The sequence below is a fragment of the Rhodococcus sp. T2V genome, from assembly GCF_029269925.1.
GTDB classification, from domain to species: domain Bacteria; phylum Actinomycetota; class Actinomycetes; order Mycobacteriales; family Mycobacteriaceae; genus Rhodococcus_F; species Rhodococcus_F koreensis.
Genome location: NZ_JARJBD010000003.1, coordinates 228,357 through 285,349 on the forward strand (window position 1 = coordinate 228,357; position 56,993 = coordinate 285,349).

General features: G+C 68.1%; 55 protein-coding genes (2 of these 55 cut by a window edge). 21 read left to right on the forward strand and 34 right to left on the reverse strand.

The genetic code is table 11. The annotated features are described in order from the left end of the window. Positions 1-619 carry the 3' portion of a VWA domain-containing protein gene (locus tag P3H15_RS04535; RefSeq protein WP_276136145.1) on the forward strand. It extends 542 nt beyond the left edge of the window, so only the last 619 of its 1,161 coding nucleotides appear in the window; its start codon lies off the left edge, out of view; its stop codon occupies positions 617-619. An 8-nt stretch (positions 620-627) separates the two neighbouring features. Here the strand turns inward: P3H15_RS04535 and P3H15_RS04540 are convergent, their stop codons facing one another. The 3 genes from P3H15_RS04540 to P3H15_RS04550 form a co-directional block, all read right to left on the reverse strand. After that, positions 628-831: a hypothetical protein gene (locus P3H15_RS04540; protein ID WP_012688808.1), complete on the reverse strand. Its 204-nt coding sequence runs from the start codon at positions 829-831 to the stop codon at positions 628-630. A gap of 185 nt (positions 832-1,016) precedes the next feature. Beyond that, entirely contained in the window at positions 1,017-2,144 is a 1,128-nt protein-coding gene (locus P3H15_RS04545) for an acyl-CoA dehydrogenase family protein (protein WP_276136146.1), read from the reverse strand. A 9-nt stretch (positions 2,145-2,153) separates the two neighbouring features. Continuing rightward, positions 2,154-3,329: an acyl-CoA dehydrogenase family protein gene (locus tag P3H15_RS04550; RefSeq protein WP_206013037.1), complete on the reverse strand. Its 1,176-nt coding sequence runs from the start codon at positions 3,327-3,329 to the stop codon at positions 2,154-2,156. A 149-nt stretch (positions 3,330-3,478) separates the two neighbouring features. On the opposite strand from P3H15_RS04550, the gene pnuC reads away from it, so the two are divergent. The 3 genes from pnuC to P3H15_RS04565 are packed head-to-tail and all read left to right on the forward strand — an operon-like array spanning position 3,479 to position 5,909. Continuing rightward, positions 3,479-4,120, forward strand: coding sequence for a nicotinamide riboside transporter PnuC (gene pnuC, locus P3H15_RS04555; protein ID WP_276136147.1), 642 nt, complete (start codon positions 3,479-3,481; stop codon positions 4,118-4,120). 5 nt (positions 4,121-4,125) lie between these two features. Continuing rightward, entirely contained in the window at positions 4,126-5,211 is a 1,086-nt protein-coding gene (locus tag P3H15_RS04560) for an AAA family ATPase (protein WP_276136148.1), read from the forward strand. Positions 5,212-5,213: 2 nt separating this feature from the next. Next, positions 5,214-5,909, forward strand: coding sequence for an NUDIX domain-containing protein (locus P3H15_RS04565; protein WP_241031305.1), 696 nt, complete (start codon positions 5,214-5,216; stop codon positions 5,907-5,909). 32 nt (positions 5,910-5,941) lie between these two features. Here P3H15_RS04565 and P3H15_RS04570 read toward each other — a convergent pair whose 3' ends face one another. Genes P3H15_RS04570 through P3H15_RS04580 form a run of 3 tightly spaced genes read right to left on the reverse strand, consistent with a single transcriptional unit; the run spans position 5,942 to position 7,538 of the window. Then, positions 5,942-6,391, reverse strand: a complete 450-nt coding sequence (locus P3H15_RS04570; protein WP_072940167.1) for a hypothetical protein — start codon at positions 6,389-6,391, stop codon at positions 5,942-5,944. An 11-nt stretch (positions 6,392-6,402) separates the two neighbouring features. Then, complete coding sequence (locus P3H15_RS04575) at positions 6,403-6,918, reverse strand: twin-arginine translocation pathway signal (protein WP_276136149.1); 516 nt, start codon at positions 6,916-6,918, stop codon at positions 6,403-6,405. Further along, the gene (locus P3H15_RS04580; protein WP_346348750.1) at positions 6,915-7,538 is read right to left on the reverse strand and encodes a hypothetical protein; all 624 of its coding nucleotides are present in this window, start codon (positions 7,536-7,538) and stop codon (positions 6,915-6,917) included. Before P3H15_RS04580 ends, P3H15_RS04575 begins: the two co-directional genes overlap by 4 nt. A 144-nt stretch (positions 7,539-7,682) precedes the next feature. Between P3H15_RS04580 and P3H15_RS04585 the strand changes: the two genes are divergently transcribed. Genes P3H15_RS04585 through P3H15_RS04610 form a run of 6 tightly spaced genes read left to right on the forward strand, consistent with a single transcriptional unit; the run spans position 7,683 to position 10,486 of the window. Further along, positions 7,683-8,144 carry an Asp23/Gls24 family envelope stress response protein gene (locus P3H15_RS04585; protein WP_072940161.1) on the forward strand — a complete coding sequence of 154 codons (462 nt, stop codon included), beginning with the start codon at positions 7,683-7,685 and terminating at the stop codon, positions 8,142-8,144. Beyond that, entirely contained in the window at positions 8,141-8,455 is a 315-nt protein-coding gene (locus P3H15_RS04590; RefSeq protein ID WP_276136151.1) for a hypothetical protein, read from the forward strand. The genes P3H15_RS04585 and P3H15_RS04590 overlap by 4 nt, the downstream gene beginning before the upstream one ends. Beyond that, the gene (locus P3H15_RS04595; protein ID WP_005252219.1) at positions 8,452-8,631 is read left to right on the forward strand and encodes a hypothetical protein; all 180 of its coding nucleotides are present in this window, start codon (positions 8,452-8,454) and stop codon (positions 8,629-8,631) included. Before P3H15_RS04590 ends, P3H15_RS04595 begins: the two co-directional genes overlap by 4 nt. Beyond that, positions 8,624-9,607 carry a DUF6286 domain-containing Asp23/Gls24 family envelope stress response protein gene (locus P3H15_RS04600; protein ID WP_276136152.1) on the forward strand — a complete coding sequence of 328 codons (984 nt, stop codon included), beginning with the start codon at positions 8,624-8,626 and terminating at the stop codon, positions 9,605-9,607. The genes P3H15_RS04595 and P3H15_RS04600 overlap by 8 nt, the downstream gene beginning before the upstream one ends. Beyond that, entirely contained in the window at positions 9,604-10,179 is a 576-nt protein-coding gene (locus P3H15_RS04605; RefSeq protein WP_276136153.1) for a hypothetical protein, read from the forward strand. The genes P3H15_RS04600 and P3H15_RS04605 overlap by 4 nt, the downstream gene beginning before the upstream one ends. Before the next feature lie 34 nt (positions 10,180-10,213). Continuing rightward, positions 10,214-10,486: a YciI family protein gene (locus P3H15_RS04610; protein WP_346348747.1), complete on the forward strand. Its 273-nt coding sequence runs from the start codon at positions 10,214-10,216 to the stop codon at positions 10,484-10,486. Between the two features lie 70 nt (positions 10,487-10,556). On the opposite strand, the gene tuf is transcribed toward P3H15_RS04610, so the two are convergent. The 14 genes from tuf to P3H15_RS04680 all read right to left on the reverse strand — a co-directional run bounded on the left by tuf (position 10,557) and on the right by P3H15_RS04680 (position 26,382). Continuing rightward, a complete protein-coding gene (tuf, locus tag P3H15_RS04615) occupies positions 10,557-11,747 on the reverse strand; it encodes an elongation factor Tu (protein WP_276136155.1) in 1,191 nt (396 codons plus the stop codon). Between the two features lie 89 nt (positions 11,748-11,836). After that, a complete protein-coding gene (gene fusA / locus P3H15_RS04620) occupies positions 11,837-13,939 on the reverse strand; it encodes an elongation factor G (protein WP_276136156.1) in 2,103 nt (700 codons plus the stop codon). Positions 13,940-14,100: 161 nt separating this feature from the next. Further along, on the reverse strand, positions 14,101-14,571 hold the full coding sequence (gene rpsG / locus P3H15_RS04625; RefSeq protein ID WP_005252199.1) for a 30S ribosomal protein S7: 471 nt from the start codon (positions 14,569-14,571) through the stop codon (positions 14,101-14,103). Next, positions 14,571-14,945: a 30S ribosomal protein S12 gene (rpsL, locus tag P3H15_RS04630; protein ID WP_005252198.1), complete on the reverse strand. Its 375-nt coding sequence runs from the start codon at positions 14,943-14,945 to the stop codon at positions 14,571-14,573. Before rpsL ends, rpsG begins: the two co-directional genes overlap by 1 nt. Before the next feature lie 362 nt (positions 14,946-15,307). Next, positions 15,308-15,847, reverse strand: a complete 540-nt coding sequence (locus P3H15_RS04635; RefSeq protein WP_276136200.1) for a DUF3558 domain-containing protein — start codon at positions 15,845-15,847, stop codon at positions 15,308-15,310. 11 nt (positions 15,848-15,858) lie between these two features. Next, positions 15,859-16,383, reverse strand: coding sequence for a DUF3558 domain-containing protein (locus P3H15_RS04640; RefSeq protein ID WP_276136157.1), 525 nt, complete (start codon positions 16,381-16,383; stop codon positions 15,859-15,861). Positions 16,384-16,421: 38 nt separating this feature from the next. Continuing rightward, positions 16,422-17,111, reverse strand: coding sequence for a TetR/AcrR family transcriptional regulator (locus P3H15_RS04645; protein ID WP_276136158.1), 690 nt, complete (start codon positions 17,109-17,111; stop codon positions 16,422-16,424). Positions 17,112-17,170: 59 nt separating this feature from the next. Further along, complete coding sequence (locus tag P3H15_RS04650) at positions 17,171-17,971, reverse strand: enoyl-CoA hydratase family protein (protein WP_276136159.1); 801 nt, start codon at positions 17,969-17,971, stop codon at positions 17,171-17,173. Continuing rightward, on the reverse strand, positions 17,971-19,131 hold the full coding sequence (locus P3H15_RS04655; protein WP_276136160.1) for an acyl-CoA dehydrogenase family protein: 1,161 nt from the start codon (positions 19,129-19,131) through the stop codon (positions 17,971-17,973). Before P3H15_RS04655 ends, P3H15_RS04650 begins: the two co-directional genes overlap by 1 nt. Then, the gene (locus P3H15_RS04660) at positions 19,128-21,107 is read right to left on the reverse strand and encodes a biotin carboxylase N-terminal domain-containing protein (protein ID WP_276136201.1); all 1,980 of its coding nucleotides are present in this window, start codon (positions 21,105-21,107) and stop codon (positions 19,128-19,130) included. The genes P3H15_RS04655 and P3H15_RS04660 overlap by 4 nt, the downstream gene beginning before the upstream one ends. A gap of 40 nt (positions 21,108-21,147) precedes the next feature. Continuing rightward, complete coding sequence (locus P3H15_RS04665) at positions 21,148-22,746, reverse strand: acyl-CoA carboxylase subunit beta (RefSeq protein ID WP_276136161.1); 1,599 nt, start codon at positions 22,744-22,746, stop codon at positions 21,148-21,150. After that, positions 22,743-23,891 carry an acyl-CoA dehydrogenase family protein gene (locus P3H15_RS04670; RefSeq protein ID WP_276136162.1) on the reverse strand — a complete coding sequence of 383 codons (1,149 nt, stop codon included), beginning with the start codon at positions 23,889-23,891 and terminating at the stop codon, positions 22,743-22,745. The genes P3H15_RS04665 and P3H15_RS04670 overlap by 4 nt, the downstream gene beginning before the upstream one ends. After that, entirely contained in the window at positions 23,888-25,594 is a 1,707-nt protein-coding gene (locus tag P3H15_RS04675) for an acyclic terpene utilization AtuA family protein (RefSeq protein WP_276136163.1), read from the reverse strand. Before P3H15_RS04675 ends, P3H15_RS04670 begins: the two co-directional genes overlap by 4 nt. Continuing rightward, positions 25,591-26,382 (reverse strand): TIGR03084 family metal-binding protein, encoded by a 792-nt coding sequence (locus tag P3H15_RS04680; RefSeq protein WP_276136164.1) that lies wholly within the window; start codon positions 26,380-26,382, stop codon positions 25,591-25,593. The genes P3H15_RS04675 and P3H15_RS04680 overlap by 4 nt, the downstream gene beginning before the upstream one ends. 91 nt (positions 26,383-26,473) lie before the next feature. Here P3H15_RS04680 and P3H15_RS04685 point away from each other — a divergent pair, with 91 nt between their 5' ends. Genes P3H15_RS04685 through pepN form a run of 4 tightly spaced genes read left to right on the forward strand, consistent with a single transcriptional unit; the run spans position 26,474 to position 31,605 of the window. Beyond that, positions 26,474-27,328 carry an SDR family oxidoreductase gene (locus tag P3H15_RS04685; protein WP_276136166.1) on the forward strand — a complete coding sequence of 285 codons (855 nt, stop codon included), beginning with the start codon at positions 26,474-26,476 and terminating at the stop codon, positions 27,326-27,328. A 57-nt stretch (positions 27,329-27,385) separates the two neighbouring features. Next, the gene (locus tag P3H15_RS04690; RefSeq protein ID WP_276136167.1) at positions 27,386-28,186 is read left to right on the forward strand and encodes a crotonase/enoyl-CoA hydratase family protein; all 801 of its coding nucleotides are present in this window, start codon (positions 27,386-27,388) and stop codon (positions 28,184-28,186) included. 19 nt (positions 28,187-28,205) lie between these two features. Then, a complete protein-coding gene (locus P3H15_RS04695) occupies positions 28,206-29,060 on the forward strand; it encodes a DMT family transporter (protein WP_276136168.1) in 855 nt (284 codons plus the stop codon). A 37-nt stretch (positions 29,061-29,097) separates the two neighbouring features. Further along, positions 29,098-31,605 carry an aminopeptidase N gene (pepN, locus tag P3H15_RS04700; protein WP_276136169.1) on the forward strand — a complete coding sequence of 836 codons (2,508 nt, stop codon included), beginning with the start codon at positions 29,098-29,100 and terminating at the stop codon, positions 31,603-31,605. Here pepN and P3H15_RS04705 read toward each other — a convergent pair. Continuing rightward, positions 31,595-33,037, reverse strand: a complete 1,443-nt coding sequence (locus tag P3H15_RS04705) for an FAD-dependent oxidoreductase (protein WP_276136170.1) — start codon at positions 33,035-33,037, stop codon at positions 31,595-31,597. The genes pepN and P3H15_RS04705 overlap by 11 nt on opposite strands. Before the next feature lie 106 nt (positions 33,038-33,143). Here P3H15_RS04705 and P3H15_RS04710 point away from each other — a divergent pair, with 106 nt between their 5' ends. After that, the gene (locus P3H15_RS04710; protein ID WP_276136171.1) at positions 33,144-33,704 is read left to right on the forward strand and encodes a TetR/AcrR family transcriptional regulator; all 561 of its coding nucleotides are present in this window, start codon (positions 33,144-33,146) and stop codon (positions 33,702-33,704) included. A gap of 3 nt (positions 33,705-33,707) precedes the next feature. On the opposite strand, the gene P3H15_RS04715 is transcribed toward P3H15_RS04710, so the two are convergent. After that, positions 33,708-34,013: a hypothetical protein gene (locus tag P3H15_RS04715; protein ID WP_276136172.1), complete on the reverse strand. Its 306-nt coding sequence runs from the start codon at positions 34,011-34,013 to the stop codon at positions 33,708-33,710. 83 nt (positions 34,014-34,096) lie between these two features. Beyond that, a complete protein-coding gene (locus P3H15_RS04720; protein WP_276136173.1) occupies positions 34,097-35,299 on the reverse strand; it encodes an adenylate/guanylate cyclase domain-containing protein in 1,203 nt (400 codons plus the stop codon). Positions 35,300-35,388: 89 nt separating this feature from the next. Between P3H15_RS04720 and P3H15_RS04725 the strand changes: the two genes are divergently transcribed. From P3H15_RS04725 to P3H15_RS04735, 3 genes are read left to right on the forward strand one after another with little or no spacing between them, the layout of a single operon-like run. Continuing rightward, entirely contained in the window at positions 35,389-35,952 is a 564-nt protein-coding gene (locus P3H15_RS04725; protein WP_276136174.1) for a TetR/AcrR family transcriptional regulator, read from the forward strand. 3 nt (positions 35,953-35,955) lie between these two features. Then, positions 35,956-36,384 (forward strand): PaaI family thioesterase, encoded by a 429-nt coding sequence (locus tag P3H15_RS04730; RefSeq protein ID WP_276136175.1) that lies wholly within the window; start codon positions 35,956-35,958, stop codon positions 36,382-36,384. A gap of 30 nt (positions 36,385-36,414) precedes the next feature. Beyond that, positions 36,415-37,359: a serine/threonine dehydratase gene (locus P3H15_RS04735; protein ID WP_276136176.1), complete on the forward strand. Its 945-nt coding sequence runs from the start codon at positions 36,415-36,417 to the stop codon at positions 37,357-37,359. 12 nt (positions 37,360-37,371) lie between these two features. Here P3H15_RS04735 and P3H15_RS04740 read toward each other — a convergent pair whose 3' ends face one another. The 7 genes from P3H15_RS04740 to P3H15_RS04770 form a co-directional block, all read right to left on the reverse strand. Next, on the reverse strand, positions 37,372-38,349 hold the full coding sequence (locus P3H15_RS04740; RefSeq protein ID WP_276136177.1) for a pirin family protein: 978 nt from the start codon (positions 38,347-38,349) through the stop codon (positions 37,372-37,374). A gap of 19 nt (positions 38,350-38,368) precedes the next feature. Beyond that, a complete protein-coding gene (locus P3H15_RS04745; protein ID WP_276136178.1) occupies positions 38,369-38,815 on the reverse strand; it encodes a MarR family winged helix-turn-helix transcriptional regulator in 447 nt (148 codons plus the stop codon). After that, the gene (locus P3H15_RS04750) at positions 38,799-39,896 is read right to left on the reverse strand and encodes an LLM class flavin-dependent oxidoreductase (RefSeq protein WP_276136179.1); all 1,098 of its coding nucleotides are present in this window, start codon (positions 39,894-39,896) and stop codon (positions 38,799-38,801) included. The genes P3H15_RS04745 and P3H15_RS04750 overlap by 17 nt, the downstream gene beginning before the upstream one ends. Positions 39,897-40,041: 145 nt before the next feature. Continuing rightward, positions 40,042-41,571, reverse strand: a complete 1,530-nt coding sequence (locus P3H15_RS04755) for a DHA2 family efflux MFS transporter permease subunit (protein ID WP_276136180.1) — start codon at positions 41,569-41,571, stop codon at positions 40,042-40,044. Beyond that, positions 41,568-42,038, reverse strand: a complete 471-nt coding sequence (locus P3H15_RS04760) for a MarR family winged helix-turn-helix transcriptional regulator (RefSeq protein WP_124389063.1) — start codon at positions 42,036-42,038, stop codon at positions 41,568-41,570. Before P3H15_RS04760 ends, P3H15_RS04755 begins: the two co-directional genes overlap by 4 nt. 107 nt (positions 42,039-42,145) lie before the next feature. After that, the gene (locus P3H15_RS04765; protein WP_276136181.1) at positions 42,146-43,111 is read right to left on the reverse strand and encodes an NADPH:quinone oxidoreductase family protein; all 966 of its coding nucleotides are present in this window, start codon (positions 43,109-43,111) and stop codon (positions 42,146-42,148) included. Between the two features lie 37 nt (positions 43,112-43,148). Then, positions 43,149-44,810 (reverse strand): FAD-dependent oxidoreductase, encoded by a 1,662-nt coding sequence (locus P3H15_RS04770; protein WP_276136182.1) that lies wholly within the window; start codon positions 44,808-44,810, stop codon positions 43,149-43,151. Between the two features lie 152 nt (positions 44,811-44,962). Here P3H15_RS04770 and P3H15_RS04775 point away from each other — a divergent pair, with 152 nt between their 5' ends. Further along, positions 44,963-45,742, forward strand: a complete 780-nt coding sequence (locus P3H15_RS04775) for an acyl-[acyl-carrier-protein] thioesterase (protein WP_276136183.1) — start codon at positions 44,963-44,965, stop codon at positions 45,740-45,742. A 27-nt stretch (positions 45,743-45,769) separates the two neighbouring features. Then, positions 45,770-46,282, forward strand: coding sequence for a histidine phosphatase family protein (locus P3H15_RS04780; protein ID WP_276136184.1), 513 nt, complete (start codon positions 45,770-45,772; stop codon positions 46,280-46,282). Positions 46,283-46,287: 5 nt separating this feature from the next. Here P3H15_RS04780 and P3H15_RS04785 read toward each other — a convergent pair whose 3' ends face one another. From P3H15_RS04785 to P3H15_RS04800, 4 genes are all read right to left on the reverse strand, one after another. After that, positions 46,288-46,488 (reverse strand): hypothetical protein, encoded by a 201-nt coding sequence (locus P3H15_RS04785; protein WP_043826362.1) that lies wholly within the window; start codon positions 46,486-46,488, stop codon positions 46,288-46,290. 98 nt (positions 46,489-46,586) lie between these two features. Beyond that, on the reverse strand, positions 46,587-47,819 hold the full coding sequence (locus P3H15_RS04790; protein ID WP_346348748.1) for a peptidoglycan DD-metalloendopeptidase family protein: 1,233 nt from the start codon (positions 47,817-47,819) through the stop codon (positions 46,587-46,589). Positions 47,820-47,984: 165 nt separating this feature from the next. Then, positions 47,985-51,941 (reverse strand): DNA-directed RNA polymerase subunit beta', encoded by a 3,957-nt coding sequence (locus P3H15_RS04795; protein WP_276136186.1) that lies wholly within the window; start codon positions 51,939-51,941, stop codon positions 47,985-47,987. A 118-nt stretch (positions 51,942-52,059) separates the two neighbouring features. After that, on the reverse strand, positions 52,060-55,566 hold the full coding sequence (locus tag P3H15_RS04800) for a DNA-directed RNA polymerase subunit beta (RefSeq protein ID WP_276136202.1): 3,507 nt from the start codon (positions 55,564-55,566) through the stop codon (positions 52,060-52,062). Between the two features lie 409 nt (positions 55,567-55,975). On the opposite strand from P3H15_RS04800, the gene P3H15_RS04805 reads away from it, so the two are divergent. Beyond that, positions 55,976-56,993, forward strand: the 5' portion of a protein-coding gene (locus P3H15_RS04805; protein ID WP_276136187.1) for an MMPL family transporter. Its footprint extends 1,145 nt past the window's final position; only the first 1,018 of its 2,163 coding nucleotides appear in the window; the start codon lies at positions 55,976-55,978; the stop codon falls past the right edge of the window.

The window sequence follows — 56,993 nt, forward strand, 5'->3', positions numbered from 1 at the left end:
CAACCTCGCGCACTATCTGCCCGAGCACAAGACGGTGGTGCCGGAGCGGTTGCTCGGCTACGGCCGCCGATCGCAGGCCGTGCACCGCGACGTCGTCCTCGCCATCGACCAGTCCGGCTCGATGGCGTCGAGCGTCGTGTACGCGTCCGTGTTCGGCGCGGTGCTCGCGTCGATGCGCGCGCTGAAGACGTCGCTGGTCGTGTTCGACACGGCGGTCGTCGACCTCACCGACAGGCTGTCCGATCCCGTCGACGTGCTGTTCGGCACGCAACTCGGCGGCGGCACCGACATCAACCGGGCCATCGCGTACAGCCAGTCACTGATCGACAGGCCGGCGGAATCGTTGTTCGTGCTGATCTCGGACCTGTACGAGGGCGGGATCCGCGCGGAGATGCTGCGCCGGATGGCGGCGATGAAGAACGCCGGGGTCCAGGTGGTGGTGCTGCTGGCGCTGTCCGACGACGGCGCCCCGTCGTTCGATCACGACAACGCGGCGGCCCTCGGTGCGCTCGGCATTCCCGCGTTCGCCTGCACGCCGGACAAGTTCCCGGAACTGCTGGCGCTCGCACTGGAACGCGGCGACATCGGCAGGTGGGCGGACGGGCTCCAGCAGGGGTGACGGCGGGGTCAGCCGGCAGCCATCCGGCGCTCGCTGTGCAGTTCGGGGTGTGCGTCGGCACGGATCCTGAGCAGGACCAGGCCCGACACCGACGCGACGATCAACGACGCGACCGTCCACGGGACGTGCAGTTCGGAGATCCCGACTCCCGCACCGACGAGTCCCACGACGAGCAGGCTCCACATGATCGCTTTGACTGGACCGGACCCCATGACAACGCTCCTTCACCGAGATACGTACATCCCCCGTGAGTTCTGATGTGCGCGCAGAACGTTAGCTGCGTCACACGGGGGTCCTCGTGCGACACGGCGAAAACGCTCTTTCCGATACCAATCCGAGACCTGCACCCGTGAGTACTTGTTAACCGCGGGCGGTTAACAAGTACTCACGGGTGCAGCTAGATGATGCTGACGGTGCCCTGGGTCGTCGCCGCCGCGAGCACGCGCAGGTGGTCGTCGGAGCCGCCGACGGTGTGCTCGATGGCGGTCAGCCGACTCACGTAGTGCCCGACCGGGTACTCGGCGGTCATGCCGATGCCGCCGTGCATCTGGATCGCTTCCTGCCCGATCGTCCGGGCCGACCGGCCGATCTGCAGCTTGGCGCGGGACGCGACCACTGGGTCCACGGTTCCGTCGGCCAGCGACATCGTGGCGTAGAGGCTCATGCTGCGGGCCAGTTCCAGCAGCACGTACATGTCGGCCGCACGGTGGGTGAGGGTCTGGAACTTCGCGATCGGAACGCCGAACTGCTTGCGGGTCTTCAGGTACTCGGTCGTCAGCCGCAACGCCTCCTCCATCGCGCCGACGGCCTCCGCGCACAGCGCCGCCTGCGCCCGGATGTGTGCGCCCTCGATCGCCGAAGACGCGTCGCCGCCCTCACCGAGCGGCTCGGCCGGAGTGCCGGACAGTTCCACCTGCGCGGCCCGCAGTCCGTCGTGGGTCGCGTAGGGGGTGCGGGTCAGGCCGGCGGCGTCGCCGTCGACGAGGAACAGTCCGACCCCGCCCTCCGGGAGCGCCGCGGTGACGACCAGCGTGTTCGCGCTGCCACCGTGCGGAACAGGATTCTTCGTACCCGTCAGAGTCCACGCGTCGCCGTCCTTCGTCGCGGTCGTGGACACCCGGGCCGACGGCCAGCGCACGCCCGGTTCCCGATCGGCGAAGGCCAGCAGGAGGGTGCCCTCGGACACGTCCGGGAGAATCCGGCGACGCTGCTCCGCGCTGCCGGCCGCGGCGATCAGGCCGCCGGGCACGAGCACGGCGTCGAGGACCGGTTCGGGGGCGAGGCGGCGGCCTATCTCGGTCATTACCGATGCCACCTCGACGGGTCCGGCGCCCATTCCCCCGTCTTCCTCGTCGAAGCTCAGGCCGAGCAGCCCCACCTCGGCGAGTTGCTTCCAGACCTGCGAGCTCCACCCCTGCTCGGTGTCGGTGACAGCGTTGCGCTTCTCCGCGTCGTAGCTGCGACCCAGCAGTTCGCGGGTGGTGTCGCGCAGCAGTTTCTGTTCGTCGGTCAGCTCGAAGTCCATGTCACGCCCTCACAATCCGAGGATCGAGGAGGCGATGATGCTGCGCTGCACTTCGCTCGATCCGCTGTAGATGGAAACCTTGCGGTAGTTCAGATAGGTCGGTGCAGTCCGCTGAGCCCAGAGCGGTGAGGAGATGCCGTCACCGGCGGCGAAGGGAAGGGAGTCGGGGCCCGCCACGTCGGTCAGCAGTTCGAGTGTCGCCTGCTGCAATTCGGACCCGCGCAGCTTCAGCAGCGACGACGCCGGGTTCGGCTTGCCGTCGGCCGAACTCGCGACGACCCGCAGCTGGGTGAGTTCGAGCGCGATGATCTCGTTCTCCAGTTCCGCGATGCGGGCGGCGAACAGCGGGTCGTCGAGCAGCGTCCCCTCACCGACCGAGATCTCCGCGGCGCGCTTCTTCGCCTGCGCGAGCCGGACCTTGGAGAATCCCAGGCGGGTGACGCCGGCGCGCTCGTTGCCGAGCAGGAACTTGGCGTAGCTCCAGCCCTGGTTCTCCTCACCCACCAGATTCTCGGCGGGCACACGCACGTCCTCGAAGAAGACCTCGTTGACCTCGTGGCCGCCGTCGATCAGCTTGATCGGGCGCACCGTGACGCCGGGCGTCTTCAGGTCGACGAGGATGAACGAGATGCCGGCCTGCTTCTTGGGGGCATCCGGGTTGGTGCGGGCGAGGACGAAGATCCAGTCGGCGTGCTGCGCGAGAGTGGTCCACGTCTTCTGGCCGTTGATCACGTAGTCGTCGCCGTCGCGGACGGCGCGGGTCTTCAGCGACGCGAGGTCGGAACCGGCCTCGGGTTCGGAAAATCCCTGGCACCACCAGATGTCGAGGTTGGCGGTCGCCGGAAGGAACTTCTCCTTCTGCTCCTGCGAACCGAACGCCGCGATGACGGGGCCGACCATGCTGGTGTTGAACGCGAGCGGCTCGGGCACCGACGCGAGCTGGAGCTCGTCGAGCCAGATGTGCTTCTGCACCGGAGTCCAGTCGCGGCCGCCCCATTCGACCGGCCAGTGCGGCGTCGCGAGCCCGTTGGCGTTCAGAATCCGCTGAGACTCGATGAAGCCTTCTTTCCCCACTTCTTCGCCCCGCGCATACCGCTCGCGGATCTCCGCCGGAATCTGCGTGGTGAAGAACGTTCGCATCTCGTCGCGGAACGCCAGCTCCTCGTCGGTCAAGGCCAGATTCATCGGAATTCCTTCGCACTCGAGGTCAGATTCATGTTCTGGTCCCGACGGTACCCCCACCTCCCGCGGGACACCACGACATCCCCAGTTGTAGTCATACCGACTACAACCGTGATACGTTTCCGTAGTCACTACGACTACAAGGAGTTCCCGTGATCGCACTACTCGTCGACTGGCTCAATTCGGCCGCGGTGACGTCGTTCGGGACGACGACGAGCTGGGCCGAAGTGCTCGGTTTCGCGTCGGGCGCGGTGTGCGTCTGGCTCGTCGCCCGGCAGTCCGCCTGGAACTGGCCGATCGGAATCGCAAACAACCTGGTCTGGATCCTGCTGTTCTACGCAGCCGGACTCTTCGCCGACTCGGCCCTCCAACTGGTCTACATCGCGCTCGCCGCGGCCGGGTGGATCCGGTGGATCCGCGGAAACGCCGGAAACCCGTTGCCCGTCACCGGGACGTCGCCGGAGGAATGGAGGTGGCTCGCCGGCACCGGCATCGTCGGCACCGCCGCCTTGACCGTGCTCCTGCACACGGCGACGTCGTCCACGGTCCCGTTCTGGGACGCCGTCACCACTACCCTCTCGCTGCTGGCCACCTGGGGGCAGGTGAACAAGCGCTGGGAATCGTGGCTGCTGTGGATTGGGGCCGATCTGGTCTACGTCCCGCTCTACCTGCACAAGGGTCTGACGCTGACAGCCCTGCTGTACGTCGGCTTCCTCGTGCTCTGCGTCCGCGGTCTCCTCGAGTGGCGCAGGTCCTCGGGACTCCCCGCCCTCGCGACGACCGCGAGCAGGTGACCGCAATGCGGGACCACGCGCTCGTGATCGGAAAGTTCTATCCCCCGCACGCCGGACACCACCTGCTGATCAGGGAGGCGGCGCGGGTCGCCGTCCGGGTGACAGTGGTGGTGATGGCGTCCCGGGTCGAGTCGATTCCCTTGGCGGACAGAGTGTCCTGCCTCGCCGAGTCGCATGCGCGGGACCGCACGGTGACCGTGACCGGCATCGCGTGCGACGCCCCGATGGACCTGGCGTCGCGACCGGTGTGGGCCGCGCAGGTGGCGTGCATGCGCGCCGCGGTACGACAGGTCACCGGAATCGCCGTCGACGTGGTCGTGTCGAGCGAGAAGTACGGCGACGAACTCGCCCGCTGGTTCGACGCCGTCCACGTCCCCGTCGACCCCGAGCGGGTCCGGTTCCCGATTTCGGGAACCGCCTGTCGAGGCGACCTCGCCGGCACCTGGGAACACCTCGACGCGCCCGCGCAGGCACTGCTCACCACCCGGATCGTGGTGCTCGGCGCAGAATCCACCGGAACCACCACCGTCAGTCGCGCACTGGCGCAGCGCTTCCGCGCCCGCGGCGGGATCTGGCGGCGCACGCACTGGGTTCCCGAATACGGTCGCACGGCAACCGCCGACAAGCTGGCGAGAGCCCGCGTTGCCGACGCGTCCGCAGGCGTCGACGACCTCGTCTGGACCGGGCAGGATTTCGCCGACATCGCCCGCATCCAGAACGAGTGGGAAGAGGCGGCGGCGCGGTCGGGGTCGCCCCTGACGATCTGCGACACCGACGCAGAAGCGACCACCGTGTGGGAGCGGCGGTACCTCGGCCCCGACAGCACCCGGGCGCACGACCACCGGCCGGGCCGCCACGCCCTGTACCTCATTACCGACCACGTCGGTGTCCCCTTCGTGCAGGATGGGTTGCGTGACGGAGAGTCGATCCGGGAGGAGATGACAGAGTGGTTCGTCGACGCGCTCACCGCCGCCGGGCGGTCGTGGGTGATGCTGACCGGGAGCCGGGCAGAGCGCCTCGACCTCGCGACGCAGGTCACTGAACAGGCACTCGCCCACCGATCGACGTTCGCCGCACCACTGGGAGGCTGACAGTGTACGACGCAACCGACTACCCACCGTTCGCCGTGACCGTCGATCTCGCGATGTTCACGCTGCGCGGCCCCTCGCTGTCGGTCCTGCTGGTGCGGCGGGGAGAGGAACCGTTCCAGGGGATGCCCGCGCTGCCCGGCGGTTTCGTTCACGCCGACGAATCGGCAGACGTCGCGGCGCGACGCGAACTGGCGGAGGAGACCGGGCTCGACAGCTTTCCCGGTCACCTCGAGCAGTTGGCGACGTACAGCGAGCCGGGCCGCGACCCGCGCATGCGCGTCGTGTCGGTGGTGTTCGTGGCGTTCGCGCCGAACCTGCCGGAGCCGTCCGCCGGTTCCGACGCCGCCGACGCCTATTGGATGCCGGTCGAGGACGCGTCCCGCGAGTCGTTGGCGTTCGACCACGCGCAGATCCTCGCCGACGCCCTCGAGCGGGTGCGGTCGAAACTCGAATACACCACTTTGGCAACCCATTTCGTGGAGTCTCCGTTCTCGATCCGGGACCTCCAGACGGTGTACGAGGCCGTATGGGACGTGACGTGGGACCGCGCGAATTTCCGCCGCAAGGTCCTGGGAACGCGGGGATTCGTCGAACCCGTCGAGGGCGTCGCCGACGCCGCATCCACGGGCGGCAGGCGCGCCCAGCTGTACCGGCCGGGCGACGCCACCACCCTGCACCCGCCGATCCCCCGCCCGTGAGTACTTGTTAACCGCCGGCGGTTAACAAGTACTCACGGGTGGCGGAGCCGCAGGACGAGCAGGAACGCACCCCCGGCCGCGTCGATCTGCGTCTCGACGTCCAGTTCCGGTGCGAGACGGGACAACCGGTCGAGCAACCACTCCGACGCGTCCTCCGCGTCCGACTTGCCCGGGCACCGCGCCACCGCCACCCGTCCACCCTTGCGGCCGAGTTGTTCGACGACACCGATGATCGGGGCGGGATCGACGACGAACAACCGGTCGGGCCACGGCACGACCGGTTTGACGGCGCCCTTCTTGGTGTTGCACGCGCGGTGAGCGAGGCGTTCGACGCCGCCCTTCGCCTTGGCCTTCTTCGCGGTGACGACACTGTCGATGCTGGGGCCGCGCGGGTCGTTGACCGACATGTCGGGATCCACCGGTTCGTCACACAACCAACAGCGCCACGACTCGCGGTCGCCTACCTCTCGAAGAGTGCTCATGGGCGCCAACGCTACCCGTGCGCCTGGACGGGATCGAAGCCGGAGATCAGCCAGTCGTCGCCGGATTTGGTCAGCTCGACGGAAATGCTCGTCGCCGTCACCGCCGGTTCCGGTTTCGCGGCGCTGGTAGTGCTCTGGTTGACGAACAGCAGCACCGTCGCCGTGTCGGCCGCCACCTCGACCGGACCGGACGCGGCCACCGTCGCCTGCGTGGCAACCCGGCTCTCCTTCGCCGCCGGGACGACGACGTCCGTCGTGAACTGCGTGTAATAGTCGAGGAACTCCCCCGTCAGGCGCTCCTTCGCGACGCCGACGTCGTTCTCCACCGTGTCCGGCCCGTACGACAGCAGAGCGATCGCGCCCTGCGAGGCGGTGTCGGTGACGGCGGCGCGGACGGTGTCGTCGACGCACCGGTCGGGCCGGTAGAGCGTGAAGTACAGCACCCCGGCCAGCACCGCCGTGACCACGGTGAGCGCACCCAGGATCAGGACGAGCCTGCGCGACTTCGGCGATGCGTCGGTACTCACTGCACGAACCCCGCCTTCACGATCTTGTACGTGCCGTCGTCGAGTTGCATCGTGACCCGCATTCTCTGACTACGCGGCTCCTCTGCCGCCCCGCCCGCATTCGACACCTTCTGGGCGACCGCGACGAGAACGTCGGCGGAGTCGCCGTCCTGCCTCTCGATCGCGGCTTGACGCACCTCCCCGACCGATTTGACCCGGGCCTCCTGCATGACGGCGATGAGATCGGTGGACCGGGCCTCGAATTCGTCGCGGAATTCTCCGGCCGAGCCGTCGAGCACCTTCTGCACGTCTTCGTCGGCCCGCTCGAAGTCCATCGTCGTCAGATTCACGACGCCCTGGCTCGCGGCGTCCACGATCTCGGACCGCTGCTGCGCCGTCTGCTCCGCCTGCCGGTGCGTGTAGCCGAAGTAGCCGCTCACCGCCAGGAACGCGAGTGCGAGAACGGACAGAACGGCCACACCTGCGGTGACGGCCGGCGTCCGGGGCCGGGGGGCAGTGCCCTCACCGGAAGCAGCGCCCTCACTGGAAGCGGACTCCTCACTGGGGGCAGCGTCCTGGTCGGGGGCCACTTCCGCCATGGGGTTCCTTTCGTCGTGCCGTACCTCTGTTACCTGGATCACGTCATGGTACCGGGTAGTCATATCAAATATTTTTCGCATCGGTATCCGGACAGATCCCCGGGCGGAAAGCGCGTGGGAAACCCCGCGTACCGTCGGTGATCATTACTGTTGAGGAGAAGGCAGGCGACTCGAAGGGGATCCACGATGACCAGCGATTCAGGCGCACGCAGTCGCGTGCAGTTCGGTGCCGGGGCGACTCCGGAACTCGTCAGTTCCCAGGGACGGACCATCATCGCGGACGCCGTCGTCGCCAAGATCGCCGGTATCGCCACCCGTGAGATCAACGGCGTCTACGACGTGGGCGGCGGCACCGCACGCGCCGTCGGCGCCCTCCGGGACCGGATCCCCGGCGCCCGCGTCAACCACGCCCAGGGCGTCGCCGTCGAAGTCGGGGAGAAACAGGCCGCCATCGACATCGGCATCGTCGCCGAATACGGCGTCGCACTGCACGAACTCGCGGTAGGCATCCGACGCAACGTCATCGCGGCCGTCGAGCGCATGACCGGACTCGAAGTGACCGAAGTGAACATCACCGTCTTCGACGTCATGCTGTTCGACGAATCCGAGGCCGCGTCCGAGCTCGACGGCAAACCGAGGGTGCAGTGACCGGACCGCTCCCACCGGACACTCACGCGGAGGACATCTCCGAACGCATCGTCGCCGCCGTCCTCGCGACCCCCGGAGTGGCAGCGATGCACGGCGGCCCATTCGGCGAAGTCGCGACGTACCTGCCCGGACGCCGGGTGACCGGGGTGACCGTCGGCCCCACGTCCTGTGCCGTCCATCTCGCGGCGCGCTACCCCGCCAACGTCGTCGACACCGCCGAAAGAGTGCGGGCCGCAGTGGAATCGCTGGTGGACGTCCCCGTCGACGTGATCATCGAAGACCTCCTGACAGAGACAGGACACGCTCAATGAACAGCACAATCACAGGCCTGATCGTTGGATTACTCCTCGCGATCGCCGGCATCCTCGGCGGTTTCAGCGGATTCGTCTTCGCCGTCCTGCTCGGTGCACTGGGCATGGCCGTGGGCGCGCACCGCGACGGGCACCTCGATCTCGGCGCCATCCTCCGAAGCCGCGGCCGTGGCTGAACCGTCCACCGCACCCCCCGCCGGACCCCGGGACGACGCTGCGCTCGACGACGACGCCGCCCAGCGCGGCGAGTTGGTCATCAAGGAACGCGCCGTCGTGAAGATCGCCGTCGCCGCAGCGCTCCAGGTACCCGGCGTCGTCAAGCAGTCCGGCGGACTGTCCCGGCTGACGGGCAGAGAGCTCCCCCGCGCCGACGTCTCGACGGGTGCGGACGCCGTCGCGATCAACCTGTACATCGCGGTGCAGTGGCCGTGCCATCTCGATCTGCTCAACCGCAGGCTCCGCGCACAGGTGCACCGCCAGGTCGAGCAGATGACCGGCATGCCGGTCATCGAACTCAACATCGTAGTCGTCGGAACGGAATCCGCGGCCCCCGAAGACAGCGGCGCCGACAGCCTCTACTCCGAACAGGGCGATCCGGCGGTGCCGCCCCTCCCGGTGGCGCCGATCCGGCCACGCACGCCGCGCGCGACACCCGCGGCCGTGCCCGCCGCGATCATCGTCGCCGTCGCCGCCCTCGGCCTCGCGGTCGTCGCCGCGCGTGAACTGCTCATCATGCGCGGCACGTTCGCCAACGCGCCCTGGATCCGCAACACCGCGCAATGGCTGGGCAGGCTGCACTGGTCCGACTGGATCGTCCCCGTCGCCGTCGCCGCGATCGTGCTGGGAATCGTGCTCATCGTCGCCGCCCTCAAACCGCGGCCGCGCACCCATCTGCCCCTCGCGGTGGGCGACACCCCGATCGTCTGGCTGCGCCCCACCGATCTCGCCCGCAATTCCAGTAGTCACGCCAACACGGTCCCCGGGGTGCTGTCGGCGCACACGACAGTCGACCGCAAGCACGTCACCGTCCGCGTGGTGCGCACCGAGTCGACACCCGCCGCAGACGTGGCCATCTCCGTCCGCGAGGCCGTGGAACCGACGCTGTCGCTGCTCGGCACGTCCCCCGAACTCCGAGTGCAGGTGAAGCCGTGACGCACCGGACCGCCGCCGTCAACCGGCTGATCGTCCTGCTCGTCGGGCTCGTGCTCCTCGGATTCGGTGCCTACGCCATCGCCTGGGACCTGCAGGTTCCGATCGTCCGAGAATGGGTGTCGCGGTACGACCGCGCACGCGTCACCGCGCTTCCCGACCAGGGCTGGTGGGGCTGGGCCCTCGCCGCGACGGTCGTCGTGGGGCTGGTCTTCGGGATCGTGCTCCTCGCGCTGGACCTCACCCGGCGACGCACGTCGGCCGTCGCGGTCCCGGATCGCGAATCGGGCACCTACGTCACCGTCGACCTCGGCTCCCTCGCCAACGGGGTCGCCAGCGAACTCGCCCAGTACCCCGGAGTCCGGCAGACGCGGGCCCGCGCCGTCGTCGAACGCGGACTCCCCACCCTGTCGATCGTCGTGACCGCCGACCCCACCCTTGATATCCACGACTTCACCCGCACGTCCGAGGACGTCGCATCATGGGTCGCGTCGACACTCGGCGGTGAGCAGGTCGCCACCCAGGTGCTGCTTCACCTCGACCGCGCCGACCACCCGGTACACGTCGAAAACTGACACGGGACGTCCCGGTCTCGGTAGGTTCTCCGCCATGGAGTACGTCGTGTTCTACACAACCGATCCGTCCGCCGCCGCCCGAATCCCGGAGGTCTATCCACGGCACCGCGAGTACCTCGACGCGTTCGCCGCGGAAGGCGGGATCCTCGGAATCGGACCGTTCGACGACCCGGCGAGCAACGGGTCCATGGCGGTGTTCACCAGCCGTGAGCGGGCGGAACAGTTCATCGCACGCGACCCGTTCGTCCTCGAAGAGATCGCCCATCCCAGCGACATCCGGGAATGGGACGCGCTGCACTACCTCTGACGCAGAACCCAAGAAACGCCGATGGCGCCCACCCCGGAGGGTGAGCGCCATCGGCGTTGGTGAAGCTAGATCACTTGTTGATCTTCGTGACCTTGCCGGCGCCGACGGTACGGCCGCCTTCGCGGATCGCGAAGCGCAGGCCCTCGTCCATGGCGACGGGCTGGATCAGCTTGACGGACATCTCGGTGTTGTCACCGGGCATGACCATCTCGGTGCCCTCGGGCAGCGTCACAACGCCCGTCACGTCCGTGGTACGGAAGTAGAACTGCGGACGGTAGTTGTTGAAGAACGGCGTGTGGCGGCCGCCCTCGTCCTTGGACAGGATGTACGCCTGGCCCTCGAACTCGGTGTGCGGGGTGGTGGTGCCGGGCTTGACGACAACCTGTCCACGCTCGACATCTTCGCGCTTGATACCACGAACCAGCAGACCGACGTTGTCACCGGCCTGGCCCGAGTCGAGCAGCTTGCGGAACATCTCGATACCGGTGACCGTGGTCTTGGTGGAGGTCTCCTTGATGCCGACGATCTCCACCTCCTCGTTCACGTTGATGACGCCACGCTCGATACGACCGGTGACGACGGTGCCACGACCGGTGATCGTGAAGACGTCCTCGACGGGCATGAGGAAGGGCTTCTCGGTCTCGCGAACCGGGTCCGGGATGGACTCGTCGACCGCAGCCATGAGCTCGAGGATGTTCTTGGTCCACTCCGGGTCGCCCTCGAGCGCCTTCAGTGCGGAGACCTTGACGACCGGAGCTTCCTCGTCGAACTCCTGCGCAGCGAGGAGCTCACGGACCTCCATCTCGACGAGTTCGATGATCTCGTCGTCGTCCACCATGTCGGCCTTGTTCAGGGCGACGAGGATGTACGGCACGCCGACCTGGCGGGCGAGCAGCACGTGCTCACGCGTCTGGGGCATCGGGCCGTCGGTGGCCGCGACCACGAGGATGGCGCCGTCCATCTGCGCCGCACCGGTGATCATGTTCTTGATGTAGTCGGCGTGACCGGGAGCATCGACGTGCGCGTAGTGGCGCTTCTCGGTCTGGTACTCAACATGCGAGATGTTGATCGTGATACCGCGAGCCTTCTCCTCAGGAGCCTTGTCGATCTCGTCGAAGGCCGAGGCCTCGTTGAGATCCGGGTACGCGTCGTGCAGAACCTTGGTGATGGCCGCGGTCAGCGTGGTCTTGCCGTGGTCGACGTGACCGATGGTGCCGATGTTCACGTGCGGCTTCGTCCGCTCGAACTTCGCCTTCGCCACTGTGTGTCCTCCTGGACTGATTGATGCTTGCGGTATGCAGCAGTGCGGTTGTTATTACTGTGTCGTGCTTCGGCCGGCTGGAACCGAGGTTACTCGCCGGTCGCCTTGGCGATGATTTCCTTCGAGACGTTCGCGGGAACCTCTGCGTAGGAATCGAACACCATGGAGAAGTTCGCCCGGCCCTGGGTCTTCGACCGCAGATCACCGATGTAACCAAACATCTCCGAGAGCGGAACCAGCGCCTTCACGACACGGGCACCACTGCGTTCCTCCATGGCCTGGATCTGGCCACGGCGGGAGTTCAGGTCGCCGATCACGTCACCCATGTACTCCTCGGGTGTCGTGACCTCGACAGCCATGAGCGGCTCGAGAATGACCGGGCCGGCCTTGCGGGCGGCTTCCTTCAGCGCCTGCGAACCGGCAACCTTGAAGGCCATTTCCGACGAGTCGACGTCGTGGTACGCACCGTCGAGCAGCGTCAGCTTCATGTTCACCAGCGGGTAGCCGGCGAGAACGCCGTACTGCATGGCGTCCTGCGCACCGGCGTCCACGGAGGGGATGTACTCACGCGGAACGCGGCCACCGGAGACCTTGTTCTCGAACTCGTAGGTGGCGCCGTCCTCACCGACGAAGGGCTCGAGCGCGATGATCACCTTGGCGAACTGACCCGAACCACCGGTCTGCTTCTTGTGGGTGAACTCGTGCTTCTCGACCTTCTTGGTGATGGTCTCGCGGTACGCGACCTGCGGCTTGCCGACGTTCGCCTCGACCTTGAACTCGCGACGCATGCGGTCGACGAGGATGTCGAGGTGGAGCTCGCCCATGCCGCCGATGACGGTCTGGCCGGTCTCGTCGTCGAGTTCGACGGAGAACGTCGGGTCCTCTTCGGCGAGCTTCTGGATCGCGGTGCCCAGCTTCTCCTGGTCGGACTTGGTCTTGGGCTCGATCGAAACCTGGATGACCGGGTCCGGGAAGCTCATGGACTCGAGCACGATCGGGTTGCTCTGATCGCAGAGGGTGTCACCGGTGGTGGTGTCCTTCAGACCGATCATGGCGTAGATGTGGCCGGCCACGGCCTCGTCGACCGGGTTCTCCTTGTTGGCGTGCATCTGGAAGAGCTTTCCGATGCGCTCCTTCTTGCCCTTGGTCGCGTTCATGACCTGGGCGCCCGGATCGATCCGGCCGGAGTACACGCGGACGAACGTCAGCTTGCCGAAGAACGGGTGCGCAGCGATCTTGAAGGCCAGAGCCGAGAACGGCTCGTCCTTGCTCGGCTTACGCGTGAGGATGTCCTCTTCGTTGCCGAGGGCGTGACCCTGGACCTCGCCGATGTCCAGCGGGTTCGGCAGGTAGTCGATGACTGCGTCGAGCATGGGCTGAACGCCCTTGTTCTTGAACGCGGAACCGCACAGCACCGGGTACAGCTCGGAGTTGACCGTCATCTTGCGGATGGCGCCCTTGATCTCCTCGACGCTGAGCTCCTCGCCGGCGAAGTACTTCTCCATGAGCTTCTCGTCGGACTCGGCAACCGTCTCGAGCAGCTTCTCGCGGTACTCGGCAGCCTTGTCGGCCAGATCGGCCGGGATCTCCTCGATGGTGGGCTCGGCGCCGATGGCGACCGTGCCACGCCAGGTGACAGCCTTCATCTCGACCAGGTCGACGACACCGTCGAAGTCGTCCTCGGCGCCGATCGGCAGCTGCAGGACGAGCGGCTTCGCGCCGAGGCGGTCGATGATGGTCTGGACCGTGAAGTAGAAGTCCGCGCCCATCTTGTCCATCTTGTTGACGAAACAGATGCGCGGAACGTCGTACTTGGCGGCCTGACGCCACACCTGCTCCGACTGGGGCTCGACGCCCTCTTTGCCGTCGAACACTGCGACGGCGCCGTCGAGCACGCGGAGCGAACGCTCCACCTCGACGGTGAAGTCGACGTGGCCCGGCGTGTCGATGATGTTGATCTGGTTGTTGTTCCAGAAGCAGGTCACCGCGGCAGAGGTGATCGTGATGCCGCGTTCCTTCTCCTGTTCCATCCAGTCCGTGGTCGAGGCACCGTCGTGCGTCTCACCGATCTTGTAGTTGACACCGGTGTAGAACAGGATGCGCTCGGTGGTCGTGGTCTTGCCGGCATCGATGTGCGCCATGATGCCGATGTTGCGGACCTTGTTCAGGTCGGTCAGCACTTCCTGTGCCACAGGATTCTTCCCCGCTCGTAGCTCGTGTATCGGGTGTCGGCCTCCCCGGTGTTCCACCAGCGGGGCCATTGTCTCGAGTTGTAGATCAGCCGGTCCCCGGTAGGGGCCCGACGTGCGACGACGCCGGAGCAGTCACGGTAGGTGACTGCTCCGACGTGACGTCACCAGCGGTAGTGGGCGAATGCCTTGTTGGCTTCGGCCATCTTGTGAGTGTCCTCACGACGCTTCACAGCGGCACCCAGGCCGTTGCTGGCATCGAGGAGCTCGTTGGCGAGACGCTCAACCATCGTCTTCTCACGACGCTGCCGGGAGAAGGTCACGAGCCAGCGGAGCGCGAGGGTGGTGGAGCGGCCCGGACGGACCTCGACCGGCACCTGGTAGGTGGCGCCACCGACACGGCGGCTGCGAACCTCGAGGGCGGGCTTGACGTTGTCCAGTGCGCGCTTGAGGGTGACGACCGGATCGGTGCCGGTCTTCTCGCGCGCCTGCTCGAGTGCTTCGTACACGATGCGCTCGGCGGTGGACTTCTTGCCGTCCAGGAGAATCTTGTTGACGAGCTGCGTCACCAGAGGCGAACCGTAGACCGGGTCGTTGATGAGCGGGCGCTTCGGAGCGGGGCCCTTACGTGGCATTAGCTCTTCTCCTTCTTGGCGCCGTAGCGGCTGCGGGCCTGCTTGCGGCCCTTGACACCCTGGGTGTCGAGGGAGCCGCGGATGATCTTGTAGCGCACACCGGGGAGGTCCTTCACACGACCACCGCGGACGAGCACCATCGAGTGCTCCTGCAGGTTGTGGCCCTCGCCCGGGATGTAAGCGGTGACCTCGACGGAGCTGGTCAAGCGCACACGCGCGACCTTACGGAGCGCCGAGTTCGGCTTCTTCGGGGTGGTGGTGTACACGCGGGTGCACACGCCACGACGCTGCGGGCTGCCCTTGAGGGCTGCCGTCTTGACCTTCGCGGTCTTGTCGCGGCGGCCCTTGCGGACCAGCTGGTTGATGGTTGGCATTTACCGGCTTTCTTCGTGTTGAACAGACTGCTCTGGACAAGCAACCTTGGCTGTTCTGAAATTAGGGATCTAGCAGTTGGGGCAAGAGAGCTGCTGCCCCTCACCCGCCCCTCGAGCTGCACCCGAGGTCGGGTGTGTCGCATACCCCCACACAGGCAGCCGGATGCTCGTTCCATGCAGAAAACTGCACGAACGCGCGCACGGCAATACCTCGCTAGGCACACAAACCGGCCCGGGCATGCCGGACACGACCCACAACGATACCCGGCGGCGCGCCGGAAGGTCAAAGTGGGCGGGCAATGGTAAGGGCTGACCTGCGATGGGCGGTACTGCTTGAAGCTGTCGGTACGGACACGGGCACATCAACTACTCAGATTGAGCGTCAGATCCGCAAGCGTCGATGCCGCCTGGCACGGGTCTGCCGCCCCCGTCTGGAACTGTACCCACCAGCCGACGACGCCCGAGGAGGGCGACCCGACCGTCACTCCGCACGCCCCCGGATCGCCGGGCGGACGCATCACGACGGCCCTGCGCCCCTGGATGGTGGACGCTTCCACCGCGTAGCCGAGCTTCTCCGCGGTCGACTTCTCCGTGTCGAGGGAACCCGTCTCGAACCAGTTGAACGTCACCTTCACGGGACCGTTGGCGCCGACCGCGTCCCAGCGGCAGATCGCGCCGAAGAAGCCCCGTTGGATGGCGTCGGCGCCGACGGTCTGCGCGATCTGTTCGTCGGCGACCGCGTTGCACTCCTCGAGCAGGGCCGTGAACTGTTCGGTGTCCCCCGAGGAGGAACTGCCCTCCACCCTCGGTGAGCCCTCGATCGTCGACCCGCACCCCGCGATCAGCCCGACTGCGGTGGCCGCGGTCAGCACCCGCACGGCGCGCCACGTCCGCCTGCCCATCACTCCCCCGCTCACTTGGCCCTCGACACGCTGAGTTCGGCGAGGTCGCGCGCCACCGTGCACGGATCGGCCGCGGGTTGCGCGTCCGCATACATCACCGACCAGTGCACGAAGTCACCGCCGAACTCCACACCGAGTTCACACAGAATTCCTTCGGACGACGCGATGAATCCGGGATGTCCCTGGACGTCGATGTCGGTGGCCGGCCTGCCGATCAGTTCCGAACCCGCCCGCTCGCGGCCGATCGGACTGCCGCGGTACCAGGAGAACGTGACGCTGGGACCGCCTATTCCCGCGGTTTCCCACTCGCAGCCGACGGAATTGCGCGTCACCCCGGTGAAGGGAGGCATGCCGAACGCCTTCGCCACCTCGTCGTCGGTGACCGAACCGCACTGGCCGAAGAACGGGCCCGGATCGGTCACCTGCGGAAGACTCTGTGCGGCGGGTGCGGTACCGGAATCGTCTCCGTCTCCCCCACAACCGGCCAGACCGGCCGCGACGGCGATCAGGACGAGCGCTCCCCATTTCCGGCCCATGGTCGGTGACTCTACCGATCGCCGCGATCTTTGCCCGGTCAGTCGAGAACGGCCACGTCGAGGCGCCCGGGCTCTACAGATCTACCGCCCCGCGGCTCTGCCGATTCACCGCACCGCGGCTCTGCCGATTCACCGCACCGCGGTAGTGCGGCGTCCAACTGCGCAGCCCACTGCCGCACGATCTCCGCGCGCCTCTTGGAGTCGTCCGTGAGCACGTCGGCCAGGCCGAGTCCGCGGGCGAGATCGAGGGTGGCCTGGACGAGCCGGTGCGCCACCGGATCGGCGTCGTCGAACCCGAAGTGTTCGACGGCGGTACGGTGCGCGACCCGCCCGAACCGTTCCTCGAGCGGCACGATCCGGGCCCGCAGTTCCGGGTCGGCGGCGGCCGCCGTCCACACCTGCAGCGCCGCCTTGAACAGGGTGCCGGTGTAGTAGTCGACGAGCCGCGACACCACCGCCTCGGTGCGCCCCTCCCCGGTCGGCAGGTCGGTGGCCTCGCGCCGGGCCTGCTCCATCCGGGCGTCGAACATGACCTCGAGCGCCGCGGTGATGAGGTCTTCGCGGGTGGGGAAATGGTGCTGGGTCGCGCCGCGGGACACGCCGGCGCGCTGGGCGACGAGGCTCACCGTCGTCGCGCCCCAGCCCAGTTCCGCGAGGCAGTCGATGGTGACCTCGAGGAGATGTCCGCGCGTGACCCGGCTACGGTCCTGCTTCGGTTCGCGGGTCATGTGTCACTTCCTCTCGTCGCGCTGCGCGCCCGTGCGTGACCGTCGAGTCCTGAGACTCGTCAACCACGCACAGGGCCGGAGGCCCATCTCGGCGGCCGCTTCTGCAGAAACGCCATCATGCCTTCCCGCGCCTCTTCGGATTCGAACAGCCTCGCCGACTGGGCGGTCAGCTCGTCGGTGTAGCGGTCGAAGTCGGCGAGCACACCGCGGGTGGTCAACGTCTTCGATTCGGCCAGACCCTGCGGCGACGCCTGCCGCAACTGGTCCAGCAATTCCTCGACGGTGTCGGCGGGATCCTCGGCGGACTCGCTGATCAGCCCGATCGCCTCCGCCTCGTGGGCGCCGAACTTCTCGCCCGTCAGCAGGTAGCGGCTCGCGGCGCGCGAATCGATGCGGGGCAGCACGGTCAGCGAGATGATCGACGCGGCGAGCCCGAGCCGGACCTCGGTGAGCGCGAACGTGCTGCGCGGGCCGGCGACGGCGAGGTCGCACGCCCCGACCAGCCCCATGCCCCCGGCCCGGACGTGACCGTCGATCCGGGCGATCACCGGTTTCGGCAGCTCCACGATGACGCGCAGCAGTTCGGCCATCTGCCGGGTGCGCGAGCCGACGTCGCCGGACGTCTCGCTCAGATCCGCCCCGGCGCAGAACGTGCCACCGGTGTGGGTGAGGACGACGCCGCGGACGTCGATGTCCGCGGCGGCGTCCCGCAATCCCTGCAGCAACTCGTCCACGAGCCTGCCGGAGATCGCGTTCCTGTTGTGGGGCGAGTCGAGGGTGAGGGTGGCGAACCCTCGATCCACCTCGTACCGGACGTACCGGTCGGCTTCCACGTCGGTCATGTGCTGTCCGTTCGACATCAGTACGACTTCGGCAGCCCGAGCGAGTGCTGGGCGACGAAGTTGAGGACCATTTCCCTGCTCACCGGCGCGACGCGGCCGATGCGGGCCGCGCCGAGCATCGCCGCGAGGCCGTACTCCTTGGTCAGGCCGGCGCCGCCGTGCGTCTGGACGGCCTGGTCGAGTGCCTTGATGCTGGCCTCGGCGGCGGCGTACTTGGCCATGTTGGCGGCCTCGGCGGCGCCGAAGTCGTCGCCGCTGTCGTAGAGGACCGCGGCCTTCTGCATCATCAGCTTCGCGAGTTCGAGTTCGATCTTGATCTGCGCCAGCGGATGCGAGATGCCCTGGTGTGTGCCGATCGGCTCCTTCCACACCGTGCGCTCCTTCGCGAACCGCACCGCGGCGTCGAGCGCGTAGCGGCCCATGCCGATCGCCATCGACGCGCCGAGGATGCGTTCGGGGTTGAGGCCCGCGAACAGCTGCATCAGAGCCGCGTCGGCCTCGCCGACAAGCGCGTCGGCGGGCAACCGGACGTCGTCGAGGAACAGCATGAACTGGTGGTCGGGCTCGACGATGTCCATCTCCATCGGCGTCTTCACGAAATTCTCGGCGTCGGTGGGGACGATGAACAGCGCAGGCTTCAGCTTGCCGGTCTTCGAGTCCTCGGTCCGCGCGACGATCAGGACGGCGTCGGCCTGGTCGACACCGGAGATATAGATCTTGTTCCCCGACAGCAGCCAATCCTCGCCGTCTCGGCAAGCAGTGGTCGTGATCTGGTGCGAGTTGGACCCCGCGTCGGCCTCGGTGATGCCGAACGCCATGATCTTCGAGCCGTCGGCGAGTCCGGGGAGCCACTTCTGCTTCTGCTCCGCCGTGCCGTACTTGCCGATGATCGTGCCGCAGATGGCGGGCGAGACGACCACCAGCAGGAGTCCGGCGCCGTGGGCGGCGAGTTCTTCCTGGACGAGCGCCAATTCGTAGATGCCCGCGCCGCCGCCACCGTATTCCTCGGGGAGGTTGACGCCGAGGAAGCCGAGTTTGCCCGCCTCGTTCCATAATTCGGTGAGCGGTTCGCCGCGCCGCGCCCGCGGAAGCACGTAGTCGACGTAGTTGAAGCGCTCCCCGAGCCTCGACACGGACGCGCGGAGTTCCTTCTGTTCTTCTGTCTCGATGAAGCTCATGATTCTCCTTCAGCGTGCGCTGCTTCGACTACTGCCAGGACTGTTCCCACGTCGACCTGCGTGCCGACGGTCACGGACAGTTCGGTGAGGACACCGGAGGCCGGCGCCTTGATCGTGTGTTCCATCTTCATCGCCTCGAGCCACACGATCGGCTGACTGGCGGTCACCGCATCACCGACCGCGGCGCCGACGCGGATCACGGAACCCGGCATCGGTGCGAGCAGCGACCCCTCGGCGACGACGGCACTCGGATCGGTGAATCGTGGTGCGGCGGTTAGGCTCACCGGGCCCAGCGCGGAGTCGACGAAGACGTCGTCCCCGTACCGGGACACCTCGAACGAGCGGCGCAGCCCCGCCACGTCCAGTGCGACGTGCCGTGCCGTCGCGGACACGAGTGAGACGTCGTCGAAACCCTCCGCCTTCAGCCCGTACCGGGTGAGCAGGTATCGGATCTCGACGTCGCCGCCGGTACCGGTGAACGTCTTGCACTGCGGCGCGGACGCCAGGTTCCGCCACCCGCTGGGGAGCGTCGAGTCGACCGTCGCGACGTCACGGTTGTGCGCGGCGTCGGCGAGGGCGGCGGCCAGCGCCGACAGTCGCTCGGTCGCCGCCGACGCCAGCGGTTGCGCGAGTACGTCCAGCCCGTGGGTGTCGAAAAAGGCGGTGTCCGTGTCGCCTGCGAGGAATGCCGGGTGGCGGAGCACGTTGACCAGGAGGTCGCGGTTGGTGCGCAGACCGTGGATCTGCGCGCGGCCCAGTGCCGTCGCCAGCCGGGTCGCTGCCTGCGTCCGGGTGGGCGCGAACGAGATGACCTTCGCGAGCATCGGGTCGTAGTGCACGCCGACGGTGGACCCGTCGACCACCCCGGAGTCGAGGCGGATGCCCGGCGTGCGGAGAACGTCGAATTCGACCGCGCTGCCGGGTAGCGCCAGGCGGTGGACCGGTCCGCTCTGCGGCTGCCAGTTCTGCGCGGGGTCCTCGGCGTACAGCCGGACCTCGATGGAATGGCCCGACACGGCGGGCGAATCGGCGTCGAGTGCCAGACCCGATGCCACCTGCAGTTGCAGGTCCACCAGGTCGAGACCGGTGGTGCATTCGGTGACCGGGTGCTCCACCTGCAGGCGGGTGTTCATCTCCAGAAAGAAGAAGTCACCCTGGTTGTCGGCCAGGAACTCGACCGTCCCCGCCCCCTCGTAGTCGATGGCCTTCGCCGCGACCCGGGCGGCCTCGAACAGCCGCTCACGCATTCCGGGGACGGCCTCGACCAGCGGCGACGGCGCCTCCTCTACCACCTTCTGGTGCCGGCGCTGGATGGAGCACTCACGCTCCCCCACCGCCCACACGGTTCCGTGCCGGTCGGCCATCACCTGGACCTCGATGTGCCTGCCCGTCTCGAGGTAGCGCTCGCAGAACACGGTCGGGTCGCCGAACGCCGATTGCGCTTCGCGCCGCGCGCCTTCCAGCTGTTCCGGAAGGTCCGCGAGTTCACGCACCACGCGCATCCCACGTCCGCCGCCGCCCGCGGACGCCTTGACGAGCACCGGCAGATCGGCTTCGGTGACGGCGTCCGGATCGAGTTCGGCCAGCACCGGGACCCCAGCGGCGGCCATCAACTTCTTGGACTCGACCTTGGAACCCATCATCTCGATGGCGGGCGCGGGCGGTCCGATCCACGTCAGCCCCGCATCGTGGACGGCGCGCGCGAATTCCGCGTTCTCGGACAGGAACCCGTAGCCGGGGTGAATGGCGTCGGCACCCGCCAGGAGCGCCGCCTCGATGACGAGGTCACCGCGCAGATAGGTGTCGGCGGGACTGTTGCCCGGCAACCGGACCGCGGCGTCGGCCTCGGTGACGTGCGGACTGAGTGCGTCGGCGTCCGAGAACACGGCGACGGTCCCGATGCCTGCGCGGCGGCAGGTGGCGAAGATGCGGCGGGCGATCTCGCCGCGGTTGGCAACCAGTACGGACTGGATCATGGCAGGGGCGAGCGGAGCAACGGGGTCGGTCATCAGTGCCTCACATCCGGAAGACGCCGAAATTCTCGGCGCCTTCGATCGGGGCGTTGGCAATGGCCGACAGGCACATTCCCACCACGGTGCGGGTGTCGCGCGGGTCGATGACGCCGTCGTCGTAGAGGCGACCGGACAGGAACATCGGCACCGATTCGGCCTCGATCTGGTTCTCGATCATCGCGCGCATCCCGGCGTCGGCTTCTTCGTCGAACGCCTGCCCCCGCGCCTCCGCGGAGGCCCGGCTGACGATGGAGATGACGCCGGCCAGCTGCGCGCCGCCCATGACGGCGGACTTGGAACTCGGCCAGGCGAACAGGAATCGGGGGTCGAACGCGCGTCCGCACATGCCGTAGTGGCCGGCGCCGTACGACGCGCCGAGCAGGATCGAGATGTGCGGGACGGTGGAGTTGGAGACGGCGTTGATCATCATCGACCCGTGCTTGATCATCCCGCCTTCCTCGTACTCCTTGCCGACCATGTAGCCGGTCGTGTTGTGCAGGAACAGCAGCGGGGTGTTCGAGCGGTTGGCCAGCTGGATGAACTGGGTGGCCTTCTGCGATTCCTCGCTGAACAGCACGCCGCGCGCGTTGGCGAGGATGCCCACCGGATATCCGTGCAGTTCGGCCCAGCCGGTGACGAGGGACGATCCGTACATCGGCTTGAACTCGTCGAAGTCGGAGCCGTCGACGATGCGGGCGATGACTTCGCGGGGGTCGAACGGGATCTTGAGGTCGGCGGGGACGATGCCGAGCAGTTCCTCGGGATCCTCGAGCGGCTCGACGACCTCCGCGCGCGGCGCCGGGCCCTGCTTCTTCCAGTTCAGGCGTTTGACGATGCTGCGCCCGATTCGGATGGCGTCCTGCTCGTCGACGGCGAAGTAGTCGGCGAGACCGGACGTGCGGGCGTGCATCTCGGCGCCGCCCAGGGTTTCGTCGTCGGATTCCTCACCGGTGGCCATCTTGACCAGGGGCGGCCCGGCGAGGAACACCTTGGACCGTTCCTTGATCATGACGACGTGATCGGACATGCCGGGGATGTACGCGCCGCCGGCGGTCGAGTTGCCGAAGACGAGGGCGATGGTCGGAATACCCGCCGCGGACAGTTGGGTGAGGTCGCGGAACATGCGCCCACCGGGAATGAACACTTCCTTCTGCGTGGGAAGGTCGGCGCCGCCGGATTCCACGAGGGAGATGACGGGAAGCCGGTTCTGCCGGGCGATGTCGTTGGCGCGGAATCCCTTCCGCAGCGTCCACGGGTTGCTGGTTCCGCCGCGGACCGTCGGGTCGTTCGCGACGATCAGGCATTCGACGGCTTCCACGACGCCGATGCCCACCACAGTGCTGGCACCGACCGGGAAGTCGCTGCCCCACGCCGCGAGCGGGCACAGTTCGAGGAACGGCGAGTCCGGGTCGAGGAGCAGTTCGATGCGCTCTCTGGCGAGGAGTTTGCCGCGCTTCTTGTGCCGCTCGGTGTATTTCTCGCCGCCGCCTGCGAGCGCCTTGGCGTGCTCGGTCTCGATCTCGGCGAGTTTTTCCGTCATCGCGTTCGCGGCAGCGGCGTACTCCTCCGAACCGGTGTCCAGGGCGGATTTCAACGTGGTCATGACTGATACCCCAATCGCTTGGCCGCGAGCCCCGTCAGGATCTCGGTGGTGCCGCCGCCGATCCCGAGGATGCGCATGTCGCGGTACTGCCGTTCCACTTCGCTCTCCCGCATGTAGCCGAGCCCGCCGAACAACTGGACCGCCTGGTTGGCCACCCACTCGCCGGCCTCGACGGCGGTGTTCTTCGCGAAACAGACTTCCGCGATGAAGTCCTCGTTCGACACGAGCGAACGCTCCACCAGCGCCCTGGTGTAGACGCGGGCGACGTCCGTTCTGCGGGCCATCTCGGTGACGGTGTTCTGCACCGACTGCCTGCTGATCAGCGGGCGGCCGAACGTCTCACGGTCGCGTACCCACGCCAGCGTGAGGTCGAGGCACCGTTGCGCACTCGCATAGGCCTGCGCGGCGAGGGCGATGCGCTCGGTGAGGAAGGCCTGCGCGATCTGCGCGAACCCGCTGTTCTCCTCGCCGACGAGGTTGGCGGCGGGCACCCGTGCGTCGGCGAACGACAATTCGGCCGTGTCCGACGCGCGCCAGCCCATCTTGTCGAGTTTGCGTGCCACCTCGAATCCGGGTGTGCCCTTCTCGATCACGAGGAGGGAGACCCCGGACGCGCCGGGGCCGCCGGTGCGGACGGCGGTGACCACGAAGTCGGCGCGGACGGCGGAGGTGATGAACGTCTTGGACCCGTTGACGACGAAGTGGTCGCCGTCGCGGACCGCGGTGGTCCGCAGGTGCCCGACGTCGGAGCCGCCACCGGGTTCGGTGATGGCGAGCGAGCCGATGAGTTCGCCGCGCAGGGTGGGACGGACCCACGTCTCGATCTGCTCCGGATCTCCGGCGGCCGCGAGGTGCGGCAGCGCGATCCCCGACGTGAACAGGGAAGCGAACACACCGCCCGACGCACCCGCCTGGTGGAATTCCTCGCAGATCAGCACCGCATCGACGAGGTCGCCGCCTTCGCCGCCGACGGATTCGGGGAAGCCGGCGCCGAGCAGTCCCAGTTCGGCGGCCTCCCGGTGGAGGGTGCGGGGCAGTTCGCCGTCGCGCTCCCACTCGTCCAGGTTGGGCAGTATCTGTCGTTCGACGAAGCTGCGCACCGTCTTGCGCAGTTCCTGCCGCTCGGGTGTGTCCCACACGCTCACAACGGTGTCCCTTCGGGGAGGAGTGCTTCGGGTATGTCGAGGTGCCGGGATCTCAGCCATTCGCCGAGCCCCTTCGCCTGCGGGTCGAACCGGGCCTGGGACGCGACGCCCTGCCCGAGGATTCCCTCGATCACGAAGTTGACGGCGCGCAGTTTCGGCAGCACGTACCTCGTGACGGTGAGATCGGCGGCCTCCGGGAGCAGGCGCTTCACCTCGTCGACGGTCAGCGCGTGGACCAGCCACCGCCACTGCTCGTCGGTGCGGACCCACACACCGACGTTCGCGTTGCCGCCCTTGTCGCCGCTGCGTGCCCCGGCGACGGTGCCGAGCGCGACCCGGACCGTGGGTTCGGCGCGCCGCGGTTCCGGGAGCGCGGGCTCGTCGACGTCCGCGAGTTCCCGGACGTCGGTGGCGGGTTCGATGTCGACGCGGGTGCCGTCCGGCAGCACCGCGACGTGCGGCACCTCCTTGGCGTACACGTAGCCGGGGGTGAACACGCCGTAGGGCTGCCCCTGCCCGGGTGGCGCCGTCAGCGTGAATCCGGGGTAGCTCGCGAGCGCCATTTCGACTGCGACGGAGGAGAATCCGCGACCGACGGCGTTGGCGTCGGGGTCCCGGACCACGCAGCGCAGCAGCGCGCTCGCCGCCTCCTCGGTGTCGGCGTCCGGGTGGTCGGTGCGGGCGAGCGACCAGTCGAGTTCGGCGGGCCGGGTGGGCAGCCACCCCTCGAGTTGCCGCTTCACGAGCGCCGCCTTGGCCTCGATGTCGAGGCCGGTGAGCACGAACACGGCCTCGTTGCGGAAACCGGCGAGCGTGTTCAGCGACACCTTGAGCTGCGGCGGCGGCGGCTCCCCGGTGACGCCGCTGATCCGGACCCGGTCCGGGCCGTCCTGCGATAGTGCGGCGGAGTCGATCCGCGCGGTCACGTCAGGTCCGGCGTACCGGCCACCGGTGATCTCGTACAGCAACTGTGCGGTGACGGTGCCGACGGTGACGGCGCCGCCGGTCCCGGGGTGCTTGGTGATGACGGACGATCCGTCCGAGTCGATCTCGGCGATCGGGAACCCGGGGCGGTCGAGGTCGTCGATCTCGGTGAAGAACGCGTAGTTGCCGCCCGTCGCCTGGGTGCCGCACTCGATGATGTGCCCCGCGACCACGGCGCCGGCGAGCTGATCGACATCGTCTCGCTGCCAGCCGAAATGAGCGGCGGCCGGGCCCACGATCACGGACGCGTCGGTGACCCTGCCGGTGACGACGACGTCGGCGCCGGCGTTCAGACATTCGACGATGCCCCACGCGCCGAGGTAGGCGTTGGCGGTCAGCGGGCTGCCCAGCCCCAGTTCGGCGGCCCGGCCGATCAGGTCGTCGCCCTCGACGTGGGCGATCGTCGCCTGCAACCCCAGCCTGTCGTTCACCTCCCGCAATGCATCCGCGAGACCGGCCGGGTTGAGCCCGCCGGCGTTCGCGACGATGCGGACCCCGCGGTCCAGGGCCAGCCCGAGGCAGTCCTCCGCCTGACGCAGGAACGTCTTGGCGTAGCCGCGGTTCGGGTCCTTCATGCGGTCGCGGCCGAGGATCAGCATGGTCAGTTCGGCGAGGTAGTCGCCGGTCAGGTAGTCGAGTTCGCCGCCCTCGAGCATCTCGCGCATCGCCGACAAGCGATCGCCGTAGAAGCCGGAGCAGTTGCCGATCCGCACGGTCATCGGGTTCCCGCCTCACGGCCGCCGCCCGCCGGGCCCGCGAAGGCCTGAGCGATGTTCAGCCACGTGTCGGCGTCCGCGCCGGTGACGTCGAGGGCGAGGTCGGCGCGGTTCGCGCGCTGGGTGACGAGGAGGCAGAAGTCCTCCGCGGGTCCGGTGACCTTCTGCGCGGCGCCCTCGGGACCCCACGTCCAGACGGACACTCCGTCGGGGGCAGTGAGTTCCACGCGGAACTCCTCCGCGGGCGGGGCGAGTTCGTTGACGGCGTACGCGAAATCGCGGGTGCGGACGCCGAGGTGGGCGATGCTCCTCAACCGCTCGGTGGGCTTGCGCGGCACTCCGAGCGCGTCGGCGACGTCCTGGCCGTGCGCCCACGTTTCCATCAGCCGGGCGGTGGCCATCGACGCCGCCTTCATCGGCGGGCCATACCAGAGGATCTTCTGCCCGGGCGGCAGCGCCAGGAGAGCCTCCGCGAGCCGGGTCCGCGCCGAGCGCCACGCCGCCAGGAGTTCGGCGGGTTGCCGCCGGGCATGTTCGGAGGCGCCCGCGTCGACGAATCCACCGGGGTTCGAGGCGGCCACCGTCAGTTGCGCGGTGAAGCCGTCGGGGTCGGTGATCGCCAGCAGCGCGGCCTCGTCGGTCCACAGCAGATGTCCGATCTGGTGGGCGATGGTCCAGCCCTCGGCCGGTGTCGGATCGGCCCAGCGGGTGTCGGGGAGGTCGGCGACGAGCGCGTCCAGCGAGTCGCTCTCGGCGCACAAATCATCGATGAACCTCTGCAGTTCAGCCATGCGACCAGCATCACACCGACCCAATAAAAAAGCAAGCACGATTGATTGTTATTCGGCTGCGCATCGCTCGGCGAGCTGACATCCTGGTCACGTGATCCGACAGATGCTCACCCAGGCCGCGCTCAATCCACTCCCCACCCCGCGCACCCTGGCAGCCCGACTGGTCCCGGGAACGGGCCACACCGTCGCCGGGAAGCGGATCCTCGTCACCGGTGGTTCCTCGGGCGTCGGCGAAGCGGCGGCACGCCGGCTCGCGACCCTCGGCGCGGAGGTCGTCCTCGTCGCCCGCGGCTCCGACGCCCTCGAGTCCGTGCGCGACGACATCCTGCGATCGGGTTGCGACGCCCACGCCGTCCCGTGCGACCTCACGGACCCGGAGTCCGTCGACGCCCTCGTCGCGCGGGTGCTCGGGGAGATCGGACCCGTCGACGTTCTCGTCAACAACGCCGGACGGTCGATCCGGCGGACCGTCGAGGACTCGCTGGACCGCTTCCACGACTTCGAACGCACCATGGCCGTCAACTACTTCGGCTCGACGCGGCTGACCCTGAAGTTGCTCCCGTCGATGCTCGAACGCGGCGAGGGGCACGTCATCAACGTCGCGACGTGGGGCGTGCCGGCCGGGGTCATGCCGAAGTTCTCCGCCTACCACGCGTCCAAGGCGGCCGTCGGCGCGTTCGGCCGCAGCCTCGGCGCCGAACTGCGCGACCGCGGGATCTCGGTGACCACCCTCGACTTCCCCTTGGTCCGGACGCCGATGATCGCGCCCACCACGGACTACGACGCGATGGCGGCGCTGACTCCCGAGCAGGCGGCGGAATGGTTCGTCACGGCGGTGCGCACGCGGCCGATCGAACTGCTCCCCAGTTACGCCGAATTGTTCCGGCTGCTCGGCACGTTCGCGCCGTCCGCCACCGACGCACTGGTACGGCGCACCGGCATCTGAGCGCAATGACAGACTGGGACGGTCTCGAATCCGCGCTCACACCCGAGGGAGTCGTCCATGACCGACGCCGTGCTCACCACCCGCGAAGGCGACATCGTCACCTGGACGCTCAACCGCCCGGACGCCCGTAATCCCATCTCCGAGCCGGACGTGATCGAGGCGCTGGAGAATGCGGTGGCCGACGTCAACGGTGATCCCAGTGTGCGCGCCGCGATCGTCACCGGTGCCGGCTCGGCGTTCTCCTCCGGCGGCAACGTCAAGCACATGCGCGACCGCGCGGGAATGTTCGGCGGCTCCCCCGCCGACCTGCGTCAGGGCTACCGGCACGGCATCCAGCGCATCCCGCTCGCCCTCTACCACTGCGAGGTGCCGACCATCGCCGCCGTCAACGGACCCGCAATCGGCGCCGGCTGCGACCTGTCACTGATGTGCGACATGCGGATCGCCTCCACGGCCGCCGTGTTCGCCGAGAGCTTCGTCAAGGTCGGACTCGTTCCCGGCGACGGCGGCGCCTGGTTCCTTCCGCAGGCGGTCGGGATGGCGCGGGCCAGCGAGATGGCGTTCACCGGCGACGCGATCGACGCCGCGAAGGCGCTCGAATGGGGACTCGTCTCGCAGGTCGTCGAACCCGGGGAACTCCTCGACGCGGCACGGGCCCTCGCCGACCGGGTGGCGGTCAACCCGCCGCAGGTGCTGCGGATGACCAAGAAACTGCTTCGCGAAGGCCGTCACCAGAGCCTCGAGAGCCTCCTCGAACTGTCGGCGGCCATGCAGTCGCTCGCCCACCACACCGCGGACCATCACGAGGCGGTCGGCGCGGTGCTCGACCGCCGCACTCCGAACTTCACCGGCCGGTGACCCCGGGCAGCGCACACCCGTGACGGCCGAGCCGCACAGTCAACTTCTCCCCGTCGTCTCGGTCCTCGGATCGGTGCTGTCCGTCCAGTTCGGTGCCGCGTTCGCGAGCACCCTGTTCGATGCGGTCGGCGCAGGCGGCGCCGTGTCGCTGCGCCTGACGATCGCGGCGATCATCCTCGGGGTGATCGTGCGGCCGCGGTGGCGACGGTGGACACGCACGCAGCGGCAGGGTGTTCTCGCACTCGGAGTGGCGCTCGCCGTGATGAACTCGGCGTTCTACGAGGCCCTCGCGCGGCTCCCGCTCGGCACCGCGGTCACCATCGAATTCCTGGGTCCGCTCACGCTCGCCGCCGTGCTGTCGCGGAGACTGCAGGACGGCGTGTGGGTGCTCGCGGCGCTGACCGGCGTGGTCCTGCTCGGTCTGCGCGAGAACTCGGGCGCCGAGTCCCTCGACCTCGTGGGGGTGGGGTTCGCGCTCGTCGCCGGTACGGCCTGGGCCGGCTACATCGTCGCCGGCTCACACCTCGCCGCGAGGGTACCCAGCGCGGACGGCCTGGCCGGGGCGAGCATCGTCGCAGCGATGCTGACGATTCCGCTCGGCGCGGTGTCGGGCGGCACCGCGCTGTTCGATCCCCGGATCCTGGCCGTCGGCGCCGCGGTCGCCTTGCTGTCCTCGGTGATTCCGTACTCGCTCGAACTGCGGGCGCTACGGGTGATGAGCAAGAAGGTGTTCGCCGTACTCATCGCGCTGGAACCGGCGGCCGCGACCCTCGCCGGGGTGATCGTGCTCGGGCAGGTCCTCGGACTGCAGTCGCTCGCCGCGATCGCGCTCGTCGTCGCGGCGGGCGTCGGATCCGTGCTGAGCAACCGGTAGCGGCACGGACGACGGGCCCGGCTGGCAGGATCGACCCGTGAGCACCGCGAACCTGACCCGAGCCGAAACCGCCGAACGTTCCCGCGCGATCGAGGTTCTCGACTACCGGGTGGAACTGGACGTGCTCGGCGCCGTCGACCCGGAGGTCGGGACGTTCGCGACCACGACCACCGTCGAGTTCACCGCGAGCACGTCCACGACCTGGCTCGACTTCCTGGGGGCCGGCGTGGAGTCCGTGACGGTCAACGGCGCAAGCGTCCCCGTCGACTACGACGGTGCCCGCATCTCGTTGAGCGGGCTGCGGGAATCGAACGTCGTGACGGTAGCCGCCCGGGGCGAGTACAGCCGTTCCGGTGAGGGACTGCACCGGTTCCTCGACCCGGCCGACGACCGGACGTACCTCTACACGCAGTACGAACCGGCGGACGCGCGGCGGGTGTTCGCGTGCTTCGAGCAGCCGGACCTGAAGGCGCCGTTCACGTTCGTCGTCACCGCGCCGCAGGAGTGGGAGGTGATCTCCAACCAGCAGGTCGCCGAGCGGGACGACACGACCGGCGGGCAGGTGGTCACGTTCGCGCCGACCCTGCCGATCTCCACGTACATCACCGCGGTCGTGGCCGGGCAGTACCACCGGGTGGACTCGGAGTGGAGCGGCGGCGACCTCACGATCCCGCTGGGCGTCCTCTGCCGGGCATCGCTCGCGCAGTACCTCGACGCCGACACGATCTTCGAGATCACGCGGCAGGGGCTGAGCTTCTTCCAGGACGGTTTCGATTGCCCGTACCCGTTCGGCAAATACGACCAGGTGTTCGTCCCCGAGTACAACCTCGGGGCCATGGAGAACCCGGGCTGCGTGACGTTCACCGAGGCGTACGTGTTCCGCGGCGCCGCCACGGATTCCCAGTACGAGGGCCGCGCGAACACGATCCTGCACGAGATGGCCCACATGTGGTTCGGCGACCTCGTGACGATGGTGTGGTGGGACGACCTGTGGCTCAAGGAATCGTTCGCCGACTACATGGGCGCACTGGCGAACGCGGAAGCCACCCGGTGGACCGACGCGTGGGTGGCCTTCGCCAACCGCCGCAAGGCGTGGGCGTACCTGCAGGACCAGCTGCCGACGACGCATCCGATCGTCGCGGACATCGTCGACCTCGAGGCCGCGAAACTGAACTTCGACGGCATCACGTACGCGAAGGGCGCCAGCGTCCTCAAGCAACTCGTCGCGTACGCCGGGCGGGAGGCGTTCTTCGAGGGCGCGCGCCGCTACTTCCGCGCCCACGCGTTCGGGAACACCACCCTCACGGATCTGCTGACGGAGCTGTCGGCGACGTCGGGCCGGGACCTGACGAGCTGGGCACGCGCCTGGTTGCAGACCACCGGGGTGTCCGCGCTGAGCCTGGAACGGGACCCCGACGGGCGCGCCGCGATCGTGCAGACCGATCCGCGCCCACATCGGCTCGGCGTGGGGCGCTACGACTTCGACGCGGCCGGCGATCTCGTGTGTGCACAGCGGGTCGAGGTCGACCTCGCGGACGCCCGCACCCCGATCGACCTCGACGACGCGCCGCTCGTGGTGCTCAACGACGCCGACCTGACGTACGCGAAGGTGCGGCTGGACGATCGATCGCTGAGCACCGTCGAGCAGTCCCTCGACCGGGTGCGGGACCCGCTGGCGCGTGGCCTGATCTGGTCGTCGCTGTGGAACACGACCCGCGACAGCGAACTGGGCGCGAAGCGGTATCTGTCGATGGCCCAGCGGTTCTCCCCGGCGGAGTCACACCTGACGCTGCTCACGTCCGTGCTGGCCAACGCCCCCTACGCGATCGAGCACTACCTGCCCGAGACCGCGCGCGGCTCCGCTCGCCGCGAGTGGCTCGACCACACGTGGCGTGCGTTGTGGGACGCCCCGCCTGCGTCGGGGAGCCAACTCGCCTGGGCACGTGCGGTGGCGGCCGCCGCCGAGGTGGACGACAGTCGCGCGGAGGACCTCCGGTCGCTGCTCGACACCGACGGGCGGGCACCGGCCGGGTTGTCTCTCGACCCGGACCTGCGGTGGGCGCTGAGGGGCGCGCTCGCCGCCACCGGGCACGCCGACGACGCGGACCTCGACGGTGAACTGCGCCGCGACGACACCGGTTCCGGCCGGACCGCGTACCTGCGGGCGACGTTCTCGCGACCGGACCCGGACGTGAAGGCGAAGGCCTGGGACGCGATCTTCCACGACCGCACCTTGTCCAACGACCACCTCGGCGCGATCATCGCCGGATTCCGCGCAGGCGCCCGGCACGACCTCGTCGCGGGATACGCCGCCGACTACTTCGCCGCGATCCGCTCGGTGTGGGAGACGCGCAGCATCGAGATCGCCCGGCGGATCGTGGTCGGGCTGTTCCCGTCCGAGACGAACCTCGACGCGGCAGACGAATGGCTCGCGAGCAACACCGATGCGCCCGCCGCGCTACGCCGGCTGGTTCTCGAGCAGCGGGATCACCTCGCGCGGGACCTGCGGGCGCAGGCCTTCAACAGCTCGGAGGTCACCGGCTGACCGGCCCGGCCCCGATCGCGGCGCGGGCGGTCCAGCGTTCCAGGGCGCGGCGCCACAGTCCCGACGCGCTGTCGCCGGCCCACGCGACGTACCCGTCGGGACGGACGAGCAGTGCGGGCCCGGCATCGGTCCGGGTCACCGCGTGAATGCCGCCGGGAACGGGCGCCCCCGGCTCGGTGACCAGGACGAACCCGCCCGAGCGCAGCACCTCGTAGAGTCGGCCGGCGTCGGTGGGCAGATCTTCGGCGCGCCGGCCCACCAGGGCGCTCTCGCCGGCTCCGTGGCCGTAGCCAATTCCGATGCCCGAGAACATCCGCGCCACCGCGTCGCCGATCGGCGGGAATCCGAGTAGCGCTGCCACCGCGCCGTTCCGGAGCTTCCGCAGAATCCACGGCCGCACGGTCATCATGCGCATCGTGGCTCCGCTCGACCGCAGCACCATCCGCCCCACCGGGTGCCGCTCGGAGTGGTAGGTGTCGAGCACCGCGTCGTCCGCGCCGCCGAGAACGGCCGCGAGTTTCCAGCCGAGATTCGTCGCGTCCTGAATGCCGGTGTTCATCCCCTGGCCGCCCGCCGGTGAATGCACGTGGGCGGCATCGCCCGCGAGGAACACCCGGCCCGTCCGGTACTGCGGGACCTGCCGTTCGTCGCTGTGGAATCGCGACTGCCACCGCACGTCGCCGAGTCCGTAGTCCGTGCCCATCGCGAGTCGGATGGTGCTGCGCAGTTCCTCCCGGTCCACGGGGGCGCTGTCGTCCACCTGATGTCGGCGGTTCCAGGCGATCACGCGAAACAGGTTGTCGCCGTAGGGCGCGATGAAGACGAAGCCGTCGCGGACAGCGTTGACGGTCACGAGGTTGTCCGGCGGGTTCTCGAGTTCGACGTCGGCGAGCATGATCGACCGCAGCACGGCCCTGCCCGGGAACGGCTGCCCGATCAACGTCCGCACCACGCTGTGCGCGCCGTCCGCACCGACCCCATACGCCGCGTGGAACGTGCCGGCGCGCCCCGAACCGTCGTGGCCGTGAACGCGGACGCCGTCCCCGTCCTGCTCCACCCCGGTGACGGTGAAACCCCGGACGAAGTCGGCGCCGCGCTCCCGCGCGTGCGCCTCGAGGAGGGCGTCGACGTTCTGCTGCGGAGTGACGAGGACGTACGGGAAGCGGGACCGCAGGCGCCCGAGGTTCAGCGCTGCGCCGCGCCACAGTTTCAGGCCCGGCGAAGCGGCGCCGGTGGCCACGAGACGGTCCGCGAGTCCGCGGGCGTCGAGCAGCTCGAGAGTGCGGGCGTGGACGCCGAATGCGCGGCTGAGGGTCGACGGCGCGGCGCGTTTGTCGAGCACCGTCACGGATCGGCCCGCCGTCGCCAACTCGGCCGCGAGCATGCAGCCGGTGGGTCCCGCGCCGACCACCACCACGTCGATGTGCTTCATGACGCCCGCCTCCGATCGAAAGGGTTCCCAGCAAGTCAACAACTGTTGACTTTGACGGTAGACGCATCCCGGCGCCAGGTCAACAGTTGTTGACTACACTTCGGGAATGCCTGAACGCCGCGCCCGCTCCGCCGTCGCCACCCGCGCCGCGATCCTCGACGCGGCCCGTGCCCGGTTCGGCACGAACGGCTACGAACGCACGACGATGCGCGCCGTCGCGTCGGACGTCGGCGTCGACCCCGCACTAGTGGTCCGGTACTTCACCAACAAGGAATCGCTGTTCGCCGAGGCCGCCGAATTCGAACTGCACCTCCCCGACCTCCGCGACGTTCCGGCGCAGGAACTCGCGACCGTGCTGATGCCGCGCTTCTTCGCGGTGTGGGAGAACGACGGCGCGTTCCTCCCCCTGCTCCGCGCCGCGGCCAGCAGCCCGCGGGCCGCCGAGGCGATGTTGCAGGTCTTCGCCCGCCAGGTGGCGCCCGCGCTCGCAGCGGTCGCGGCCGATCACGCCGACGAGCGCGCTGCCCTCGTCGGGTCGCAGGTCCTCGGACTCGCCTTCTCCCGCTACGTACTCCGGGTGCCGCCCCTCGCGGATATGACGCACGAACAGCTGATGCGGTGGGTCGGGCCCGTCCTCGAGTACTACCTCACCACGGAACCCCGGTAGCCCCTACCGGTGATGCCTGCCGCCGTTCAGCATCCAGCGGGCGTCGATCTCACTCGTGCCGCGGCGGTGCCGCCGGATGGTGAACGACGTGATCGGCAACCGCTCGACGACGCTCGCATCGGCCCGCGGATCACCCGCAATCCCCTGTTCCAGAACCGAATACGCGGTGTGGTTGACCGAATGGACGGCCAGCCGGAGGGCGTCGAGCGCCGTCGGCCTCGGCCCAAACGCGGCGAGCGTGTGACCGCCGTCCACCGCGGTCTCCACCACTGCGTAGAAATGCCAGTCTGCGCCCGAATCGCCAGTCATGTTGCGCCTCGCTCGATGTGCTTCTGTGAGCTGTGCCATGACGGTATCGCGAGGGTACGACACGTTTTCCGGCGGCGCGCCGGTCAAGCCACGGATCGGCGGCCGATCCCGAAAAGCTTCTGGGGGGCGTCGATTCCCTCGAGCCGGTGACTGCCCGCCGGTTCACCCCAGAACTCGTCGCTGTCCAGTTCGTCGTAGAACTCCCCCGTCACGACCACCTCCTTGGACGGCGCGACCGTGACGACGCGACCGGCCATGGCGACCGGCCTGCCGAACCAGTCGCCGGCGCTCGGTACCGCCGTGCCCCAGGCGATCCCGGCCCGCAACTGCGGAAGCCCCTCGGCGCGCGCGGCTTGCACGAGGTCGAGCGCGACGTGCGCCAGCGCGTTGGGATCGGGCGAGACCATCATGACGGCGTCCCCGATCGTCTTCACCAGACGCACCGGCGGCGACACCAGATCCGTGGCCACCAGGTCGAGGCGCTCGGCCACCCGGCCCAGATCGGCGGGCTCCGCCTGCTCCCCGAGCAGCGTGAATCCGACGAGGTCCGCGAAACAGACCCCGACCTCCTGCGCTCCCCTTACCTGGAGGTTCGCGTCGCCCGCGATTCCCACCGCGTCGGACCGGAGTTGATGGCGCAGAGCGGTGGCGATGAGATGAGCCAGGATCTGCGCCTCGAAATCCACGATGCGACGCATCTCCACCGCGTACCGCAGGGCCACCTCGGGGTGCTCGCGCGTCGCCTCGAGCCGCTCCTGCAGGAGCGAGTCCGCGGCGCCGGCGACCGTCCAGAGGTTGCGGCCGAGCACCCGGGCGGCCGCGAAGATGGCGCTCTCGTCGAGACCCAGATCCCGGTACTGCTCGAGTCCGCGCGCGAGGTCGAGGTCGCCGTCGTCGTAGAACGTGCCGTCCGCCGACGCACCCCGGCCGATGGCGCGAAACCACCGGCGGGCGTCGTCGACGGTGACGCCCACCTTCCCGGCGATGTCGTCGATGCTGTACCGGCCTTTCGGCGACAGCGCGTGCTCGAGCAGCACGTGTGCGAGGCGATCACCCCGCGCGGCGCCGCGGAGATCGTCGATCGACGCCCCGTCCTCGATGAGGGTGTTCAGCACCCCCATGCGCGCGGACCGGTCCGGCCCGCTGAGCCCGTCGAGGAGGCCGGCGCGCTCGAACTCGTGGAGCAGCGACGGCGGCGGACCGGGGCGTCGCAGCGGGCGGGTCGGCGGGGACACCAGACGTCCCGTCCGGGGCGTGATCCGTCGGGGCTGTCGCGGAGTGCGCACGTCCCCATCGTCCCAGGAACGCCGTCGCCCTTCGCCGTAATCCTCCGAACTCACTGTCCCCGCGACCGGGACCGAACTATATTCGGTGTGTGCCGATTCAAAGTCTGTTGCTGGACGTGGCGGAGGGACATTTCGCCCGCCGCGGCGTCCTCGGCACCCGGCTGGCCGATATCCGGCACGAGGCCGGGGTCAGCGTGGGCGCCGTCTACCACCACTTTCCGAACAAGGAAGAGCTGTACCTGCAGGTCTGGTTACGCGCACTCGCCGACTACCAGGGCGGATTCCGGGCCGCACTCGCGGAATGCGCCGATGCCCGGTCCGGGGTGGAAGGTGCCGTCGTCCGCCACCTGCACTGGGTGTCCGGAAACCCACAGCGGGCCACCATCCTCGCCGCGCCACGCCCGCCGGGCGTCGACGAGCGGGCCGACACCACCAATGCCGCATTCTTCCGCGACGTCACCCACTGGTGGCGGGTCCACGAACACTACGGAACGGTCCGCCGATTCGACTTCGACGTGCTCTACGCGTTGTGGCTCGGCCCGGCGCAGGAGTACTCGCGCCAATGGCTCGCGGGCGCCATGACCACCGACCCCACCGCGGTCGCGCCCGAACTGGCGCGCGCCGCGTGGGATTCGTTGCGAAACCAGGAGTAGAGGATGACAGTCGACGCCGCGCTCACCGCCGACACCGCGCAGGCCGTGCTGGAGGCCCAGCCGTTCAGCGTGCTCGTCGGCGCACGGATGACGCAGTTCGGCGAGGGCGGCACCACCCTCGAGATCCCGGTCCGGGACGAACTGCGGCAACAGAACGGCTTCGTGCACGGCGGTGTCCTGTCGTATGCCGCCGACAACGCCCTCACGTTCGCCGCGGGCACGGTCCTCGGCGCGAACATCATGACCGCGGGCTTCACGATCACCTACCTCCGGCCCGCCCAGGGCGTACTGCTGCGAGCGGACGCCCGGGCCGACGCGTCCACCCGCCGCCAGGCGCTGTGCCGGTGCGACATCTACGCGGTGCAGGAGGACGGTTCGGAGGTACTGTGCGCCGCCGCCCAGGGCACGGCGACAGTCAAGCAGCCGCGATAGTCGCGGCCCACGGGATGGAACGATGAGACCATGGCTGATTCCGTCGATCGCGCATCCGTGGAGAGGGCGCGTGAGCGCATCACCGGCCTGATCCGCCGGACACCCACGTTCCGCACCACAGTGCCCACCGTCCACGGCGCCGTGCCGGTGATCTTCAAACTCGAATTCCTGCAGTACGGCGGCTCGTTCAAGGTGCGGGGCAGTCTCAACGCGCTGCTGCACGCAGAGGAGGACGGACACCTCGACGACGCAGGCGTCGTCATCGCGTCGGGCGGGAACGCCGCCATCGGAGCGGCGTGGGCGTCGCGGCTCCGGGGTGTGAAGTGCACCGTGGTCGTCCCCGTCACGGCACCCGACGTCAAGATCGACAAGCTGATCGCGCTCGGCGCGGAGGTGCGCAAGGTCGGCGACCGGTACGCCGAGGCGGCCGAGTACGCGACGGAACTCGCGGCGTCGTCGAGCGCCCTCGCCCTGCACGCCTACGATCTCCCCGACATCGTCGCCGGGGCGGGCACCATCGCGCTCGAGATCCAGGACGACGTCGCCGAGCCGCTGTCCTACGTGATCGCCGTCGGCGGCGGCGGACTGCTGTCCGGCGTCATCGCCGGCAGCGGCGAGGACGACAGCATCTTCGGCGTGGAGCCGAGCGGAGCGGCGACGCTGCACTCCGCGGTCGCCGCCCGGCAACCCGCGGACATCGACATCGACAGCATCGCCGGCGATTCGCTCGGCGCCACCCGGATCGGCTCCATCGCCTGGGAGACGGTCCGCTCGCGGCCCGTCTCCAGCCTGATCGTCGACGACGAGGCCCTGATCGACGCGCGAACGCTGCTGTGGGAGGAGTTCCGGATCGTCGTCGAACACGGCACCGCCGCGGCGCTCGCCGCGATCGTCACCGGACAGCTCCGACCCACCGGCGACACACCGCTCTGCGTGGTGCTGTGCGGCGCCAACACGTCGCTGACCAGTTACTGATCCGGCCGCCCGTCAGCTGCGCGGTTTCAGGCGGCTGTTCGGCAGTTCGGGGGCGGGCAGCGGATCGCCGTCGTAGCCCTCGACCGTGCCGAACCGGGGGTCGGCGGGCGCCGCGCCCCGGACTTCCGACTGCCATTCGCGGCGGTAGCCGACGATGTCCTCGTGGCTGCGGCCGAGGAAGTTCCACCACATGATCACCTGCTCGCCGAGCGGCTCGCCGCCGAGCACCAGCAGCCGCGCCCGGGTACCGCCCGTGTTGCGCAGCGCCACCAGAGACTCTGCGGGCGGCTGATAGCCGAGCTCCGCCCAGCGCAGCGTGGTCCCGCGCAGCTGCACCTCACCCTCGTCCACGAGCACCCCCACCTCGAAGCCGCGCTCGATGTCGAGGGTGATGTCGGCACCCGGCTCCAGCAGGATTTCCGCACCGAGCAGCGGCGTGAACGTGCGCACCGGCGACGTGGAGCCCACCGTGCTTCCGAGGAACACTCGCACCGTTGCCCCGCCCCGGACGACCGGATCGGGCGCGTACGTTTCGAATGCCGGCTCCGCGTCCTGAGCCGACGCCGGCAACGCCACCCACAGTTGCGCGCCGTGCAGGATCCGCGTCTGCGGAGTCGAGACCTCGGAGTGGGCGATCCCCCGCCCCGCGGTCATCAGGTTGACCTCACCGGGACGCACCATCGCGTGCGAGCCGATGCTGTCGCGGTGTTCGATCTCGCCGGTGAACAGCCAGCTCACCGTCTGCAGTCCCGTGTGCGGGTGCGGCGGCACGTTCATCCCGCCCGTCTTCGCGACGTCGTCCGGACCGTAGTGGTCGGCGAAGCACCAGGCCCCGATCAGCGAACGGTCGCGCTGCGGGAGGGTGCGCCGGACCGGCATCGCACGGGGGCCGCCGAGAGGGACCTCGCGCGCGCCGAGCACCTGGATGCCGCCGCCGTCGGGGTGCGATTCGCACCGCTCTTCCACCGTGTTCGTCTCCAGATTGCTCACTGCTCCATCGTGCCTTTCGTCAGTCCTGTGCGTCCCGCAGTTTCGCGCAGAGTTCGGTGAGCGTGTCGAGTTCGTCTTCGGACAGTGCCGGGCCGACGTGCCGCCGGATGCTCGCCGCGTGCCTGCGTCCGACGGACTTCTGCACCCGCGCACCCTCCTCGGTCAGTGCGACGACGGTCCCGCGGCGGTCGCCGGGATCGCCCTCCCGGGTGACGTACCCGGAGCCGGCCAGCCGCTCGACGAGCCTGCTCAGCGACGGCTGGCTGAGCAGGATCTCCCGATTGAGGTCGTGCAGGCGCAGCCTGCGCTCCGGTGCCCGGCCGAGCGTGAACAGTACGTCGTACTCGCGCATGCTCAGCTCGTCCCACACGTCGTCGGCTGCGAGGTTCCGCATCACCGCGACCTGCGCGCGGAACAGCGCCTCCCACGCCTCGGCCGCCCGTTCGGTCCTACTGGCGGGCGGCATCGACCGGCTCGCGATCGGACTTCATCGACGCGTGCGTCGGCGGGTTGTCCGGCACCCCGGCAGGCCTGCGGGCGGCGAACTCCTGGCGCAGCACGGGCACGACCTCGCCGCCGAGCAGGTCCAGCTGCTCGAGCACCGTCTTCAGGGGAAGACCCGCGTGGTCGACGAGGAACAACTGCCGCTGGTAGTCGCCGAAGAAGTCGGCGAACGTCAGGGTCTTCTCGATCACCTGCTCCGGGGTGCCGACGGTCAACGGGGTCTGGTCGGTGAAGTCCTCGAGGCTCGGCCCGTGGCCGTAGACCGGGGCGTTGTCGAAGTAGGGCCGGAACTCGTCGACGGCGTCCTTGGCGTTGCGGCGCATGAACACCTGCCCGCCCAGGCCGACGATCGCCTGGTCCGCGCGGCCGTGACCGTAGTGCTCGTACCGCTCGCGGTAGAGGTTGATCAGGGCGATGTAGTGCTCCTTGGGCCAGAAGATGTTGTTGGCGAAGAAGCCGTCGCCGTGGAATGCCGCGATCTCGGCGATCTCCGGGCTGCGGATCGACCCGTGCCAGACGAACGGCGGGATGCCGTCGAGCGGGCGCGGCGTGGAGGTGAAGCCCTGCAGCGGGGTGCGGAACTGCCCCTGCCAGTCCACGACATCCTCGTCCCACAGTCGGCGCAGCAACCGGTAGTGCTCGAGCGCCAGCGGGATGCCCTGCCGGATGTCCTGGCCGAACCACGGATAGACGGGAGCCGTGTTTCCGCGGCCCATCATCAGATCCACCCGGCCGTCCGCGAGGTGCTGCAGCATCGCGTAGTCCTCGGCGATCTTCACCGGGTCGTTGGTGGTGATCAGCGTCGTGGACGTGGACAGGATGATCTTCTCGGTCTGCGCGGCGAGGTAGCCCAGCATGGTGGTGGGTGACGAAGGCACGAACGGCGGGTTGTGGTGCTCGCCGGTGGCGAACACGTCGAGCCCGACGTCCTCGGCGTGCTTGGCGATGGTCGTCATCGCCTTGATGCGCTCGTGTTCGGTGGGTGCGCGGCCGGTGGTGGGATCGGCCGTGACGTCGCCGACGGTGAAGATTCCGAACTGCATAGCTGTTCCTCTCGCGTCAGAACTCCATGCATTTGCATGAACCTATTGCAACATTCAATCACTTCGGCCTATTCCGGAAACGGCCGAGGGCGGCAAGCGCAGTGCGCTTGCCGCCCTCGGCGACGTTCGGTCGGGACGAAACCGATCAGTGCATCATGACCGTCGGGGCACCTTCCGCCTCGAGATGCGGGTTGACCGACTTCTTCCGCGGCAGCATGAACGCCGGGATGAGCGTCAACGCGATCAGCACGGTGGCGACCAGGAACGTGTTGCCGAACGCGTCGGCGGCCTGGCTCAGCACCTGGTCCACCATTCCGGGAGGCTCCTGTGCGGCGACCTCGGGCACGTGCTGCATCGCGACCGTCTGACTGTCGAGACCGCGATCGAGCAACTGGTTGGTGAGGACCACCGACATGACGGCGGTACCGATCGAACCCGCGGTCTGCTGGACGATGTTCATCAGCGTGGAACCACGCGCGACCTGGTCGTTGGACAGCGTCACGATCGCCGCGGTCATCAGCGGCATCATGGTGCAGCCCATGCCCATACCCATCACGAACAGCGCACCCATCAGCAGCCACGTCGGCGAATCCGCCGCCACCTGCGTGAAGACGCCCAGGCCGATGAGGATCAGCGGCAGACCCGTCAGCACGATCTTGCCGGGGCCCATCTTGTCGACGAGTCGTCCGGCCACCGGCATCGTCAGCATCGCGCCGATACCCTGCGGAGCCATCAGCAGACCGGCCGCGAGCGTGGTGTGCCCGCCGACCTGGATGAAGTAGCTCGGAAACAGCAGACCGGCACCCATGAACGCGACGATGAACAGCGAAGTCGTGATGACCGCGACCGACAGCTGCCGGTTCTTGAACAGGTGCAGGTCGATCAGCGGGTGGTCCTTGCGCAGCGCGTGGAAGATGAACGCGACGATCAGGACCAGGCCGATCACACCGGGCGCCAGCACGCGGGCCGAGGCGACGGTGCCCACCTCCGGGATGGACGACACACCGAACAGGAACAGCGCCAGACCCGGCGAGAGCAGCAGCATGCCGAGGAAGTCGAAGGACTCGGACGGCGAGGCCTGGTCGGACGGCAGGATGATGAACGCGGCGGCCAGGGCGATGATGCCGATGGGCAGGTTGATCAGGAAGATCCAGTGCCAGCTCGCCGCCTCGATCAGCCAGCCGCCGAGGATCGGGCCACCGATGGGTCCTAGCAGCATGGGGATACCGAGAACCGCCATGACCCGGCCGACCCGGTCGGGGCCTGCCGCCTTCGTCATGATCGTCATGCCGAGCGGCATCAACATGCCGCCGCCGAGCCCCTGCAGGACGCGGAAGCCGATCAGAGACGTGATGTCCCACGCGAAACTACACAGCACCGAGCCGAGCACGAACAGCACGAGCGCCGTCATGTAGAGGCGTTTGGTACCGAAACGGTCGGCCGCCCACCCGGTGACGGGGATGACGGTCGCCAGGGCGAGGGTGTACGCGGTCATCGTCCATGCGACGGTGGCGTACGTGGTGTCGAACTCGGTGGCGAACGTCGGCAGCGCAACGCTGACGACGGTCACGTCGAGGATCGACATGATGGCACCGAGCACCACCACGGACGCGATCTTGAGGACCGTGCCGTCGAGCTTGTCGGGCGCCGCGTTCGCGGCGGTCGGCGATGTCATCCGAATATCTCCTGGTTGAGTTCTCGCAGGGACTCCCCCGCGAGGATCGGTTGTAGTGCCTCGATCAGCCGAGTCCGCTCGCTCTCCGGAACCCGCCATGCGAACCGTCGCAACTGATCACGCTTGCATTCGATGTGCTGGTTGGCGACCTTATGCCCGGCCTCCGACAGGGAGACCCGTTTGACCCGCCGGTCCCGCTCGTCCTCCCGGCGGACCACGAGACCCAGCTTCACGAGTTGATCGACGTTTCGACCCGCCGCGGCAACCGAGAGCCGCAACCGCTCGGCCACTTCGTTGATCGGAAGCGGCTCACCGTGCTGAGCCAGCGCGAAGAGCATGCGCACCTGCGAAAACGTGAGGTCCAGCTCGATGAGGTTGTCCATCGACTCCGACTCCCCCGCACTCAACAGCTGGGTGAAGAAGTCGTTGAGTAGTTCGAAGAGAAGATCAGGAGAATTGTCGGGCACCCTCGAATGCTAGCGCTCATGCAACTATTGCCCAAGAGCAACTAAGGCGCAACCGAATAAATGGTGTCAGGTATCACATTCCCCGGCAGCGCCCACGACCTGCGGGTTCAGTCCTGGACGAGGACCGCCTTGCCCAGCACGAGGCCGGCCTCGAGATCGCGCAGCGCATCCGCGGCCCGCTCGAGCGGGTACCGGGACGTGACCACCGGGCGCAGTCCGCGCTCCACGTGCCGGATCAGCGCGGCGTGCACCTCTTCCAGCGCATTCGGTTCGGTGCGGAGGAACTCACCCCACGCCGCCCCGACGATGCTGATGTTGCAAAACAGCACGCGGTTCACCTTCACCTCGGGGATCGCACCGCCGGCGAAACCGATCACGACCAGACGCCCTTCCGGGGCCAGCACTCGGACGGCCTCGTCGAATGCGTCGCCGCCGACCGGGTCCACCACGATCTGCGCGCCCCGGCCGTCGGTCAGCTCACGCACCCGGGCGCCCCAGCCGTCGTCGAGGCGGACGACCTCGTCGGCCCCCAGTTCGCGGAGGAAGTCGTCGGCCCCGTCCCGCCGCACCACCGCGATCACGTGGGCGCCGTGCGCCTTGGCCAGCTGGATGCCGGCCGTCCCCACGCCCCCCGCCGCGCCGAGGACGACGACGGTTTCGCCGGCCCGCAGTCGGGCCCGGCGCTCCAGCGCGAATTCCATCGTCTGGTAGTTGACGATCAGTGACGCCGCTTCCTCGAAACCCAGCGTCGACGGGATGGGCAGCACCTGCGCGGCAGGCACCGCGACCCGTTCGGCGTAACCGCCGACCCGCGGTGCCGCCAGCACCCGGCGGCCCGGCTCGAATCCGCTCCCGTCCGGCGCCGACACCACGACACCCGCGACTTCGGCGCCGGGAACGAACGGCGGTTCGGGCCGAAGCTGATACTTGCCGTAGCTGATCAGCAGGTCGGGAAAGCACACGCCGCTCGCCTTGACGTCGATCAGGACCAGCCCGTCGGCCGCCGGTTCGGGAACGTCCCGCAGCGTCATGCCGCCCGGCCCCGACAGCTCCGTCGCCACCACTGCGCGCATGCTCGAAACACTAGACGCGCAGGGGTGACGGGAGGCGTCAACGAGCGAACAGCCGCTTCCGCCTACGGGCGACGGTCACCATCTCGACCTTGTCGGTCATCTTCACGCGCGGCCGGGCCGATCCCGCCGCGCGCGATGTCTCCGCCTTGTCGATGGCGCGCCAGCCGGCGAAGCCGATCTGTTCCGGCTGGCGCCGCTCGACGAGCTTCTTCACGTCTTTGCGGGTCCCGACCGTGCCGAGGAGTTTGCCGGACTCGAAATCCGCGAGCAGCGACGACACGGTCTCCTTGGCGCACGCCTTGTTGGTGCCGATGACCCCGCTGGGACCGCGCTTGATCCACCCGGTGACATACACCCGGTCGGTGACCCGCCCGTGCTCGTTGGGGATCACGCCGCGCCTGTCGTCGAAGGCGACGCCGCCGACGGGATTGCCGCGATACCCGATGGAGCGCAGCACGAGCGAGGTCTCCAGCGAACCCTCCTCACCGCGGGCCCGGGCGGACAGCGCGCCGGATTCGTCGACCACCAGTTCGTTGCGCCCGTAACGCAGGGCCTCGGCCTTGCCGGTGCCGGTGACCTCGATCGGCGACGTCAGGTAGCGGAACACGATGCGCTTGTGACCGGGGCGGGGCGCGCGCTGCGCGAACTCCCGCGCCAGCCGGACCTTCATCGCGGTCGCCGGATCGTCCAGCAGCGCCGCGCTGGCCGCATCGAGGTCCAGGTCGGCGTCGTCGATGACGAGGTCCACGTTCTCGAGGTCGCCGAGCGCCAGGAACTCCGGGTTGCTGTACGCGGCCTGCGCCGGTCCACGACGGCCGAGGAGCACGACCTCCTCGATGTTGCTGCGCCGCAGCGCGGCGAGAGCGTGATCGGCGATGTCCGTCCGCTCCAGCTCCTCGACGTTCATCGTGAGGATGCGGGCCACGTCGAGCGCGACGTTGCCGTTACCGACGATCACCGCTCGCGTGGCGGACAGGTCGAACGTGCGTCCCGCGTAGTCCGGGTGGCCGTTGTACCAGGCCACGAACTCCGTGGCGGCGTGCACGCCGGGGAGGTCCTCACCCGGGATTCCCAGCCGCCGGTCGCTCGACGCCCCGACGGCGTAGATGACGGCGTGATGGTTCTCCAGCAGTTCGTCGTGGGTGACGTGCTTGCCGACCTCGACGTTGAGATGGAACTCGAAGTTCGGCCGGTCGAGACTCCATTCGAACATCCGGGTCACCTCCTTGGTGCCGGGATGGTCGGGCGCGACGCCGGCGCGGACGAGCCCCCACGGGGTCGGCAGCTTCTCGAACATCTCGACCTCGACGTCCGAACGTTCGAGCAGTTCACCCGCGGCGTAGCAGGCGGCCGGGCCGGCGCCGACGACGGCGACCCGCAACGTGCCCAGGTCGCGGCGCGGCGGGGTCGCGGGCGTGAGCGGGATCCACCCGGTCGGCATGGGGTTGGTCGTGTAGTACTCGGCGTTGATGTCCTTGTAGCGGGTGAGCGAACCGAGGAGCTTGTCTTCGGGGAAGATCGCGTCGACCGGACAGGCATCGACGCAGGCCCCGCAGTCGATGCAGGTTTCCGGGTCGATGTGCAGCATCTCGGTCTGCGCGAATTCCCGTTCCTCCGGCGTCGGGTGGATGCAGTTCACGGGGCATGCGGAGACGCAGCTCGCGTCGTTGCAGCACGCCTGGGTGATGACATATGCCATTGCGGTTTCCTCACACCTGTCCGGACCATCGAACTCATTTGTGTTACACGCAGTAACAGTTATATGAACTGTACTGAGAATCGCGTCCGCAAACAAGCACCGGCGCCGGATGAAAGAATCAGGGCCCCGTCCACGAGCGAAGGAACCACACCTTGGCACTCGACCGACCCCTCGCCGCTCCGCCCTCACGCGGCCGCTTCTTCGAGACGTCCTGGCCGGTCCGCACCGGCGACATCGACGCCGCCAAACGACTCCGCCTCGACGGCATCGCGCGCTACCTGCAGGACGCCGGTCTGGACAACCTCGACGCCGTCGACGCCGCCGACAGCCACCCGCTGTGGATCGTCCGGCGCACCGTCATCGACGTCCTGCGGCCCGCCGTGTGGCCCGAACGCGTACACCTCCGACGCTGGTGCTCGGCACTGTCGACGCGCTGGACGAACATGCGCGTGCAGATCCAGGGTGAGGCGGGCGCGCTGATCGAGACCGAGGGGTTCTGGATCCACATCAGCGGCGAAACGGGCATGCCCACCCGCATCGACGACGGGTTCATCGAACGCCTCGGGGAGTCCGCGGAGGAACACCGGCTGAAGTGGAAACGGTGGCTCGTCGAGAACGCGCCTACCGCCGACGAGGACGGGATCGAGGACAGCGAGTTCGTTCTGCGCCGCACCGACATAGATCCCTTCGACCACGTCAACAACGCCGTCTACTGGCAGGCGGTCGAGGAACTGCTCGCCGACCACGAGCATCCCGGCGGCGGCCGCCTCGTCGACAACCCCCACCGCGCGGTGCTCGAATACCTCGCGCCCATCGTGTCGACCGACAGGATCGTCCTTCGCAGGCGCAGGGACGACACGTCGCTGACGGTGTGGTTCCTGGTCGACGACGCGCTGCGGGCGGTGGCCCACGTCGGGCCGCTCACCACCTGATCAGGCGCGGGGCGCTAGCGTCTACCCATGGCCTCGCACAGCCCGTCGCGGAATCGCACGCTGATCCTCATGCGCCACGGCAAGTCGGCGTACCCGGAGGGGGTCGCGGATCACGAGCGGCCGCTGGCGCCGCGCGGGCGCACGCAGGCGGGTCTGGCCGGCGAGTGGCTGCGGTCCACTCAGCCGCCGATCGACGCCGTGCTGTGCTCGACGTCGCGGCGGACCCGGGAAACGCTGGAGGCGACCCGGGTCGGCGCTCCCACCCGGTTCGCCGAGGAACTCTACGGCGCATACCCGTCGGAGGTGCTGATGGAGATCGTGCGGATCGAGCCGTCGGTGCGCACCCTGCTGGTGGTCGGGCACGCCCCCGGTATGCCGTCCACCGCGCTCGATCTGGCCGGCAACCCCGACACCGGGGATGCCAACCTGATGCGGGAGAAGTTCCCGACGTCCGCGCTCGCCGTCCTCACGGTGCCGTGCGAGTGGGACGAACTCACGTCGAGCGCGGCGTCACTCGCCACGTTCCACGTTCCGCGGTAGCGGCCTCAGAACAACTTCCGGCCGACGACGGCGACGACACCGAGAATCAGGACCAGCACCAGCGCGGACCAGAATCCGAACAGCCACCAGACCACGCCGAAGACGACCAGCGCCGGCGCGACGGTGATGAGCGCGATCGTCGGGCTCTCCCGCACAACTTCGAGTGCCGACTCGGCCTTCACGCGATCGATCTTCTTCTCGGACATCTCGTCTCCGTTCAGCGAACCACGCATATCGGACAGGTGATGTCGAGGATAGTCGTCGCGGGGCGAGTGCCGGCTGGTGCTCGGGCGCTGCTCCTCGGCTAGCTGCCCGGGAACGTCACGACGTCGAGGTACAGCGGCATCTCGTCGGTGCGCGATCCGGTCTGCGTCCCCGCCTCGTCGACGACCGGGGCGCCGGCGGTCGCCGCGGCCTCGAAGCTCTCCCCCGTCACCCGGCCGTCGAGGTCGAAGTTCTCGAACTCGAACGGAATGCCGTTCGACGCCAGGAAGTCCGGCCCGTCCATCACATGGAAGTGCAGGTGCGGCGCGTCGGTGTTTCCGCTGTTGCCGAGCAACCCGATCTGCTCGCCCGCCCGCAGGTTCTGGCCGACGCTGATGTTGTCCACGCTGCCGGGCTGCAGGTGCGCGTAGAACGCGAATCGACCGTCCCCGATCGCCTGCACGACGTGGTTCCCGCCGTATTGGTCGAGCGGCAGTCCCTGTGGACTGGCCCCCGGGACCTGTTCGGACAGATCGCCCACGACGGCGATGATTTCGCCGTCCGACACGGCGCGGACCGGCGCGCCGTAGTACGCGTAGCTCGACAGCTGCTTTTGGTCGCCGGTGTAGATCCGACCCTGCTCGTCGAGTTGGACGAAATCGATCGCGAAACGCTCGGCCGCCAGCATCCGGCCGTTGATCGGCAGCACGGCGGCGCGGTGGGAGGTGACCGTGCAGCAGCCGGTGCCGTCGAGCCAACGCGGACCGTCGAGCGGCGAGCGGATCCGGACGGCCTCGCGGGTGTCGACGTTCGTGTCCGCCACGTTCTCGGCGAGTTGCTTCGGCACGAGCGACGTCGCCTGCGGGAAGTCGACGTTCACGACGTGGTCGAGGCTCCGCGGCACGTCGTCGGGACTGTCGAGGGTCGCGTCGATCCACACCAGCCCCTGCTGTCCGGGGGCGAGGACGTTGCCGGCCTTCGGACCGCCGCCCAGGGCCTGGAACCACGGTGTCAGCGCATCGCCGCTCAGGTCCACCAGTGTGCGGCCGTCACCCTTCACCTGCAGCGACGTGATCGTCGCCGACTGCGAACCGGTGTTCGTCAGCCGCAGTTCGTAGGCCAGGTGCACGCGGCCGTCGCTGCCCGTCACCGGGATCGGTGCGGCCACCACGTCCGCGACCACCGGGGTGATCACCGTGGGGGTGCCGGACGAGGCCGGCGCCGCAGACGACGTCGCCTCGCTCTGCTGGGTGTCCGAGGCCGTGCAGGAGGTCGCGACTCCCACGACGGCGGCGAGTGCGAGCGCGACGGCGAACCTCGACCGGGCCATCATTCGACGCTAGCAACGGCGAACATCCTGCGACAAGGCTCGACACGGCTGGAGGCACCGAAACCAGATGAAGGCCCCACCCCCGAAGAGAGAGGGGTGGGGCCTTCGTCCGTTGGTGAGTGCTCGGCGAGTCCTGGGACTCGTCAACCACTCACAGGCGCGGAGCGCCTACCGGTAATCGTTGCTGAAACCGTAATCGTCCAGCGGCACCGCGGCACCGGTGTTCTGGCCGAAGCCGTCCGGGCTGTAGTACTGGTCGTCGTACGACGGAACCGCGTACGCAGCAGCGCGGGCCTCTTCGGTCGGCTGAACCTGGATGTTGCGGTAACGGTTGATACCGGTACCGGCAGGGATCAGCTTTCCGATGATCACGTTTTCCTTCAGACCGATCAGCTTGTCGCTGCGGCAGTTGATCGCCGCATCGGTCAGCACGCGAGTGGTCTCCTGGAACGACGCCGCGGACAGCCACGAGTCGGTCGCCAGCGATGCCTTGGTGATACCCATCAGCACCGGACGTCCGGCTGCCGGCTCGCCACCCTCGGCGACGACCCGGCGGTTGGCCGCCTCGAAGTCGGCACGCTCGGTCAGCGAACCGGGCAGGAACTCCGTCGCACCCGAGTCGATGATCGTGACGCGACGCAGCATCTGGCGCACGATGACCTCGATGTGCTTGTCGTGGATCGACACACCCTGGCTCCGGTACACCTCCTGGACCTCGTTGACGAGGTGGATCTGCACCTGACGGGGGCCCATGACACGCAGCACCTCGTGCGGATCGGCAGCACCTTCCATGAGCTGCTGACCGACCTCGACGTGGTCACCGTCGGCCAGAAGGCGTTCGGTGCCGTCGTCGTGCTTGAAGACACGCAGACGCTGACGCTTCGAGAGCTTGTCGTAGACAACCTCTTCGCCACCGTCGTCCGGGACGATGGTGATCTTGTAGAAGCGGTCGCCGTCCTCGAGCTGCACACGGCCGCTGACGTCGGCGATCGGGGCCTTGCCCTTGGGGACGCGGGCCTCGAACAGCTCCTGAACACGCGGCAGACCACCGGTGATGTCGTCTCCGGCGACACCACCCTGGTGGAACGTACGCATGGTCAGCTGGGTGCCGGGCTCACCGATGGACTGCGCGGCGACGATACCGACGGCCTCACCGATGTCGACGAGCTTGCCGGTGGCCATGGAGCGGCCGTAGCAGGTGGCGCAGACGCCGGTGCCGGTGGTGCAGGTGAGCACCGAACGGACCTTGACCTGCGTGATGCCTGCCTCGAGCAGCGCGTCGATGGCCGGGTCGCCCAGGTCGTGTCCACGCTCGACGATGACGTTGCCGTTCTCGTCGACCGCGTCGGCGGCCAGGGTGCGGGCGTACGTGCTCGTCTCCACGTGGGCGTCGCGGATCATCGATCCGTCGGCCTGCTTCTCGGCGATCGTGGTGACGATGCCGCGCTCGGTTCCACAGTCGACCTCGCGGACGATGACGTCCTGCGAGACGTCCACCAGACGACGGGTCAGGTAACCCGAGTCGGCGGTGCGGAGCGCGGTGTCGGCCAGACCCTTACGGGCACCGTGCGTGTTGATGAAGTACTCGAGAACGGTCAGGCCTTCCTTGAAGGAGGACTTGATCGGACGCGGGATGAACTCACCCTTCGGGTTGGTCACCAGACCCTTCATGCCGGCGAGCGACCGAACCTGAGTCATGTTGCCGGCGGCGCCGGACTTCACGATCATCGGGATCGGGTTGTCGTCGGGGAAGTGGGCCTCCATGGCCTTACCGACCTCGTCGGTGGCCTCGGACCAGATCTTGACCAGGGCGCTGTTGCGCTCGGTCTTGTTCAGAGCACCACGCTGGTACTTCTTCTCGATCTGGTCGGCCTGAGCCTCGAAGGACTCCATGATCTGAGCCTTCTCCGGCGGCACGAGGACGTCGGAGATCGAGACCGTGACACCCGAACGCGTGGCCCAGTAGAAGCCGGCGTCCTTCAGCTTGTCGACGGTCTGCGCGACCACGATCATGGGGTAGCGCTCGGCGAGATCGTTGATGATCGTCGCCTGACGCTTCTTCGGCATCTGCTCGTTGACGAACGGGTAGTCCGCGGGAAGCAGCTCGTTGAAGAGCACGCGACCCAGCGTCGTCTCCGCCGTCCAGCCGTCACCGTAGTTCCAGCCCTCGGGGAACAGGTCCGCCTCGATGTCACGGGGCGGGCGCTGCTGCGTGAGCCGCACCTTGATCTTCGCCTGCACGACGAGCGCACCGCGGTCGACGGCCATCTGAGCCTCGGCGGGCGAGGAGTACACGCCCTGCTCCGCTTCGTCGCCGGTCGACGCTGCGAGCTCACCGGTGGCACCCTCGTCCAACCGGGTCAGGTGGTACAGACCGGTGACCATGTCCAGACGGGGCATGGCGAGCGGTCGACCCGACGCGGGCGACAGGATGTTGTTCGACGACAGCATCAGGATGCGTGCCTCGGCCTGCGCCTCCGCGGACAGCGGAAGGTGCACGGCCATCTGGTCACCGTCGAAGTCGGCGTTGAAGGCCTCACACACCAGCGGGTGGAGCTGAATGGCCTTGCCCTCGACCAGCTGCGGCTCGAAGGCCTGGATGCCCAGGCGGTGCAGCGTCGGTGCACGGTTCAGCAGCACGGGGTGCTCGGCGATGACCTCTTCGAGGACGTCCCACACCTGCGCGCGCTGACGTTCCACCATGCGCTTGGCGGACTTGATGTTCTGCGCGTGGTTCAGGTCGACCAGGCGCTTCATCACGAACGGCTTGAACAGCTCGAGAGCCATCAGCTTCGGCAGACCGCACTGGTGCAGCTTGAGCTGCGGGCCGACGACGATGACGGAACGACCCGAGTAGTCGACGCGCTTACCGAGCAGGTTCTGACGGAAACGACCCTGCTTGCCCTTGAGCAAGTCGCTCAGGGACTTCAGCGGGCGGTTACCGGGACCCGTGACGGGACGGCCGCGACGGCCGTTGTCGAACAGCGCGTCCACGGACTCCTGCAGCATCCGCTTCTCGTTGTTGACGATGATCTCGGGGGCACCGAGGTCGATCAGTCGCTTGAGGCGGTTGTTGCGGTTGATGACGCGGCGGTACAGGTCGTTCAGGTCGGAGGTGGCGAAACGGCCACCGTCGAGCTGAACCATCGGACGCAGCTCCGGCGGGATCACCGGGACGGCGTTGAGAACCATGCCCATGGGCGAGTTCTGGTTGGCCTGGAACGCGGCGACGACCTTGAGACGCTTCAGCGCGCGGAGCTTCTTCTGCCCCTTGCCGCTGCGGATGGTCTCGCGGAGGTTCTCGGCCTCGGCGTCGATGTCGAAGCTCTCCATGAGCTTCTGGATCGACTCGGCACCCATGGCGCCCGTGAAGTACTCGCCGTAGCGGTCGACGAGCTCGCGGTACAGCAGTTCGTCGACGATGAGCTGCTTGACGCTGAGCTTGGTGAACGTGGTCCAGATCTCGTCGAGACGATCCAGCTCGCGCTGCGCGCGGTCACGGAGCTGACGCATCTCGCGCTCGCCGCCGTCCTTGACCTTGCGGCGGACGTCGGACTTGGCGCCCTCCGCCTCCAGCTCGGCGATGTCGGCTTCGAGCTTCTGAGCGCGGGCCTCGAGGTCGGCGTCGCGCTGATCGGCGACGGTCTTCTTCTCGACCTGCATCTCGGCTTCGAGCGTGGACAGCTCGTTGTGACGCAGTTCCTCGTCGACACCGACGATGACGTATGCGGCGAAGTAGATGATCTTCTCGAGATCCTTCGGCGCCAGGTCGAGCAGGTAGCCGAGACGGCTGGGCACGCCCTTGAAGTACCAGATGTGGGTGACCGGGGCAGCCAGTTCGATGTGGCCCATGCGCTCACGACGAACCTTGGCGCGGGTCACCTCGACGCCGCAGCGCTCACAGATGATGCCCTTGAAGCGGACACGCTTGTACTTGCCGCAGTAGCACTCCCAGTCCCGGGTGGGGCCGAAGATCTTCTCGCAGAAGAGGCCGTCCTTCTCGGGCTTGAGCGTGCGGTAGTTGATGGTCTCCGGCTTCTTGACCTCGCCGTAGGACCAATTGCGGATGTCCTCTGCACTGGCGAGGCCAATGCGGAGTTCATCGAAGAAGTTGACGTCGAGCACGTAACTTCCTTTCCCCAGAGGGATTGTGGATCAACGGTCACCCGCCGATTCCTGACTGCCAATTCAAATGTGAACTACGCCCCCGGGGCACGGATTTCCGTGACCCGGGGACCGAAAACTAGTTCGCGAGGTCGTCGACCGTCGCCGCCTCGTTCCGGGACAGGTTGATGCCCAGGTTCGCTGCGGCCCGCTCCAGGTCCTCGTCGTCGCCGTCCGCCATCGCGATGGCCGCGCCGTCCGAGGACAGCACCTCCACGTTGAGGCAGAGCGACTGGAGCTCCTTCAGGAGCACCTTGAACGACTCGGGGATACCCGGCTCGGGGATGTTCTCGCCCTTGACGATGGCCTCGTACACCTTGACTCGACCCACCACGTCGTCGGACTTGATGGTGAGCAGTTCCTGCAGCGTGTATGCCGCGCCGTAGGCCTGCATCGCCCAGCACTCCATCTCACCGAAGCGCTGGCCACCGAACTGGGCCTTACCGCCGAGCGGCTGCTGGGTGATCATCGAGTACGGACCGGTCGACCGAGCGTGGATCTTGTCGTCGACCAGGTGGTGCAGCTTGATGATGTACATGTAGCCGACCGAGACCGGGTACGGGAACGGCTCGCCGGAACGGCCGTCGAACAACGTGGCCTTTCCGTCGGACGCGACCATGACCTCGCCGTCGCGGTTCGGCAGCGTCGAACCGAGGAGACCGGTGAGCTCGTCTTCCTTGGCGCCGTCGAACACGGGGGTGGCGATGTTGGAGTCGGAAGGCGCCGACAGCATCTCCTCCGGCAGCTGCTCCGCCCAATCGGGCCGGGAGCCGTCGCCGGCGATCTGAACGTTCCAGCCGGTCTTGCCGATCCACCCGAGGTGGGTCTCCAAGATCTGACCGATGTTCATACGACGCGGAACACCGTGGGTGTTCAGGATGATGTCGATCGGCGTGCCGTCGGGCAGGAACGGCATGTCCTCCTGCGGGAGGATCTTGCCGATGACGCCCTTGTTGCCGTGGCGGCCGGCGAGCTTGTCGCCGTCCTGGATCTTGCGCTTCTGTGCCACGTAGACGCGGACCAGCTCGTTGACACCGGGGGGCAGATCGTCGTCGTCGTCGCGCGAGAACACGCGGATGCCGATGACCTTGCCGGTCTCACCGTGGGGAACCTTCAGCGACGTGTCGCGAACCTCGCGCGCCTTCTCACCGAAGATGGCGCGCAGCAGGCGCTCCTCCGGGGTCAGCTCGGTCTCGCCCTTCGGCGTGACCTTTCCGACCAGCACGTCGCCGTCACGAACCTCGGCACCGATGCGGATGATGCCGCGCTCGTCGAGGTCGGCGAGGACCTCGTCGGAGACGTTCGGGATGTCGCGAGTGATCTCCTCGGCACCGAGCTTGGTGTCGCGGGCATCGATCTCGTGCTCCTCGATGTGGATCGAGGTGAGGACGTCTTCTTCCACGAGGCGCTGCGACAGGATGATCGCGTCCTCGTAGTTGTGGCCTTCCCACGGCATGATCGCGACGAGCAGGTTCTTGCCGAGCGCCATCTCACCGTTCTCGGTGCAGGGGCCGTCGGCGAGGACCTGTCCGGACTCGACACGCTGTCCCTCGTCCACGATCGGACGCTGGTTGGCGCAGGTGCCCTGGTTGGAACGCGCGAACTTGCGCATCCGGTACGTCTTGCGGCTGCCGTCGTCGGCCATGACCGTGACGTAGTCGGCGGAGACCTCTTCGACGACACCGGTCTTCTCGGTGACGATGACGTCGCCCGCGTCGACGGCGGCACGCAACTCCATGCCGGTACCGACCAGCGGGGCCTCGCTGCGAACGAGCGGCACCGCCTGACGCTGCATGTTCGCGCCCATCAGGGCACGGTTGGCGTCGTCGTGCTCGAGGAACGGGATCATCGCGGTCGCGACGGACACCATCTGCCGCGGCGAGACGTCCATGTAGTCGATCTCGGCGGACGAGACGAACTCGACCTCGCCGCCCTTACGACGGACCAGAACGCGATCGTCGGTGAAGTGACCGTTGGCGTCGACGGCCGAGTTGGCCTGCGCGACGACGTGGCGGTCCTCTTCGTCCGCGGTCAGGTAGTCGACCTGGTCGGTGACCTGGCCACCCTCGACCTTGCGGTACGGCGTCTCGATGAATCCGAACGGGTTGACCCGTGCGTACACGGACAGCGAACCGATCAGACCGATGTTCGGACCTTCGGGGGTCTCGATCGGGCACATGCGGCCGTAGTGCGACGGGTGAACGTCTCGCACCTCGAGGCCGGCACGCTCACGGGACAGACCACCCGGGCCGAGGGCGGACAGACGACGCTTGTGCGTCAGCCCCGACAGCGGGTTGTTCTGGTCCATGAACTGCGACAGCTGGGACGTTCCGAAGAACTCCTTGATCGCAGCCACGACGGGCCGGATGTTGATCAGCGTCTGCGGCGTGATCGCCTCGACGTCCTGGGTGGTCATGCGCTCACGAACCACGCGCTCCATGCGGGACAGGCCCACGCGGATCTGGTTCTGGATGAGCTCACCGACCGTGCGCAGACGACGGTTGCCGAAGTGGTCGATGTCGTCGACCTCGACGGGCACCGCGACGCCGCCGGGGGCGGTCATCTCGGTGTCACCGGCGTGCAGGCGCACCAGGTACTCGATGGTGGCGACGATGTCTTCCTCGGTGAGGGTCGACGCGACGATCGGCTGCCCGGTGTTCAGGCCCAGCTTCTTGTTGATCTTGTAGCGGCCCACGCGAGCCAGGTCGTAGCGCTTGTCCTTGAAGAACAGGTTCTCCAGGAGCGTCTGGGCGCTCTCCTTGGTCGGCGGCTCGCCCGGACGCAGCTTGCGGTAGATGTCGAGCAGCGCCTCGTCGGTGCCTGCGGTGTTGTCCTTCTCGAGGGTCGCCATGAGGATCTCCGAGAAGCCGAAGCGCTCGGCGATCTGCTCGGTGGTCCAGCCGAGGGCCTTCAGCAGCACGGTGACGGGCTGGCGGCGCTTGCGGTCGATGCGGACGCCGACCGTGTCGCGCTTGTCCACGTCGAACTCGAGCCATGCACCACGGCCCGGGATGACCTTGACGCTGTGCAGGTCCTTTTCGGTGCCCTTGTCGACGGAGTGGTCGAAGTAGACGCCAGGGGAACGCACCAGCTGCGAGACCACGACACGCTCGGTGCCGTTGATGATGAACGTGCCCTTGTCGGTCATCATCGGGAAGTCGCCCATGAAGACCGTCTGGCTCTTGATCTCACCGGTGTTGTTGTTGATGAACTCCGCGGTGACGAACAGAGGCGCCGCGTAGGTCATGTCCTTGTCTTTGCACTCGTCCGTCGAGGCCTTCACCTCGTCGAAGCGCGGGTCCGAGAAGGACAGAGACATCGAGCCCGAGAAATCCTCGATCGGGGAAAGCTCCGCGAGAATGTCCTCGAGACCGCCGGAGATTGCGCTGTCGCCACGAGCGGCGGCGCGTTCGCGCCAGCTCTGCGCACCGATCAACCACTCGAACGAATCGGTTTGTAGATCAAGAAGCCCGGGAACTTCGAGGGGTTCGCGAATCTTTGCGAACGAAACCCTCTTCGGGGCTCCGGGGATTCCGGAAACTGCCTTGGTCTGGCTAGAGACTGCCAAGATGCGTCCTTCCAGCACCTCACGCGGGCCGCTCTTGCTGTTGCGACCGCCGCTGTATCTGCTTCGAATTTCGCTGGTCACAACCCGAACGAAACTCGTCACAGTTGCTGAAGAGTGAATCACTTCGCAGCGGTACGGACGAGAGGTGGACAGGAGGCAGCCAGCGCAACGTCCAAAAGTACACCCAAACTCAGTAGATGTCGAGTCGGGCACCCGAAACAGCACCCAGCCGGGCGCTCGGCCACGCGTCACTGCGCATGTTCACGCATCAGAGTGACGCGTGATCATCGCGGCGTCAAGAGTCTGAGGGCGTGTCGTGTCGTTTCGCGAGGCCCGCGGCTCGTCCCGGCACCCCTTTCCAGCTGCCGACGGGCGGTGAACAATATGCCCACGCGATCGCCGTCGATTTCTCGAGGGAAGCAGAGCCGTGACGCGCTGGAGTTCGTTCGTCGTCGCCAGACCGAAGCTGGTTCTCGCCGCCACGGTGCTGCTGGTGCTGCTCGGCGGGGCGTGGGGTTCGGGGGTGTTCGACCGGCTCAGCCTCGGCGGGTACACCGACCCGGCCAGCGAGTCCGCGCGCGTCGAGCGCCTGATCGAGGGGGCTTTCGGCAGGCAGACCCCCGATCTGGCGGTGACCTACCACGCGCGTCCGGGTTCGACGATCGACGACCTCGGCCCCGAAGTCGCCGCCCACCTCGCGCGGATCGACCCCGGCGTGCTCGCCGACACTCCCCTGTCGTACTGGTCCGCGCCGCCCCAGGCGAAGGAGTTCCTGCGGTCCACCGACGGCACCGAGGGACTCGTGGTGCTGTCGCTGAGCGGCGACGAGAACACTCGGATCTCCGCGTACCACGACCTCCGGCAGCTGCTGGTCATCGACGGCACGGCCGCGGAGTTCAGCGGTTTCAGCGCCGCCGCCAACGCCTTCAACGAGGTGTCCGAGAGCGACCTGTTGCGGGCCGAGGCGGTGTCGTTCCCGATCCTGCTGCTCCTGCTCCTCGTCATCTTCGGCGGCCTCGTCGGCGCGGCCGTACCGCTGTGCGTCGGCGGTCTCGCGATTCTCGGCGCCCTCGGCGCTCTGCGGGTGATCTCGTACTTCACCGAGGTCAGCGCATTCTCGGTGAACATCGCGAGTCTCGTCGGGCTGGGCATGTCGATCGACTACGGACTGTTCGTGGTGACCCGGTTCCGTGAGGAGCTGCGGTCCGGCACAGGCACCGACGACGCCGTCCGCCGGACGCTCGCCACCGCGGGCCGGACCGTGGGGTTCTCCGCGCTCCTCCTGGTGTGCGGTTTCGTGGGCATGCTCGTGTTTCCCCAGGCCATCGTGCGGTCCTTCGCCTACGGCGGGATGGCGGCCATCGCGATCGCCGCGGTGCTGACACTGTCGGCACTGCCCGCCGCCCTCGCACTGCTCGGGCCTCGCATCAACTCGCTGACCTGGC

Coding starts and splice junctions, on each gene's coding strand:
- P3H15_RS04560 (WP_276136148.1), top strand. CDS start 4,126: ATGCGGGACCACGCGCTCGTGATCGGAAAGTTCTATCCCCCGCACGCC.
- P3H15_RS04785 (WP_043826362.1), bottom strand. CDS start 46,488: ATGTCCGAGAAGAAGATCGATCGCGTGAAGGCCGAGTCGGCACTCGAA.
- P3H15_RS04730 (WP_276136175.1), top strand. CDS start 35,956: ATGACAGTCGACGCCGCGCTCACCGCCGACACCGCGCAGGCCGTGCTG.
- P3H15_RS04645 (WP_276136158.1), bottom strand. CDS start 17,111: ATGACCCGCGAACCGAAGCAGGACCGTAGCCGGGTCACGCGCGGACAT.
- P3H15_RS04635 (WP_276136200.1), bottom strand. CDS start 15,847: ATGGGCAGGCGGACGTGGCGCGCCGTGCGGGTGCTGACCGCGGCCACC.
- P3H15_RS04690 (WP_276136167.1), top strand. CDS start 27,386: ATGACCGACGCCGTGCTCACCACCCGCGAAGGCGACATCGTCACCTGG.
- P3H15_RS04650 (WP_276136159.1), bottom strand. CDS start 17,971: ATGTCGAACGGACAGCACATGACCGACGTGGAAGCCGACCGGTACGTC.
- P3H15_RS04570 (WP_072940167.1), bottom strand. CDS start 6,391: ATGAGCACTCTTCGAGAGGTAGGCGACCGCGAGTCGTGGCGCTGTTGG.
- P3H15_RS04715 (WP_276136172.1), bottom strand. CDS start 34,013: ATGACTGGCGATTCGGGCGCAGACTGGCATTTCTACGCAGTGGTGGAG.
- P3H15_RS04540 (WP_012688808.1), bottom strand. CDS start 831: ATGGGGTCCGGTCCAGTCAAAGCGATCATGTGGAGCCTGCTCGTCGTG.
- P3H15_RS04655 (WP_276136160.1), bottom strand. CDS start 19,131: ATGAGCTTCATCGAGACAGAAGAACAGAAGGAACTCCGCGCGTCCGTG.
- P3H15_RS04595 (WP_005252219.1), top strand. CDS start 8,452: ATGAACAGCACAATCACAGGCCTGATCGTTGGATTACTCCTCGCGATC.
- P3H15_RS04640 (WP_276136157.1), bottom strand. CDS start 16,383: ATGGGCCGGAAATGGGGAGCGCTCGTCCTGATCGCCGTCGCGGCCGGT.
- P3H15_RS04545 (WP_276136146.1), bottom strand. CDS start 2,144: ATGGACTTCGAGCTGACCGACGAACAGAAACTGCTGCGCGACACCACC.
- rpsG (WP_005252199.1), bottom strand. CDS start 14,571: ATGCCACGTAAGGGCCCCGCTCCGAAGCGCCCGCTCATCAACGACCCG.
- P3H15_RS04780 (WP_276136184.1), top strand. CDS start 45,770: ATGGCCTCGCACAGCCCGTCGCGGAATCGCACGCTGATCCTCATGCGC.
- P3H15_RS04765 (WP_276136181.1), bottom strand. CDS start 43,111: ATGCGCGCAGTGGTGGCGACGGAGCTGTCGGGGCCGGGCGGCATGACG.
- P3H15_RS04665 (WP_276136161.1), bottom strand. CDS start 22,746: ATGACCACGTTGAAATCCGCCCTGGACACCGGTTCGGAGGAGTACGCC.
- P3H15_RS04710 (WP_276136171.1), top strand. CDS start 33,144: ATGCCTGAACGCCGCGCCCGCTCCGCCGTCGCCACCCGCGCCGCGATC.
- P3H15_RS04660 (WP_276136201.1), bottom strand. CDS start 21,107: ATGATCCAGTCCGTACTGGTTGCCAACCGCGGCGAGATCGCCCGCCGC.
- P3H15_RS04790 (WP_346348748.1), bottom strand. CDS start 47,819: ATGATGGCCCGGTCGAGGTTCGCCGTCGCGCTCGCACTCGCCGCCGTC.
- P3H15_RS04610 (WP_346348747.1), top strand. CDS start 10,214: ATGGAGTACGTCGTGTTCTACACAACCGATCCGTCCGCCGCCGCCCGA.
- P3H15_RS04680 (WP_276136164.1), bottom strand. CDS start 26,382: ATGGCTGAACTGCAGAGGTTCATCGATGATTTGTGCGCCGAGAGCGAC.
- P3H15_RS04550 (WP_206013037.1), bottom strand. CDS start 3,329: ATGAATCTGGCCTTGACCGACGAGGAGCTGGCGTTCCGCGACGAGATG.
- P3H15_RS04705 (WP_276136170.1), bottom strand. CDS start 33,037: ATGAAGCACATCGACGTGGTGGTGGTCGGCGCGGGACCCACCGGCTGC.
- P3H15_RS04585 (WP_072940161.1), top strand. CDS start 7,683: ATGACCAGCGATTCAGGCGCACGCAGTCGCGTGCAGTTCGGTGCCGGG.
- P3H15_RS04750 (WP_276136179.1), bottom strand. CDS start 39,896: ATGCAGTTCGGAATCTTCACCGTCGGCGACGTCACGGCCGATCCCACC.
- P3H15_RS04770 (WP_276136182.1), bottom strand. CDS start 44,810: ATGGCATATGTCATCACCCAGGCGTGCTGCAACGACGCGAGCTGCGTC.
- P3H15_RS04745 (WP_276136178.1), bottom strand. CDS start 38,815: ATGCCGCCCGCCAGTAGGACCGAACGGGCGGCCGAGGCGTGGGAGGCG.
- P3H15_RS04755 (WP_276136180.1), bottom strand. CDS start 41,571: ATGACATCGCCGACCGCCGCGAACGCGGCGCCCGACAAGCTCGACGGC.
- rpsL (WP_005252198.1), bottom strand. CDS start 14,945: ATGCCAACCATCAACCAGCTGGTCCGCAAGGGCCGCCGCGACAAGACC.
- P3H15_RS04735 (WP_276136176.1), top strand. CDS start 36,415: ATGGCTGATTCCGTCGATCGCGCATCCGTGGAGAGGGCGCGTGAGCGC.
- P3H15_RS04675 (WP_276136163.1), bottom strand. CDS start 25,594: ATGACCGTGCGGATCGGCAACTGCTCCGGCTTCTACGGCGATCGCTTG.